Here is a 54,091-nt window from a genome sequence, read left to right as displayed (position 1 = left end):
CATCGCTCTGGTGGCGGTATCGGTCAATATCAGCCGGGGCCTGCAGCCACAGGCCCGGCAGGATGTGGCGGCGTTGCTGGCAGGGTTGCGCAGTGTGCGCAGCCAGGCCATCAGTCAGGGGCAGCCGCTGACCCTGACCGTAGACCCTGAGACCCGGCAATGGTCAGCGCCGGGGCAAGGTAGTCATCGTCTTTCTGCCGGGCTGATGATCGAACTGCACAGTGCTGCCCAGTCGCCACGGCAGCAGGGCGTCTATACCTTCTACCCTGACGGCAGTGCCAGCGGTGGCTATATCCGGCTGGTCAGAGGCGGGCAACGCTGGCGGCTGGATATTGACTGGTTGAGCGGGCAGATACGCCAGCAGCAGGAACAACAACCATGATGCGCGCATGCCGGCAGGCGCAGCACGGCTTTACCCTGCTGGAGCTGGTGGCGGCACTGGCGATTCTGGCATTGACCATGACGATCTTGCTGGGAGCGGTAGGGGATGGCAGTCGCCTGACCGGCAAAAGTGTGCGTGTCGGGCAGATGGCATTGCAGGCCCGTTCACTGCTCGAAGGGCTGGGCCTCAGTGGTCCGCTGCAGGTGGGTGACAGCCAGGGTACGCTGGACGATGGCAAGACTCACTGGCAGCTGCATATCCAGCCCTATCCCGGCAGCTCAGCGCTGGTGCAGCTGCTTCATATCGAGTTAATTTTGCAGCGTGATGGTCAGCAACAGCGCTTTGTCACCCTGCGGGCACAGATTGAGGGGCAAACATGAGCGCCGTATGTCTGCCCCGGCAGCAACGGGGCTTTACTCTGCTGGAACTGCTGTTTGCCCTGGTGCTGCTGGCACTATTGCTGTTGCTGGCGTGGCAGGCGATCAGCCGGGTGCAGCGCGTGGCGCAGCAGGTGGAGCAACTCAACCAGCGTCAGGATGACATCCGCACGGCGCAAAACTATCTGCGTCAGGCACTGATGAATGCGCTGGCACAGACGGCGCACACCGATGACAACGGCCATCGGCAGGTGTTTGTCGGTGCGCCAGACTCGGTGCTGTTTGTGGCGGCGATGCCCAACCAGTTTGCCGGCCTGGGGCCACTTGTGCAGCAACTGAGCCTGCAGGAGCAACGTTTGCAGATCAGTCTGCATACTCTGCCGGCAGAGCCGGGAGCCACACCTTCACCTTCCTGGCAGGAGCAACATACCCTGCTGGAAGGGATCAGACAGTGGCAGCTGCAGTATCTGGGGTGGAACGAAAACGGCGAAGCTTCTGCCTGGCAGTCCTCCTGGCAATGGAGCAATCGTCTGCCGCTGGCCGTGCGTATTCACATCACTCTGGCAGATGGCACGCTGTGGCCTACCCTGACTATCCCCATCCGCCGCAATGTGTCGGGTTACTGGTAGATGAACAACGCTGGTATCCGCATTCAACAACGTGGCGTGGCCCTGATTCTGGTGCTTTGGATCGCTGCGCTGCTGACCGTCGTGGTGACAGCGATGCTCAGCGTGACCCGTACTTCGCAGCGACTGCAAAGCTATCAGCTGCAACATACCCAGGCCGTGTTGCTGGCGCAGGCTGGCGTGGAACAGGTGGTGGCAACTTTGCTGCAAGCGGCTGATGGAGCAGGGCCGTGGCAGGCCAATGGTCAGCCCTATACGATAAGCATCGACCAGCAACCGCTGGAAATAAGGCTGTACAGTGACCTTGGCAAGGTGGATATCAATGTCGCGGGAACTGAGCTGCTCACCGCCCTGTTCGCAGCGGTTGGCGCCGATAGCGGTCTGGCGCAACGGCTGGCCGCCGAGCTGCTGGACTGGCGTGATGCGGACGATCAGCCGCGGCCCAATGGCGCCGAAGCGTCTGACTATCTCGCCAGTGGCCGCCTGAGTGTGCCGCGTAATCAGTCCTTTCGCAGCATTGTAGAACTGCACCAGTTACGCAGTATGACCCCTCAGTTGTTTCTGCAACTGGAGCCGCTGGTGACTATCTGGACCGGGCAGGAGGTACCGCGCCTTAAACTGGCCGCTCCGGCAGTGGCGACGGCGCTGCAGCGTACGCAGGGCACCCAGCTCAGCAATCTGGCCAGCGCGCCCGGGAACGTGCTGACCATCATCAGCCAGGCACAGATGGCCAGTGGTGCACTCGCCGGTGTGGTGGAAACGCTGATTCTGGATGCCGGTGGCGGCCGGCAGGGCCGACCCTATCGGTTACTGTATTTACGCGAGTTTTGATTCAGGAGCAGGACGCAGGAGTAGGTTAGTATTTCCTAAACTCGATTCAGTCAGTTTCTCGACGGTTAACCCGTTAATGACTCCCTCCATGTAGGCAGACGATTAACTCTTGGGTACCAGTGAGGGATGCTGGTACCGCTTCACCTCAACAAGGAACGTGCTATGAGCAATCCCAGCGTTTGCCCCACACCTAATTGTATGGGAGTGACAAGTAATCCCGCCGGTCAGCCCTACCTGGACGAACTCACCCCCATCGCCGAATACATGGCCAGAGAGATCAGCACTAACCTGCGTTCTCGTGATGTGTGGGCGATGAAGCACCTGAACCATACCGCTGACTACTTTCTAAATCATGCGCACGAGCTGAAGTCGTGGGGCCTGGGCGAGTTGCTGGATTGGGGCAAAGACAAGGCCAAAGGGCTGACGGCCCGGGAGGCGGCTATGATGATCTGGACCATGAAGGTGGCTCAGGATAATAGCTGGGATCATAAGCGGTGATTCGCCGTTGTTTCCATCCGAGGGATCCTCAGTACCATGCGTGGAGAGATCGTCGCTACTTTTATGACATATGGTCCAACATTCACTATGGTTTTCTTGGTGCCGCAGCAGGATTTACATCCTCTCAATTACTTGATGGGGCCGGCCTGGAGCAGATTGGAAGTGACTTATTTAGGCTGAACATGCCAGGTCGGAAAGGCCCTGATACAGGGAGGTTAAGAGACTTCGATGATCCCAGAGACCGCACCTCAATTCAGTTAGGTATCGATCTTTATCGAAAGAGCCCGGGCGGCCCATCGGCTGCTACGATAGTCACCAGCCTCATCAATAGCTCAGTGAAGTACCGGACATGAAACATAGGTTAGGCGTGCTAGCTACTCTGCTGATCGCACTCTGGTGGTACTACTTGCCATCAGGGCCAGTATGTTTTGTAGAGATCGAGTTTATTGCTCCAGATGGAACAGCACCGTTGTCCACGGCAGAAATTCTGTCAGGGGTTGATAAAGCAACACTTGCGAATATTCAGCCTGGAGAAAGCCAAACCGCTCGTATCTATCCTGGAGATGCTTCAGAAAACGAGATTGTGCTGTTTGTGAATCGCTATCCTACTTCCACTGAAAATAATAACTGGAGTGGCCAGCGCTACTACCCTCCAGGCACTGCTTTCCGTACCCATATCCAGATTGATCAGGAGGGTAAGGTGATTTCTGAGAAGTCCTGTCAGTTACCGTGCTCCTTTGACTGATTCTGCTGGTTTGTGTTTGTCTTAGATGAGTAAGGCCCCACTGGGGCCTTACTGCATTAGGTTGAAGTGAAACTGGCAGGTTTAGTCTGCCGGTGTATCAGTGCTCCACGTTCCAAACTTGATGATTCTGCAGATCCTGTATGTGCTCGTAGCCATCGGCGACTAGCCGTTGCTGCAGACGATCTGCATCTACTCCCTGGATCTCATCGGGAGAGAAGCGAACCACGACCCAACCGGGTTTATCCGGGTTGAGATGAGTGGCTAGTTTCTGCAATGCATCCAGGATAGATGCCTTTGCAGTGCCCGCTGGATCCGTGCCTTCGCCGTAGGCAGGATGAGGGTCATAGAAGATGTCTCCCATGTTCTGTACTGCCTGGGTAGCCAGTTGCTCAATCAATTGGCTCAGAGAGTTCTCTGCGTCAGTGTTCATGAGTGCATGTCCTTATGCTGCGACAGGTGTTGGCTTGGTAGTGACGGTATAGGTTGCCCGTGGACTTTCAATCAGAGAAAGCTGGGTCAGAGGTGCGATACGGTCTGTATAGCGTACTGCTTCCGTTTCCGTAATGACCTCATCGGCTGCATTGACCTCACCGACTGACGAGGCTGGCGATGTGGCTGGTTCAGTGATGATGTGACCCACCTTCTGATCCTGATCTGCTCCGTGTTGTAGCAGTTTCCGCATGGCCTCTGCCTGAGTTCTACGCCGTAGTTTGGTGCTCCAATCGCCGAGGTAGTGGGCGAGGGTGTACATGCGCCGACTGAATGCCATCGACAACGTGTTGCCGATGATAACCTCTGCTGGAATATGCAGGAGGGTCAGCTGGATGTAGCACATCCATGCAGCAATCGGGTCAATGTCGATGCACTGTGCCCACATCTGTTGCTGTGGTGAATGTCCACGCTCCTGAAGTGCTTCTGCAAAGGCAATGATCATACCTCCGGCACCGCAGGCGGGATCGCTGACAGAGACAAATCCATGCGGATTCTCGGCATAGGGATCGTTATTACCTAGCTGGAGTCTGGCCATCATTCTCGACATCGAAAACGGGGTGAAAAACTGCCCCAGGTGACCTGATGAGATGTCCAGGCTCATATAAAGCTCTCCCAGGACGTCACGGGGATGGCTCTCCAGTTCCATGGTGAGTACAGCGAACAGTTGGGTGAAGCGCATCACATCGTCTTTCTCATACTGCTTTACGATGTCGAGGTATTGCTGCTCCAGCGCCTGATCGAACGCCGCAGCGTTGTGTAGTGCAATACCTGACACCGTTACGAAGTCAGAAAACACTTTATAGCGGTGATGGTAGCGCGCAGTCTGGTTGAAGAGGGAGATGAACTCACGGGTACTCGCCGACTGGACTGTCGCCGTCACTTTTTCGGATGGGGTCATGATTGAGTCTCTGTGGTGAGGAAAAAGAAAAAGGCCCCGAAGGGCCTGAGTGAGAAGAGGATTCCAGTGAAGTTGAGAGAGGTCAGTCGATGGCACTTAGAATGCTGCTTGCTTCGGCATGCGCACAGGCAAAGTCTCTGAGTCTGTAGAAACTCTCACCAACGTCGTCGTTATTTGTTTTCCATGCCAACATGTTGAGCGTAAACAGCGAGGCGACGATGCCGGCGGCATCAAAGCTCATGCTTCCAGTAAAGTGATTACTAGGGACTTCAAGCGTCAGTTGACCCTCTCCTATCGGGGCCATGTAGACACCTCGATTCGACAGCGCGAAGAACTGCCATTGTCCACCGTGGTAGGCATCGGCGTAGCTATTAAGCTGACGAAAGGTGTTAATCACAAAGAGGATGGCATGGGCAGGCTTGCCTCCCAGATACTGAGAGAGCGTACTGCCAACATCGTCTGGCTGAATAAGGGTGCGGGTGATGCGGTTTTCTGAGGTCAGTGTCGACATGGTGATCTCCATAAAATAAGCACGGAGATACCGCCCGCTGGGGAGGTATCCCCATGCGGACTGGTTGAGAAGCGTGGCTACAAACGTGAGTTAAACGCCGGGCTCAGTACGAGCTGGGCGTGAGTGTGACAGGTGTATATGTTTCACCGAGCCGAAGACCTGATGCCAGGGCGTGCGGTGTTCGATATACATATCCTGGTGAGTGTCATAGCTACCCGCCCGAAAGGCGTTGATAGTCTCATGTACTTCATCCCGAGTAGGACCTCCTTCCCATCGCACAATGATCTCGGTGAAACCATTCATCCGAACAGAGAAGGTATGGCCAGGAAAACGGTGTTTCAGTGAAGCACGGATATTCCGTGACGCGAGCTTGGTGCTGTAGACATCGCCTGCGCCTGTTCGTTGCAGGTGCCGGTATTCAGCCGCCTGGCTGAGCCGTTTAACTTCGTCACTGAACCGCTTGTTAGCGGTCAGGATGTCCGTTGCGTTCATGGTTGATCTCCGAAAAGGGTTGCACGGAGATACCACCCACCGGGGACAGTATCCCCGAGTGGGTGAGGTGAAGTGGCCTGATAGTTCAGGCGGGTTATATGTCGAGCATTGATGACAGACTCTCATTGGCCACGTTGATCATGACACTGGGTTGAACCAGGTCATGACAGGTGGCCACCAGTTGGACTGAGGGCTGTTGTCGATCGAAGACAGGAAAGGTCAGCTGCCTGGCTGCGGGGTTGGACTTCATGGCCATGAACAGGCTGTGAAGCAGCCTTGGTACAGCGGCGAGCGCTTGACTGCTCTGATCATGGCAATGGCTGACATGATCAATAGCGTAGGAAGAAATGAGTACACGAAAAGGCCTCACCGCTTCTGCAGGGAAACTGCTGGCCAGCCAGGGTGATGCAGGTTGAGTACATGATGGGGCTCCAACAGCGGGAGACACATCGCCCCAGCGGGAATGTGTCCCGCTTGGGTAGAAGAGTGAATGGGCGATCTGTAGCGAGCGCTACCGCCACCGAAATGAAGAACAGCAAGGCCTCCTGATATGAGATGTCATCATCGTCAGACAGGTGACCACCCAGCGGGCTAGCCGCTTTGGGGTGAGAAGTTACTGCATCGGCGCGTAGCGCATGGCGGTCAGGATAATTCCAATACCGACGACTAACAGACTGCCAAGGCGGAAGGTCAGTTGCAGGCTCAGCTTATCGACTTTGCTATCCAGCTGATCAATGCGCCGCTCAAGTTTTTGCTCAAGCAGTGCCAGATCAGCTTTGGTGGCCAGTTGGTCGCTCATCGCTTCTCCCAATGCATCGACAACCGCCCGGGCGTTAGCCTCTGGGACGTTGATCGATACAAGAGCCGTATACAGTGCAATATCCAAGTGCATAAAAGGTCTCCAGTTGAAAACGGGAGACCACCCATGGGGATGTCTCCCGCAGGGGTGTGAAAAATATAGTGAAGTCGGTGCCAGTCTCAGTAACTGAGTGCGTGTCTTCGCCAGGAGCTGAGGCACATCGCGCATGGTTTGCCGAGCTGATCAGCGATCAGCGCCACCTGATCGGCAGTGGCTGGGGTTCAGTCAACAGACTGATACGCAGGAGTAATGATCAGGGAGGGGAGGGATGGGCGTCAAGGGAATGTTGGTGGCTCAGGATGGGCTGAGTGTACAGTTTTAGCCTAGCAGCTGTAGATGCCTATCAATGGCCACCAAAGTACACCAGTTGACACCAGTGTCATCCCGCGTATCATTATATCTAACGCATGAGAGCTTGCTTTCGTGCCTACCTTCCGAGACCCGCCTAGCGAAAGCAGCGGGTTTTCGTGTTTCTGGAGTAAGGAATCCGGTAGTTATGACGCACTACGTCGCGTACCTGGACGAGTTCGGACACGTCGGCCAATACGTATCACGCAACCATCCAAAGTACAAAACCCATCCCGCTTTTGGGTTTGCTGGCCTGATCCTTCCTGCTACTGAAATCCGAGAGTTCGCGATTTATTTTTACAAAACCAAATGCCAGCTTCTTGCGTATGACCTGGCCAACGATAATCCTAGAAACCTACCGGCATATCAGTGGGAAAAAAAGGGCTCTCAGCTCTATACACTTCGGAACGTCACCAAATATGAGCAGCTCCGTCGCTCCACGTTCCGCCTCTTGAATCACATCGAAAAAATAGGCGGTTATGTTTTCTACACGGGTGAACATAAGACGACCGATCCCAATGCCCACAACTCAACCGAGACGTTCAAACGGCAACTCTTGCAATCTGTACGCAAGATCGACCGATTTTGCGCACAGAACGGCTCGACCTTCATGCTAATGCTTGATGAACAACGTGCGGGTAACGAATGGCGGGAAACCAACGTGGAAGTCTGTACATTGGCTATGTTCGAAGACGCTTCTGAGAAATGCAGGTCACTCATCGAACCTCCAATACAGGCTGAAAGCCATCTGTTCCAAACCATCCAGTGTGCTGATTGGATCTGTGGCCTTATCGGGCGCCTGACAGCTTTGTCGCTAGCGTCTGATGAGTATTCAGAGCTGGAGCCGTTCGACAGGTATTTCGCGGATCGTATCACCAAGGTAAGCATGCCAGGTAGCGGTCTGGAACATCAGAAGAGCGCGGAGATACCTGCCGAATTGGCCGAATGATGGACCGGAGTCCTAACAGGCGATAAGTCACCACTGTAGTGGCGGAAGTTCAGTCAACAGAACTGATATGCAGAAGTCATGATCAGTGAGAGATGGGGAGCCCTGGCAGATAGTTGCTATCTTTCCTGCTGTACCGTCTGCTGCTTACGTACCAAACCGATCGTTTTCGGACCCCCCTCAAACACCCTGTCCTAAAATTAGCCTTCTCCTATTTTGGACATGCCGTATGATACGAACACTGATTTCGTACATGTAGGTGCACGTATGTCCCGCATTTTCGTCTATGCCCGTGTCAGCACTGCTGACCAACATACTGATAACCAGATACAAGAAGTTGTTGCGGCGGGCTTTGCTGTAAATCAACGGCGGATCGTAACAGAGCACATCAGCGGCAGTGTAGCAGCGCTTGAGCGTCCACAGTTTGCCAGACTGCTGGATCGCCTGGAGCCCGGAGATATATTGATCGTGACCAAGCTGGATAGGCTGGGTCGCAATGCCATGGATGTTCGGGCCACCATAGAACTTCTGGCAGAAGATGGTATCCATGTTCATTGCCTGGCATTGGGAGGTGCGGATCTGACCAGCCCTGCAGGCCGGATGACGATGATGGTGATGAATGCGGTCGCGGAGTTTGAGCGAGATTTGCTGATAGAGCGCACTCAGGCAGGTCTGGCAAGAGCGCGTGCCGAAGGGAAGAGGCTAGGGCGCCCACCGGCATTGAGTGACGAAGATCAGGTCAAAGTCATTGACCGCTTAGCGGCAGGGGTGTCTGTCGCTCAGGTAGCGCGGGATTTTGGGACTACCCGACAGTCGATCATGCGGATTAGAGCTAAACACGAAACAGCTGGCGTTCATGAGGCTGTCCAACATGATACATAGCAATAAGCTACCTGTAGCCTAAAGCTACTAAGTAACGTGCTGCTCGTTTATATTTTGTAACTGTTTAGAACTTTATCGTTCGGTTTACATTTATTTTGTCAGTCAATACCAGGGAAGGATCTATACCGGAAACCATGAAATAGGGGAATGGATATGTACGGCAGTATGCCGTATCATATTATCAGGAGGACACCACTATGCCCGCAGCTACATCTACCGCCCGACTCGAAGCCAGGATCAGTACCGATCTGCATTCTATGCTCAAGCGCGCTGCTGAACTGCAGGGACGCACCATGACTGATTTCGTGGTCGCAGCCGTGCAGGAAGCTGCACAGCGTGCCATCGAGAAAGCTGAGGTCATTCGTCTGTCGATGGCTGATCAGGAGTGCTTTTCACAAGCATTGCTTTCACCACCGGAGCCCACACCTGCCTTGGAGCGCGCTTTCGCTCGCCGTAGCAAGCTATTGCGCGCTGAATGAGCACTGCGCCGTTCCTGCTCGTTCCACTCAATGCTGCGCATGACCGCGCTGCTTTTGACTGTGGCTCAGAATCACTTGACCGTTATCTGCGAGAGCAAGCCACCCAGGATATGCGCCGGCGTGTGGCCGCCTGCTTTGTGGCATTAGATGGAGAGCAGCGCATAGCAGGCTTTTATACTCTGGCATCTGCAAGTCTGCTGCTGGCCGATCTTCCGGCTGAGGAAGGAAAGAAGCTACCACGCTACCCGACCGTACCTGCAGTACGCATGGGACGTCTGGCCGTCGATCAGGCTTTTAAGGGGCAAGGGCTAGGAGGAGCACTGTTAGCTGATGCACTTGAACGTGCTGTTCGGTCAGAGATTGCCGCCTATGCCTTAATGGTCGATGCTAAGGATGAAATGGCATCTTCTTTCTACCAACATCATGGCTTCATCGCTTTGCCGGATTCGCCGTTGACGCTTTTCCTGCCTCTGGCAACAGTGCCCACATCTCGGAAGGCATAAGCTTCACATCTAAGAACGGGTTCACGATTTTTTGAGCAGTATTGCCAGATGAGCGCATCTTAAGCTGGTATTGAGCCACCGCACGCCATTCTTCTAGAGTTGAGAATATTTGGACGATGTAGTGTGCGGCATCCAGAAATGAAAAAAGCCAAGCGTTCAGCTTGGCTTTTTTCATAACGAGGTGGAGCGGTACCGCATTGTGAGAACATACAGCCTCGCTAAACAAAGACTGCGACAACTGAATGCCTTTTCGCCCCGGCTCGGACTGATCTCGCCGGAAAAAGTGAAGTTAACCACCAGGGGCATTGGTATCAATGCTGCTGATGTTTACAAAGCAGATGGACGGTATAATGCTTGAACTGGTTATACTCTTACCTTCTGGAGGTTCGTCATGCAAAACTCAGCTCCACTTCCCTCTGTACCGGAAGGTGTAATCAAGTGTTTTGGTGCATTTGGCCCAAAATATGAGGTGGGTAAGGCGCTGCGGCAGCTGGATGATGGTGACTGGTTAGTAGAAGTAAAGCTGCTTGAAACGGGCGAAAAAGCTGAGTACCGCCTGACTAACATCACGGATGATCCAGAGGCTCACTGATGTACGCAATTGCATTTGATTTGGTCGTCGCAGATACCCAAAACAATCACCCTAAAAGTGTGGCGCAGGCTTACATTGATATTGCAGCAACACTTGGACAGTATGGCTTTAGTCGCATTCAGGGCAGCTTGTACGTCACTGAAAAGGAAGATATGGCAAATCTCTTCTTAGCCATTCAAGCCTTGCGGGGCATGACATGGTTCCCACAGTCAGTACGCGATATTAGAGCTTTCCGTATAGAACAGTGGTCTGACTTCACGTCTTTGGTAAAACAGTAAACAGAGATCTATTGCCTAAAGGTGCATTAAACGAAGGTTTTTCTCAATACTTGGGGCGGTATGACATTTCCGCTCTAATTGCGTGGTGTGAGGGACCGTCTCAAGCGGCACCGAAGCGCTGCTCTACCTGCTAGTCAAACAGCCCCCAGCAATTCCATTCCGCAGATTTTTCCAGTCTCGCTGGTCTAACTTACCCTTCGTTTTTCTGGCTGTAGATGGGCATACATGCTCTGTATTTCCCTAGCAGTCGTGACAGGTAATTCTTTTATAATAAAGTGAGCGCTCCCTTCCTCCTCAGCAATTTTTAATACATCACTCTCTGCATTTTCAGCAATGACCACCCTATAGGTCTCTGGATGCAGGTGCCAAATACGATTTAGAAAGTCTAATAGATCGGTATCAACAAGATTTTGAGCAATAAGCACCATGCCTATTTTGTAAGTCGCCATCATATCCAGCGCTGAATGTGCTGTGTCTGCGATTAAAATGTCCTGAGTAATATTAGCTAGTGATCGTTTTAAAGCCTGCTGCTGTGTTTTGCTATAGTGAATAATAAGGGTATGAGAGGTATCGTTTTTAAATAGTTCGATTTCTTCTTTATCTATATATTGCGCTTTAAGCAGCTCTGAAAACTCTTCAGATGTTACGGGCCTTGAAAAGAAATACCCCTGTACAGTATTGCATCCATGCAGTTCGAGAAGGCGTATTTGTCCAAATGTTTCTGTTCTCTCAGCAATGATCTCAATCTTAAGTTGTTTTGACATGCTCACAATGCTGTCAATGATGGCCATATTCCGAGGGTCATGGGAAATTTCTGTAACAAAGGAACCATCTATTTTTATCTTATCAATTGGGAATTTTTTTAGGTGGCTCATATTGGAGTAGCCCGTGCCAAAGTCATCAATAGCAATTTTCACTCCAATACTTTTTAACCTGCGCAGTAGTGGTGCGATTTGACTGTTTTTCTCCAGAGAGAAGCTTTCCGTTATTTCCAGTTCCAGATATTCTGCTGGCAAGGAATATCTTTCCAGACTGTCAATGATAATCTGCTCTAGATTTTCGGCCTGTCTTAAGGTGTATGGTGAAATATTGACTGCCATGGTTATTTTTTTCTGATATTTTTCATGCCATGACTTTAAGGTTCTGCAGGCTTCATCAACTACCCAGGCGGTGATGGACATAATCGTGTTTGACTGTTCAGCAATAGATATGAATCTATCGGGAGCAATCAGTCCAAGTGATGGATGACTCCAGCGGATCAGGGCTTCAGCACCAATAATTTCACCTGTCCGCGACACGACCTGTGGCTGGTAATACAGAACAAACTCTTGATTGCCAACCGCCTCCTGCAGATCTTTCTCTAGGCTATTACGTTGAGCATTTTGCTCATGGGTCTCTGTGTTGAAATGGCAGTAGGTGTTAGGTCCTTTCACTTTACTCTGGTACATCGCAGATTCAGCGAGATGAAGCAGCTCTTCGCCCATTTCGGCATCCTGTGGGTACTGACTGAACCCTAAGCAGGCAGTGCAGTTGAGCACTCTGCCATCAATACAGTAATCCTTGTTGATCTGGGCTTGGAGTCGATGAGCAATGGCATGCTCACTGTTTGGATTTTCTAAACTAACGATCAATGCAAATTGGTCAGTGCCTAGTCGGGCAATCGTGTCTGAATCTCTGACTGTTTTTTTAAGGGAAGTCGCAATTTCTCTGAGTAATAAATCACCCGTATGATGCCCATAAGCACTATTGATCCATTTGAAGCCATCCAGATCGATAACGCATACAGAAAAGGAAAGGTTCTTTCTGCCCAAGTGAATAATAGCTTGCCTTAATCGATCCATTAATAATGTACGATTTGGTAGGTTTGTTAACGTATCGTGTGTTGCCTGGTAAATGAGCTGATGTTGAAGCTGTGTTCTATCCGTCGTATCTCGGATAATGATTTGTATTGTTTTTTCACCTGCATACCAGTGCGGTTGTCGAGTGACCTCAACATCAAATACGGTATCATCAAGCCGTTTTGCCTTTTCATTCTGTCGATAGGTAGCAGATTTTCCCTGAAATATTACCTGCATGGCTTGTTGGGCTATGCTTATACTTTCGGGTGCGACCAGGAGTACGATGGGTTTGCCGATTAATTCTGATATTTTATTTGCTCTGTATAGAATACAGGCCGTATGGTTGGCGTAAACAACTTTTCCCTGCGAAACAATCAGTATGCCATCGGGTGACTCTTCCACCAGTTGTCTGTATCTGTCCTCGCTACGAGCAGAAACTTCACATTGATGAGCCAGCTCTCTCCATATATCACGTATTTCCAAATGAAGGCTTAATCGATACTTAATTTCATTTATGTCATAAGGATTTACCAGACAGTCTGAACCGCCGGCATCAATCACATTCTGTATTGCATACGCTTCATCTGGGTTCAGCATGAAGATAATAGGAATGCCGGAGAGTAGGTGATGACTCTTTATCTTCTGGCTACAGCTATAACCATCCATGTCTGCAGGCTGTGAGTGCAGGAAAATGAGATCAATGGCATTGCGTTCAGCAATAGAAATGCCGGCTTCTCCTGTACTTGTACAATATATATTGTATCCAATTTTCTGAAGTGTCTGCTCCAGGAACTGTCGACGCGATTCGATACCATCGATAACGAGTATGGAAGCTAAGTGAGCCATAGTGACCTCCTGAAAGGAGCTTTATATTTTCATAATTATGCGCCCATAAGGTGTTTATGAAAGGGGGCAAGTGATAAAGTTATAAAAAGGGCAACACTGCTGGAACTATTCTTATATCGCATGTGGGATAAAAGTAATATTGTTCTTTATATTCGTATTGTGACTTTTTATCCGCTTCTGGTGACAAAATCTGTCTCGCGCCGCCGGAACATGGCGCCATGTATGTAATGTGACGCAGAAAAGGGTGGCTGCTGACTGACAGCACTCTGTTTTTGATTGATCAAGGACGATCTGATGCATCTACTTTCCAATAAGTGGCTTGTGGCCACTGCTCTCTTTGTCACTCTGATGTGGGGCGCGTACTTTCTGGACCAGCCTCTCATTCTGCTGTTGAATCTCCTGCTGCTGGGCTATGTCTTTCTTGCGGACTCCTTTTATCCCTCTGGCCCCGCTGACAACGCCATCATTGATGAGCTGGTCAAAACCTGTGAGCGTGAAACCCAGCAACGTTGCATTATTCACACTTATCGACTGACTCAGCAGGAGTCATCGAGAGGGCAACTGGTCTACCACGCCAAGGCTACCTTCAGTGTGCCAGCAGAGGCTGGCCACCACCTCATTAAAGAACTGGATAAGGTCATTATCTACCAGCGCAGAGGCTCGGGTGTCTGGCTGTTGGAGTACATGGCTGATCTGGACGTCGACTTTTGAGCTTCGTGCTCAACATCACAGGTAGCCTGGCTGCCTTTCCCCTGACTCAGATAAGGAGATATTCATGAATATCAGGGACATTCTGCACTTCGATACCATGATCACCCCCAAGATCATCACTGTTGTCTATTGGTTGATGCTGCTGTTTGCAGTGGTATCAGGTCTGGGCATGATGTTCGGTGGCTATCGGATAACTTTTTTTGGTTTTCTGACAGGGCTGGCTGCCATGATTGGTGGCGCAGTGGCTGCCCGGATCTGGTGTGAGCTGTTCCTGGTGCTGTTTAAGATCCATGAAAACCTACAGAAAACAGCGGCAGCGACAGAGTTAAAAGAGCCTGTTTGATGATGTTGGCAGGCCGTACTCTCAGGCGGTCTGCCGTTTTTTTCGTCAGTGTCACGCGAAAAGAACCATGTGAAAGGGATGCTAGAACGATGAGGAAGGGTAAGCTCAGTCTTCATAGCACAGCCCGTTATGGGTCGCCCAAATATTGATCAAATATTCCGCAAAGGTTATATTTGAATGAGCCATGAGGTTGAATACACGGATGAGTTTGAAGTGTGGTGGAATGCTTTGACTGAGAGTGAGCAAGTCAGTGTCACGGCTTCAGTTGAGCTTCTTGAACAGCATGGCCCGAATCTGCCTCACCCACATAGTTCAGCAATAAGTGGCTCCCGCCATGGTCACATGCGAGAGCTAAGGATCCAACACTCAGGTCACCCATATCGTATTTTCTACGCCTTTAACCCCAGACGTATGGCAATACTGCTGATTGGAGGCGATAAAACAGGGAACAAGCGCTTTTATGATCAGTTTATCCCTGTTGCTGACAGGCTCTATGACGAGCATCTGATGGAGCTTGAGCAAGAGTCTGCCACTAGCGACTCAGGAGAAAATTAAGATGGCCAAATCATTCAGTGTATTGAAAGCTAAAATGTCTCCTGAAGCCCAAAGAGCTGTGCAGGAGAAAGTACATGCAATGATGCAGGAGATGCCTCTTGCTGAACTTCGCCATGCTAGACAGCTATCGCAACAGGACCTGGCGGATAAACTAAAGGTCAAGCAAGCTGCAATTTCAAAACTGGAACGTCGAACCGACATGTACATCTCCTCTTTGAGAGATGTTATTCAGGCTATGGGGGGCGAGCTGGAGATCAAAGCTAAGTTTCCAGACGGTGATGTGAAAATCACCCAGTTTGAAAGTATTGAAGGTGCAAATCCCGCGTAATTTAAGAGGCGCTCGAATAGGCTCAGGGAGAGGAATACATGTCAAACGATTGGCAGATTGCACTGATCGTCGTTATCGAGAAAGAGCTTGCACAGCTCAAATGGCTCATTGAGCGTGAGCAGCATGGTGAAGACGAAGTTGAGTCTGGTGATGTTCACTCTCAAATCAGCCGTATAATATAAGTGGCCTAACAGATCTCGTCTATGCTGAAGGCCTGCCTCTCAGTGAAACTACCCGTGCGAAACTTCGTTCTCAGAATGAGATAGCTATGCAATGGATGCGCACTAGGGCATTTGGAATCTAATAGGGTAGCGAAGAAGGGGATTACGTATGGCTTGGTTAGAACAGCCCATCGCAGTTGTGGTTGCGGCTTTCATGGGGTCGGTGGTAGGCCCGTTGGTGGTTGATCTATGGAAGAATAAGCGATCCAAAGGCAGCTTTCATCGGATGGTGACTTCGGACGTAGCTTCGCGGGTCAAAGTGATGAAATCTTCTGCAGAAGGCTTGGAATCAGCGATTACTAGGGCAGAGTCTGAATCAGACTATTTTCCCTATGTCATTGTCACGCAGGGGATTACGGATCTAATTGTCTGGGGGCAAGACAAGTGGCATCTGCCTGAAGCGCTATCTGCAGATATATTGGAGTTCTACAACCAAATTCTTGCGATCCAAGAATGCACCACTCATATGTACAGTAGTGATTTTGAGTCACGTAATTTTGATAGGGAAAGGAAGCTGAAACTACTAAGACGTGTTCTGAGCGACATGAACGATGCCGTGGCAACGGGAAATGATCTTCTCGCAAAGCTCAGAACGTCAGTGAATGGTAACACTAAACTATAATGGGGCCGGGGCCTGGTTGATACATAATTAACACTCCTACATAGCTTGCCTATTCAAAGTACTTCTGGAGAGGGATATTGTCAATATCTTTTATATTGACAAATTTGCTCAATATAGTTTGCTTTTGTTTTGTCGAAGCGACTGACCGGATGAGATCGAGCGCTTCCCAGCTAGAGCAATCTAGTGCCCACGCAAGGTGAGCCGAGGTGAAAACCGAGTGGTGTCCGGATCTGCTTTAATGCACGAAAATAGCGCCTCTTGGCGCTTTTTTCGTTTCTAGGCCTATCGTTTTGTCGCCACTGGTTTGTTTGTATAGATCTTACCGCAAAGAAGCACAAATCCCATGCTCCCCAATACCGACGGTTTATCCTCTGTCTCGTGGTACGCGCTTTCCACGACCAGGTTCAAGTCTTGTGGCTTTTCCTTTGCAGCACGTTTCAACTCAAAAAAACATGGTAGGGGCCTGAAGGATCTTCAATAGTGATGGAGTAGACCCAAGTGCGGCGAGCAGCCGTTTGCTTCACTTTAACTTTCGGATCATTTAACTGTTGATACCGAATGGCAGCACGTATCGATATTGGTGTGCGGAGGCCTGATTTCAAGTGATGTAATCCGATGAATATATGTATCTTTTTTCCGTACTATGTACGGCTATTGACTTGTCTTGAAAGAGGGTCGTATAGTTTTAAAACCGTACCATGTACGGCTTTAAAAACTTGACTCACTATCTACCGCAGGAGTTTGATCATGCCAAGACATGACATGAAATGAAATGGCCTTTTGGCTAGTGACCTACCTTACGTAGGTAAAAGCATATCACGGCAACGATGCCCTGTGGCTGCAGTCGCCCTGTGATGTTCTGGAGAGAGACGAAGAGGATTAGCTATGGCTAACCAAGCTTTGAGTGATGTCGCCTCAAAGAGTGCGCGCATTGAACTTAAAACAACGCCGGAAGTGAAATTGATGCTAGAGCAGGCTGCACGGTCTGCTGGAGTGAATCTGAGCGCTTTTATCATTGCCCAAGCCCAAGAGCAGGCCAGACGTATCATCGCAGAATCCAGCGTGATTCGTCTAAATGCGGAGGCATGGTCAATGTTGGAAGAGGCTGTTCAGAATCCAGCTCCCCCTACTGAAGCGCTGAGGGCCCTGATGAACAGAAGAAAAAGATGACCCATGACCATGAGAAAACCAGTAATGTATTGATTTCTACCTTTACCCAATCTGATATTGCCATCACTCCAGCGAAACTTAAGCAGTTTGACTGTGGTGATACTTTTCTAAATAGCTCGGCCAGAAAACTTCAGAAGACTGCTAAAGAGCATCAACTGAAAGTATATGTGGCCACCCTTGACGATAACTTGGTGGGATACTGCACAACCCGCGTTGGTCAGCTGATGCGAGATGATTTTGCAGGCGGCTCCTACACAGGCATGCCCCGACTTATCCCGGTACTGCTGCTAGAGCAGATTGCGACGGATATCCGCTATCAGAAGCAAGGTATTGGTTCTGATTTGTTGGTAGAGGCGGTATTTCACTCAGCCCTGAAGGTGTCAATGCATGCAGGTCTGCAGGGGGTAGCCCTCTGGTCCCACCCAAGAGCTGTCGCGTTCTATCGTAGTTTGGGCTTTATCACACTACCAACCACGCAAAGTATATCTGACGGTGATCAGGCGATTGAGTTGTCGCTGATGTATCTTGATATAGACACCATTATTGCTTCGTTGGGCGATGGGTAGAGATATTCAGAAAGGTGTTACCAGGAACCAGCTCTGCTATCCGGCTCAGCTGGTTTTTCTTTACAACCCGCTCATTTTCTATTCAACTTACCCCCACCACAGGCGTACAAGGAGAGTCCCATGCCCGCCCACACCTCAGCTACCAAGGCTGGTTTTCTGCAACGTCTAAAGGATCGACGTTTCCAGATACTGCTGTCCAAACAACTACTGCTACTGGCAACGAAGATAGCCGCCATCGTACTGGGTGCAGTTGGCGGGTTGTTCAAGGATCTTGCTAAACATCTACCTGACGCGATTGCAGATTGCGATGTTGGCGGAAGCGTTTGCAGCGATTCATCAAAGTCAGGTTATCGTCATGGACCAGAAGGAACCAGAAGGAGATGGCTATTATAGCGGTGGGGTTAAGATAGACTGAAATGAGATGGTGTTTGATTGCACCATCTCATCTGGCTTCAATTTAAGTTACGTCTCTATTACTGCTGATTTTCTTCATCGCTGTATCCTTAAGTAGTTTTCCACCCGTTTCTCCTGCGTCTCCAGCTTGCTTGGTCCCTGATCCCATATCATCAGAAATCAATGCCATCTTATATCCAGCCCAACCCATCGCAGCCAGAAAGAACGCAGGCCATACCAGAAACATGGTGACCGTCACAAAGTCACTGACCCAGTTGTCAAAGTCATCAGCCAGGTAACCCAACAGGGAACCGTCACTGGGGCTGCTGTAGAGGATCTCCACCAGTTTGTTGTCCACGAACCGGGCCAGCTCCCACCAGAAGGTCATAAAGACCAGCGCGCAGTAGGCGAGGGTGATCGACATCAGCGTGGCAAAGCTATAGCTACCCATGACCATGACGATGGGCATCGAGATGATCAGGGCCATCATCAGCATGCTCTGTACCATGGGCAATGACGTTTGCACCAGATACATAGCAGGCATGACGGTGGCAGTCGCAACCCCCATACCCACCGCTGCCGTGGCGGTTTTCAGGGCTGCGACGGGCGCCCCTACAACGCTTCCCCCTTCCGACTCAGAATAGCCATAGCTTCTGAAGGCACGCCCTGGCCGCTCCATCGTGGTGGAGGACATCAGGGTACGCAGCAAGTCTTCATCGGAGACACCGATCGCGAAGAGCTGTTCCAGCAGATCGTCTGTCAGCTCCGCTTTCGCACGCGCGGCCAGACCGACTTTTCCATCACTCCACCACTGTTTACAGGTGGGATAGCCACCGGCCCCGGTATTGGGCAGAGCCACGTCCCTTGCCGCATCATACGGAAAGTTGGGGTTAGGCAGACTGGCATGATGGGTGTCGTAGTAGCCCGGCGTAGTCAGAAAGTAGTTCGAACCAACCCAGTCCACGTCACGCAGCTGCTCTTCGTTGAACTTGTAATAGTCCGCACGCTTCAGGTTCGTCAGGCGTGACTTGGATACGGCAAAGCAGTCCCGCGCAAAGTCACCCAGTTCTGCGGCCAGGCCTCCAGAGATATATTCCTGATTCAGTTCGTACTTCACTTGCCGGAGGTTGATCTCACAGGGGATCGAGGCAATCGCGGGGTAGGTGATCATCTTGGCCACGACATGCCAGCTCCACCACCAGAAAGGCACTTGAGGCGTCATACCGTTGACGCTGGCAAAGCCTGTCGTCCAGGCATTTTCACCGCCTGCAGGTTTGCCCTGATCACTCATAGAGCATTGTGCCGAATGCAGGTTGTCTGCGTTAGGGGGATAGACGACCTTGAGATTGACGTTAATGAAGGGCTGCAGTGCAATCAGGATCACGATGAGCGCCTGATACAGATCGATCTCAAGGTTGTTCAGCCCCAATGCGCCCTTGTTACCCTCATCGGCCCCCTGACGACGCATTTCTGCAAAGTTGCTGTAGACCATAAACATCAACGGGATCGCAAACACCCCGGAGTCAGAGAGCACGGCCCATATCTTTTCGCTGATATACCAGCCCAGCAGCACCATGGAGTATTCCAGGTGCGAGTCCACGGCCATGATCATGCCGCACCTCCTACGATCTGAATCAGGCGGATCACTTCAACGGCGGCGATAATGCTGACGGCACGCCAACCAAAACGGCGCACCTTTGCCGCGCCATGGTGCTCTACCATGTAGTGATGGCTGGTACGCCACATCCAGTAGAAGCCCCCGTACAGCGGTATGCGCCACAGATACAGCCAGGGGCTGAGCCGGCTCCACCACTGACTAAAGTGCTCCAGTTGTTCGGTGTGGTTCATGCTAAAGCGAGCCAGTACCAGCAGGGTGGCAATGCACGCTACCAGGATGGCCACTGCGATCAGCAGCTTCCTGGTCAATGTCAGTCCACGCTGAGCCAGCTGCAACATCTGAGGGTTATGCCAGAGTTTCATATCCATCATTCCTCATCCTTCGGGTACAGACCGGGTGCGGTATTAGGTAAGGGACGTGCATTGGTACCTTCATTGCTGGTACGACGGTCAGCAGTACGGGTCAGTGAGGTGAGTGCGGTGTTCTCGGCCAGCATTTTGCGGATCTCCATTTCCTGTTTGAGGGAGCCGATTTCCCGGTCCAGCTGATCCAGGCTGCTATCTACAGCGGTTTGTAGCTCATCGGAGTTCTGCACTTCAGGAATACTGGCACCGGCGACGAGGGCACGACGCATCAGGATGGCTTTGTCCAGTACCCGCGACAGTGCCAACTCACCGGACAACCGCTGTACCAGCAGGGAGCGTTCAGGGTCATCCCGTAAGCTGTCGATGATGGAGCGTGAGACCTGCAACAGTTCGCCCCCGGACACTTTGGCCAGGTTGTCATTGGTCACCTTGAGCGAGCCACTGGCGAGGCCTGCCAGGGTGGTGGCAATGGAGTCCTGGGCCTCGGCCACCATCGGAATCAGCCCCGTACCGGCTTTACCCGCCACTTGTTCGCAGGTGGTGCAGGTGGTCAGGGTTTTCTCACCCAGCACCTTCACCATGTCGTCAGCCAGTTCGGCAGGAGAGCTCCAGACCTGGCACATCGAGCCACCGGCACAGGATTCACTCCCTGTCGCATGGGAGAAGGTGCCCGTGTCGGTGACGGTACGGTTGGTCAATACGTTGGCACCGGCCACTGCCGTATCACGGATGACTTTAATGGGATCCTGGCCCTTACCACCTTTACGGGCACCGCCTACCCACTGAATGCCCTCATCGCCGCCTTTACTCTCGGCCTGCTCCTTGGCCTGTACGGCATCGGTTGTGGAGGCTGCTGCCCGCTGGTAGGCATCGGCCTTGGCTTGCTGGGCCAATCGAGACCCCATGACCACATCGGTCATATCGGAGGCCATGCTCTCGCAGGTGAGCTTGGCAGAGTCGAAGGACAGTTTGCCTTGCAGTACGCCATTCTGCAGCAGGTCATAGAGCTGTGGATTGCTGCGCTGAATGATCATGGCCGGCAGTGAAGCCACGGCGCCAGTCGCGGCATTAATCACGTTACTCATCAACGACTTGAAGCCGTTAGTAACGCCGTTCAATTGGTTCTGTACCGTTGCTCCGAGATCAAAATTGCCGCACATGAGGTTGGCATTCCAGCCGACCCCCAAGCCAATGGAGTTGGGCGTCTTCCGGCTGACTGGGCCTGCAATCACATTGCCGCCGCCAATGGCGTAATACACCGAGTCATTGAGCACTTTGTCATGCACATCAAACCCGTAGTCGGTGTCTGCACCAGCCAAACCACTGCCCATCGCTGCACCCGTCAGGCCGACGGCCAGGGTCACGGTTTTTACTGCCTTCACTGCACCAGCCCTCTTTATCCTTACGTTCATTGCTGCTCCCTCACATGAAATCCGTGTAACCCAAGAAGGTTTGCCCTCGCCGCTGACAGCAGCTATAGGGGCGCCACAGTGACCAGACATAGCCACCGTTTTCGCTTAAACGATCGGAGTAGGTTTCAGATGCCCCACCGTTGGGGAAAATCGCGCAGGTGTACTCAAGTTTCGGACTGAGTTGCTGCCATTTGTGCGTCTTCTTATCCCCTTCGGTGATCGGGCCGGGTGGCCAGTAGCCATCGCGACTGGAGGCCGTCAGCGGGGTATAGACGTGCATCTGCCCGGAGCGGGTGACCAGATCGCCTACGCGCTGGGCCACGACAGCCCCTGCTTTGTAATCGTGGGTCTGGATCAATGCGCCGGCACGCGGATAGACGCTGCCCCACATATCGCCCGTCTGGCCGACTTCACGCTGTCCGGGGATCAGCGCTTCAGGGTAAACAGACTCAGGCACACCCCAACGCCAGGCCAGGGTATCCAGGGTGGAGACGAAGTAGGGGTAAACAGGAGTGGCACTGGTTGAACAGGCATAGCCTGACTGAGAGGCCAGATTAGAGGCGATATAGCCGCCCGGATGCCCGATGGCATCTGCACTCTTGAAGCGCACCTTGCTGTGTTCATTGGCATGCCGGCCATGGGTATCCCCACCACCTTCCGCTCCCGGGAGCTGCGCACCCACAAACGACATCTCAGACCAGGGGTTATCCCCTGGTCCGCTGTACGCCGAGACCACCAGATCCGGCACGTAGTGCCGGACCTTAACTGAGGTCCGCACTGTGCAGCCCCACAAGGTGCAGAACAGCCAGTAACAGACACCGACTACCCGGTACTCCACACAATCCGGCGCCATGGCTGACTGGGTGATGGTGGCAGTGGTAATAGCAAAAGTCGGTGTAGTCACCAGGCAGAACGACATCGCCATGCTGCGCAGTCGCTTTTTCCATGACAGAGGTACCGGGATGGCGCGGGGGGAAGAGGCCACTACGGGCAAGGTATCGGGCACTGTCATTGGCCACCCCCAGTGCGCTGCTGGATCTGAGCTACTGCGGCAGCCACATCAGTCTGGCCATAGACGACATAACGTCCCCCCACCACCACGGCAGGCACTTTCAGCACCTTCAGTTCATGGGCGCGCACGACACCGGCATACGCTGCCTGCAGCTGCTGCTGGAATTGCTGGCCGGCAGGGCCTGCTAATCGCTGCTGCACCACTGCAGCGGCCTGTTCAGGGGGCTGCGGCAGGTTCGCGGAAAACGACTGTTCCAGCCGCGCGGGTTCGTCCAGATAAGCCACGCGAGTCTGTGCCATGAGTGCCGGCGGCACCGTGACGGGCTGTGCATGGACGGTGAAAACCTCAATGGAGGGGGGAGCAGATGGTGAGGGCGCAGCGGCCCAAACCGCTGCACTGACGATGGCCAGCACACCACCGGCCCATGCTGCTGTTTTGCGAAGATGGATGGGAACCATACCTGACCCCTTGAAAACGGTGACTGAAACTCAGCCGACAGCTTCAAGAAGAAAGGGGGAAAAATCCGCAGTTAAACCTATCTCCGGGCTGGAGGGTTACCAGGTGCCGTCTGGTAGTGGCGTGCTCTGCACTTGGCCATGGACGAAGAGCAGCGCAAAGCCGGGATCATCGTCAGATGTCCCGGCTTTGTGTTTTTAAGGAGGGGAGGAGCAAGAAGGTATTATTTAAGTCGCTGAGTGGTATGACCCAGTTGCTTCAGCAGATTGACTGCTTTCTTGTCAAAGGAAACAAAAGTATTACCACCTTGAAGCCGCCCATCATAAGCAATGATGCCATCGGCAAAATCTCCCCCTGCGTCAAAAAGCTGAAGACCTGCTTCGACAGCTGATTTATTGACCACGACGTTTGCGGTATTCATCAATTGACGGATGACTGACGCAATATCGGTGCGCGCAACCTGATAGCCTCTGCCCAGAACCCAAACGAGCTCACACAATGAGTGCAGGCTAATCACCACAGAACTGGCCTGGTTAAGTGTCTGTATGGCCACCCTTGACTGATGTAGATCATCCTCTGTCAAAAGACGCACCAGAACATTGGTGTCAGCGGTAATGTTCATGCAGGCGTGGCCCCTGCTTCGGCAGAAGCCTCTCTGATGACGTCATTCATTTCTTCTACAGAGAGAACGCGTCCATTGGTTTTGCCTTTGAGAAAGCCTTGTAGAGATTCAAACGTATTTTTGGGGGGAAGGGCTTTGATATTGGCCCGCCCTTCAGAGAGCAGCTCCAGCTCAACTTTGTCACCGGGCTTGAGCCCTAAATGGCGGAGCACTTCTTTATTAAAAGTGACCTGGCCTTTGGCGGTAATTGTCAGCGTAGCCATGGGATGACCCTCCAAGTGGTATAGATACATGGTAAGGCATATCTGCCTTACCATCTACTATGACCAATACGGGCTATCGTTCAACTCAGCTCACCACACGAAACTGCTGCCGGCGCTGACTGGCCGTATTCTGCAGTTCAATACAGTGGTCCACCATGCGCCCCTCACTGTCCGTCAGCAGGCATCCGGCATCACGTAAGATATTCAGGTGAGGCTTCATCAGCGGTACAGAAGGGTAGACCTGCCATACACGCAGACCATCACTGCTGGCCATATTGATATGGAGTTGCTGAGGATGCCCATAGCCGGCATCAGAGGAGGGATACACCGAACGGGGAGCATGGCGCGCTGCCTGATAGTCCTGCCAGCGGTCTTTCAGCACGATGCCTGCCAGGATCGCTACCAGGTTAAGCAGGCCAAACAGCAGCAGATAACCACCGACCTGTACATTGAGCCCCAGGGTGACGGCCAGCACGATCCCCAGCCCCATCCAACCAATACCGCGCAGACCTGCCCAGTAGGCCTGCCTGATCATGCGTCCTGCTTTCATTCTGATCATCCGTATCATGGTGTGCACACTCCGCCGCCGATAACGGCTATTAAGTGTGCTAAAGCGTTATTCGGTTTCCGTGACAGCAACAGGTGCCGTGGCCTGATCACCCTCGTCCGGCTCCCCGTTGTCCTCACCGCCTTTGATGTGCTTCAGTGTGGCTTCCGCTGTGGCTACGCGCCCGGGCAGCTGGTCAGGCGCAATGGCGCGTCGCGTGGTGACATCGTAGCCGAAATGGATCACCAGCCTGGCTGCAGCCAGTTGCCGCGCCTCCTCGGAGACGTCGCCAGCAGCCCCCTCCAACGGCTGACCGTCCAGCCCGATACGACGTGCTCCTTTCCAGACCGCGATCAGATAGTGCCGGCGGCTGGTGTAGGCCTTGAGTGCAGCCCGCACCCGTTTCAGTGACACCCCCATCGCCTCAGTCACCACGATGGTCCGGATCTGCTCACCCACCCCGATGGCTAACGGCTGGGCCGGTTCCGGCAGGCAGGCGGGGAAATGCGCACGCACGATCTCCAGGCTGGCCTGAGCATAGGTTTTCGGTTTTTTGGGCTGACTGGCAGGAGGAGGTGTCACCGGCGCCGCTGCGGGTGGACTGGCTACAGGCGTACTGACAGGGGGCTGTTCATTTGTACTCGGTATGGCCACAGCGGGCGTGGAGGGTGCCTCCACTGTTTCTGCAGTTACAGCCACTTTGCGCTTCAGACTCAGCTTAGGGCGGGAAGGCGGGGTAGTTATCATGAGATCCATCGGTTCCGTGTCAGGCTGTTCTTCCGGGGAACAGCTTACCGCAAAAGGCCGTACCCCCTACAGACCATGCTGTATCAACGCTTTTGGCACATACCCCAGCTGCAGCTGGTGTGAGTGCGGCCACTGACCACAGAGCACGGTCACTGAGTCCCCGTCGTGTTTGAAGGGTATCATTTCGACCTGCGGATTGGGTTCACAGCGCCCCTCCAGGTCTGGTACGACCTTCACCCCCATCATATTGCCTACCGGAATCGGTGCGATCAGCAGGCTGTAGTGGCCTTCGCCGTAGAACTCGGCCACTTCCTTACCCCGACGGTAATCGACATAACTGTCTGCACTGATCCATGCCAGTAACATCATCGGTACCATGACGAACAGATTGGCGCGCTTCATATCGTGCTGCATAACGGGGGACGTCCTTGTAACGGGTGATCCAGGATCACGATTGGGAATCGATCGGTACCGGCTCGGCCCAGTACAGAATCTCTTTCATCTGTTTTTGTACCTCGGTGGCCAGCTGGTTGGCCTCCTTCAGCACGGCCAGCTGGTTGGCCTCCTTCAGCACGGCCATCTGGTATGCCATCCAGCGCTTGTCATCTTCACAGGCCCCCTCCCGTACCTGACCGGCGATGGCCACCGCCTTGCGTCGGGCCTTGGCCTCCATCTGTCGAATGACCATGCAGGCCTCCCGCGCGCTCTGCACAACCTCATCACTCAGTAGCATTTCACCGTCATAGATACGCTGGAGCGTCAGTGCACGGTCTCTCAGCACCGACAGTGCTCCCTCACACTCACGGTACAGGTCCATGACGACATCGGTGGGGTTGGGTTTAGCGGCATCCGTTGTCAGGTCATCCATATCAAGGGACATGGATAGTGGTTGAGCAATAGCCATAGCGAACTCCTTCTCGATTGTTTTTGTTATGGCCAGAAAGTGATCATTGAACACAATGCGCCTGAATCGATATAGATACCACCCCAGTGGGCGTCATTGAACTGGCACAAGGGACAGCCGCCTTACCGTTTACGTGCCTCGATCTCTTTGATCAGGGATGAAAAGTCATAGCCTGCCACCGCCGCCTGCTGCTGCAGTGCGCGGGCCGGATCCTGCTGACGCAGCCGCCGCTGTGCCTCACGCTTTTCGGCAATCTTACGAATTAAATGCACCCGGAACTGGGACAGCTCCTCAATGGTCGCGGCCTCGATCTGCGCGGCCCAGGCCTGCCGGCGGCGTTTATGAGTGGAAAGGGAATCAGTACCTGACATCATCGGGGTGGCCTCCTGCTACACCATCACTACGACAAAGCACCCAAAACAACACTGCCAGGATCAACCTGGCAGTGAGACACCCTATCACAGCCCACGCAAAGGCTCAGCGACCTCAGCCCAGCGCCTTTTGGACACGGGCTTTTAGTGCCGACTCCAGCTGACTGACATTGGCACCGGCAGGATTGCGATACGTCATGGTCAGGGCCGCTTTGCCTGAGCCCAGCTTGTCGATCACCATATCCAGCACAATATCCTGACCGCTCACGGTCGCATCACTGCGCATGTGATAGGTCACACCCGGTGTGGCCTCATAACGCCAGCCAGCGTCCTGCATTCTCATGCGGGAAGCCAGGTCGCCACGGGCAGCTCTCAGCTCTTCCGGGGACTGAAAACCAAACTCCCGTTTCATCCGAATAAACACCAGATCCACATCCTGATTCACGGCCATACTCACGACATGGCGCCCTTCGGAATAGGGAGCGTTGTTCGGGGCGCCCAGGCCGATACTGCGCGGACCACTGTTATCCGTGGTGGTCCCTGAGCTGACGGACACAATCCCAAACGGATCCTTGAAACAAGTAACGCAGCTGCCGTCCTTGGTATACAGATTGCAGCCGGCTAACAACCCTGCTGATGCCAACACCACCGCACCCACTCCTGCCTTGACCCTGGCGGTTATCCCCACACTGCACTCCTTATTGATTGTCATTGAATACACCAGTTGACCTGCCACAGCCGACTGTCGCTGTCAGTGCTTGCCACTGACATCCCCCTGTACCTTACTACTGACGCTGTACTGAGACCGCGTTACTGAGGCCGGTTGGCCATTTCCTGCTCGGTCATGTGCCCTATGGCCATATCGATAATGTTGCGGCAGCCACGTCGCTTGGCCGCCTGATAGGCCTCCTCCAGCGCCACTGTTTCCGACGTGGCCAGCACGGTGACATGCACCACACCCGCTGCCACATCCAGTACCGAACAAGGATATTCATGCCGATAATCCGGCACCGGCCTGTTGACTGAGTGGACCGAATCCACCGGAGCCACCTCACTTGCAGCGGGTGGCGACGTGCGCTCACCAAACAACGGCACCACCACACCGGGTCCACCGGGGCGCTTGTTCACAGTTCTCTCCTTATTCGGTTCATGGCCCGGATTCATTCCAGACCGTTTCAACATGCCCTCCACCGCATTGACAGGGCAGGGCAACCTTTCAACAATACCCAAGCCAGTCTGCGACCTGCTGGAAACAGGCGAAACAGCAGGTGGCAGGCTGGCAATCTACTGACTCAGGATGGAACCCATGTCCCGCGCTCCTCATACCTCCAGGGCCCGGATGGCCTTTGGCCTTATCCGCTACCTGATCACCGTCAAGCCGCGCCCGTACTTCCAGCAGACGCTGCTCAAGGCTCAGTGGCACGGCCACCTGATCCTTAACCGGAATCGCGGTGAGCGCATCGTCCTCACCCAGCCCGATGGCCAGCAGATCATCCTGCTGGTCTACGATGTCAAAGACACTGAATCGCAGCAGCAGGTATGGATAGGTGTCGAGGCACCGCGCCATATCGCCATCCGGCGCCCCGAGTGCTACGCCCACCGCAACAGGCAATACCTGAGTCGCCTGGCCCGCACCTTCTGCCTCGACTCAACCATCGACTGACTGCCTCAGCCTCCCAGGACCGCTCCCAGTCATTTCCACACAAAAACTGCCTCAGCCCTTCCACTATCACGAACTGCCACAGCCAGGCTGGCCTGCCACTGATTCAGCCAGCCTTGTACAACGGATCAGCACCAAACACTTCTTCGGGCGCCTCTGGCCACTCGGCCCGGATGACATCAAACTCTCCCTCCGACCAGCAGCGCAGAAACGCCAGTCCGTCATCCCCTGACCCCAGCTGCAACGCATACTCAATCGCGGCCACCGCAGCCACCACCGGCGCTTCCGCTGTCTCCCTCATCGAGGTCATGCACTATTCTCCTTCACCCTGTCACAGACGGTATTCCGCCATCCTGCCAAAGCCCATGCGCTGCCACAGCAAACAACCCTCACCGCCCCGAAGAGGGTTTACACGCGCCGTGGCCATCATCACCCCTGCGACCAAAGGGGAAGAGGGTGGCGGGAACTGCACTGCAACAATGTGATACTCAGCAGTTACATACGTTACGCATTCACCACCGGACGGACCCATGTCACCGAACACCGCACACCCTGCCAGCCCACTGCAACAGGACGCACAGGACTACACCACCTACCAGGACTGCCTGGAGGCACTGAAGCAGACAACACTCACACGGGGAATTTACTGGGCCAGCGGATGGTTGCTAGTGGCCCTGGTGATACTGGCCAGAGGGATACTCTTCGATACAGACGGCGTTAACCTCACTAGCTTCTGGAATGAAGGCAGTATCGCCTTAGTGCTGCACGGGGTGGCCATAGCCCAACTGATCAGAACCTACCTGCGTATTACCGAACTGGAGCTGCTGCCCAAAGAACAACTGTGCCAGCAGTGTTGAGCCTCACCACCGGGGCCACTCACCCGGTCTGACAGATCAATCCCTGTGGAATCAACAGATCAAACACCTGCTGCTCAAGGCCGCACTGTAGCCCCAGATTGACCATGGCCACGGCTGATAAACAGATATAGGTCTCCTCCATCTCACGGCCACTGCACAGCGCCCATTGATAATGCACAGCCAACTGTCCCATCAGACCGGCATTAAAGGTGTCCTGATCCTGGTTCAGTATCCCCAGCAGCGCCCAGGCCATGTTCACCAGCCCCTGATAACAGCCGGACAGGGCAGGATCCTCCGGCAGTTGCCCCATGCCAAGCTGCAGTACCTGCCGGGCTATGTCCGCATAGCCCGCCAAACAGGCAGCCATGGCCTGCAGAATACTGTCAGCCATACCATCCAGCACCAGTACCTGGCGCGTGAGGCGAAGGGGGCAGGTCGGGTACTGCTGCAGGATCTCCTCCTGCAGATCACGATCACCCGCAGCCAGCGCGCATACCACCAGACGAAGGACATCACAGGCCGTCGTCCCCTGTATGAGCACCGGGTCATCATCCGGCCTTTCCTGAGCCATGCGCAGCGGCTGTAAACCATACTGACAGGCCCGTTGCCAGTAACAGCGAGCCATCTCCCAGTCCCCCATCAACGCAAAGCCGGTCCCCAGCGTTTCTGCATCCAGCGACGTGGCCACATACAACACCTCCGGCACCCCAGGTTCCAGTGCTGCACGGTGCCGGATCAGCCGTTGCTGAGCCTGACGCAGCCATTGTGTTAGCTGACTGAGAGTAGGGGAGAGACGCAGAATCCCCGCCCCCTCCGGTGACGCTGCAGACGACATTGACCCGGCACCGTCCAGCGACAGCGCCGAACGCATCCAGGCAGACAGAGAAGGAGAGGGATCACCAGCCTGAACAGCGGCAGAAGGAAAGACGAAAGCAGAAGACAAAGACACCATGACCCTCCTTGGACATCGTGAAGAAAGCACTGACTAAACTGGACTACACCAGTCATCGAAACGATTGCTAATTAAGTAAACAAGAACGTCCACCAGTTCCGGTTCATTACAGGGTCATGTCGTTTTGATGACGTTCTGCGGTTGGCTCAACTGAGGTGAGCGCCGGTTATTCAGGCTGATCCTTAGGGGAAGAGGTCATCAGTAACTCTACAAAGCGGTGTAAGGTTTCTTTGTCGAGAAGCGGGGTAAAAATGTGGACACTGGCCATTCCCTGAGTTGAAGGAGATCGAAGTCGTGTCCGAACTGGAACAAGCCCAACAGAATCCTGCCACCCTGGCAGATCAGCCCCTGGCGCCGCCACAGCCTCCCAGCCAGTGTTGCGATGAACCCCTGCTGTTTGCCATGCGCGATAACTACCACGCCTTCTCCATGCCCCTGACTACCATCATGGGGTGTGTGGCTATCGCAGAAGCCCGTGGCATACTGCCACCGCTGCCAGAGTCCTGGTGGGTAGAGGTAGGGAATGCGTACAACTGGCCGATACAACAGTGGCAGCAAGCAGGGGCTGCTACTCTTCAGCCAGCGTCAGAGTAAAACCTAAGGAATTAAACGGTGAGCGATGTCGATCAAATGCTGACGTCGCTTGCTCTCATTGCCTTCCTTGCGCATGAGGCGTTCAAGGAAGTCATGGTCAAAGACCTGACGTTCTTTGTATACGATATGGCCTTCATCAAAGCTCATTCCCTCAGACACCACCATATCCACATACTCTCCCCCCTCGCCATCAGTTTGATGATGAATGAAGCACACGTTTAGTGTCACATATTGTCCAGGCTTATTCTCCAGACGATTGTTCGCATCAAATTGAACCGCAGTGATTTTTTTCAAAATGCTTTGCTGCATTTTTTCATTGGTGATCCGGCGCTTATACATCCCCTGTGAGTTTGAAAAATACGCCAGCATCCAGGGAATATTGATGAGCGATGACCCCACATAGGTGTGAGCACTTTGTTCCAGATAGCGGGTTAGCATGGCTTCGGCCATGTTGTCGCTGATCGAAATACCTGTTGTTTTCTCAAGCACGTACACAACCCGATCAAAATGTTCGCGGAGAATCGTAAGGATTTTGTTGCTGAGAGCTCCGCCAGAAGGCCGTCTCTGTTCTCTGTCATACGTTTTTCGGGCTGCCAGCGGACAGCAATCGTACTCGAACTGACTGTAGCGAGCTAAACCTGGGATCCCATTTCTGAAGTGTTTGCCGTACGGTGCTTTATCGTTGGTATGAGTAGGGATCAGTCCTATCAGCTGAATGGGATTGTCACACGCTGGACAGACGGCGAAATGTGACCCCCCAGAGTAGTAGGGAGTTTGTTTAAGGGTGACCTCTTCAAAAGTCTCTTTATCAATTGGATAGTGCAGAGTGTCGTTGGGTCGTAGCTTGAAAATCTTCAATCGTTACCTCTCATTTTCTATGAATGATGTGTTGGTATATAGCAGTCTGCCAGACAAGAGGCGTCTGGCAATCTAGGGGGGAGTATATGTTTCCACTGTGCGTATATCGAGTGAGCGCCAGGCAGGTCTGGCCTCACTGGCCACGCTCACGCCCTGACCACCAATAACAAAGGGTGACGTGCTCACACACCGTCACCCTTTGCTGTCCCCTCCACGTTATCCTGCCCCTCACGATGCTCTGTCAGCCTACCGACTGCCGCAGTCAGGCTGGGTGTAAACTGCTCCAGCCAGCCCTGCTACGGAGTGACTGACACTCCTGCCGATACAGCTGCGCACCTTCAGTACGGGTGGGGGTACCATGCCGGCTTCTTCGGCGAATAGATCCCGTCTGGATTCAGATGCTGGCAGAGCTCGCTGCTAATGCCGGCAGAACTGTTGACTCCCAATCCCCGCGCCTTGTCCAGCTTCTGAGCGATCATCAGGGCCGCCTCCAGCTCAGAGACACCGTGCTCATCCATCAACCCCTTACGGGCTTTCTTTTCCTCCTTCTCCGTCATCCCCAACGCCAGATACAAACTGGGCGGGACTGAGCGGAACAGCATCTGCAGATTCTTGCTGAGCACCACCCCTTCGGTGTACTTGTGCTTTTCCTTCTGGGCGGACAACACCAGGTGTTTTTGATCGGCACTCAGTGTCTTGAAGCGCGCCACCTGCTCTACTTCGGCAGGCTCCATCACCAGCAGGATCCACCACTCACAAAGCCCCAGTAGCTTCTTGGCAAAGTCCGGGAAGTCGTCCATGTTCTGGGTGGCCAGCCACAACCAGGCCCCCAGCTTTCGCCACATCTTGCCGATCTTGGCCACATAGGGAGCCAGTAGCGAGTTGACCGTCACAATGTGCGCCTCATCGATAGGCACCACGATCTGCCGCCCTGAGAACTGGTCACGCTCGGCAATGTTGTTGATGTGGTTAAACAGTGAGATCAGTGCGAGGGATAACTGCCCCTCGTAACCCTCACGCGATAACGTGGCCAGATCCACCACAGTAACGTCCACTTCTGGCCAGGGGGTACCTTCTTTGGCGAACATCTCTTCCTCAAACGAGCCCGGTGCACACATGAGATCGAGCGCATCCGCCATGCCCTCGATACGTAAGCGGCGGGTCTCAGACTGATCCGGATCACGGGCCATGGCACGCATGGCGCGCTGCAGGTCCGGTGCGGTCATCTGCCGTTTCCCGGCGTACGCCTCTTCCGCTGCCTGCTGAATGGCCCGACGCACCGCCGAGCGGTCCTGCCGCTTGTACTCTTTGATTTCAGCCTCTTCACCGCCGGTAATCATCAGCCGGGCAGCCACTTCCATTTCACCCAGCACATCCCGCTGCGCATCGCCTTCATCATCATCACTGTCGTCAGCCTCATCATCGCTGATGTCATCCGGGTCATAGCTTCGTCCTGACTCGAACAACAAATGGCTGTCGGCAAAGGGGTTCAGACGTACCCCCGAACCCGGTTTGAGCGACACCTTATTGACGCTGAGCCCCAGTGACTGACAGTAGTCCGCAAACAACCCAAAGCTGTTACCGGCCTCAATCAAAAAGACACGGGGACGATGGATGGCCAGCACTTGCGTCAGCATGGCCACCAGGGTGGCGGACTTACCGGCCCCTGTCGGCCCCAGCAACAGCATGTGCGCATTTTTTGCCCGGTCAGCGGTGGAGAGCATGTCAAAGGTAAGAGGGCCACCGCCCCGGTTGAACGCCGTAAAACCGGGATTGCCGGTACCGACGGCGCGGCCAAAGATGGGCACAATCGAGGCCAGATGATCAAAGTACGCCAGATTGACATACCAGTGCTTGCGGTCCTCATGTGGCTTGTAGTTCATAGGCAGCCAGCGCAGATAGCTATTGAGCGGTGCTACCTCATGGCGCGGATCCACCATTTCGATACCTGCTGTCTGCGTGACGGCAATAATCTGGTTGGTACGCTCATTTAACTGGGCCATATCCTGACCACGGACATAGAAGGCCAATGAAAAACGGCACATTTTGTCACCGGCCAGCAGCTTACGCTGTGCCACATCACACTCTTTACGTGCCGCTGTTGCATCATTGGAATGGCCGGACGAGCTGTCCCGGATTTTATCGATATGGGCTTCGATTGAGTCCTGTGGCGTGATCACCATCGTCATGGTCATGATGGTGGACTCCGGGAGGGAGTCGAATAGCGAATTGACCATGCGGCCACGTCGCAACTCCGCCGTCAGGATGCCGGGGCGAGGTACCTGCTTGAATCGATTCATCATGATCACGCGATGGGGCATACGATCAAACAGCCAGACACCGCGATTCACATCCGATGCCGGGTGGGAATACATCAGGCACTCGGAGAAATCGTCCAGCAGCGGACTTCGCCCCTCAGGGGGCTCCTCATCGACATAGTGTGCAAGCCGGCCGAGCGCTTCCGTATCACCCTGCGTCAGCGTGGGGCAGGGGTTAAACCAGGGCAGTAGCCACTGAAACACACTGCGGCCATCACAGCGCTGGACATCGATCCCGATGGACTCCAGGTTTGCCACCAGACGGGCACAGGTGTCATTGATGTCCTGCACCGCCGTCTCAAACTCATCCTCAGTCGAGTGGCCTTTGAGGGAAAAGTTCGCCTCAAAACGTCGGTACAACACCAGGCGAGTGCGGCGGATCTGGCCACGCCAGGGGTTGCGCGTCACTGCCGTGTCCTCAAACAGCCCGCCGGGCTTACTGATCCCCCGCAAATGGCCTTCCATCTGCTTCAGATAGGCCTGAGTAAACTCGGTATCCGCGATCATGGGATCGATATAGGCATCGAGATGTTCCAGGTACGAGCTAAAGCTGGTTTCATCCTGGCAGTAAAGCTGCACTACCCAAGGCTCCGTGTCATATTCATCGAAGGATGACTGCAGTACCTGTTGCACCTGAAAACGGACGTTTTCGATAAATGCATCGTCACGCCCTTCGGTAATCACGGGCTTAAGCTCAAACACCACGCCTACCGAGCTCCCGTCCTCCAGCTCAAACACCTGATGCTTATGGTTGTAATCCACCCAGGGCAGCAGGTCGACAAAGGAGCTGAATTCCTGCCCCTTATTCATAAACGCCTGCTCGTCTGCGATGGTCATGTTTGAGCGCGAAATACGCTCATGCGTGGACCCGTCTGCCAGGGACACAACGTGTTTACCATCGCCCTGCAGAGCAAAGGCGCTCCGCAACTTCTCCATGACTCCCATCATTGCTTCCTCGCTATCAGTAGTCGCCCAGGCGTTCGCCGGGCATCGCGTACTGGATCCGCGAATAGAACGGGATCACCGTGGAGTAACCCGGAATCGGTGCCGGCTCATTACCGGCCAGGTGCGGAAACACATACACCACCAGATCCGGGTTGGGCAGGCGCGGGAACTGGCTGACGATCTCATTGGCCGCCGTGCGGGTGTAATCCCCGTTCACCTCAGCCACCCGATTGCCCCATGCCTGCCTGGCCACCATCACCTCGGCGGTGGGCTTGCCTGCCGTGGCCAACGCCTGCTGATCATAGATACCGTCACCCAGCGGGCGACGAAGTGACGCGCGGGCATCCATCAACTGACGTTGGTTCGTACTGGTACCGCCCATCCCGCTCAGCCCTGCGGTATCAATCCCCTGACCATGGTAGATATCCAGCATGGTTGCCCCATTAGTGGGAAACATCTTGTCTTTGGAGGTCGAGCAGCCTGTCATACCTGCAACAGCAACCATCCCCAGCACCGCAATCCATTTACTTGCCATCATCCCATTCCCCCTCAATCCAACGCCCCAGAACGGCCACCCGCCCCCGACAGATAACTGACCTTGCGGCCATTCAGCTCATAATCGATCTTGAGCTCCCGGGTGATATGCAGCGCCACCGGCTGACCCGGTGGCACGTAGATAGCATCAAAGGTCTGGCCGTAACGCTGAGCGACCCACTCGCTGACTTTCTCCAGGCCGCCGGCGATGCCGCTATTCAGCGCATATTTACCCGCATCGCCTGTGACAGCAGTGACCACGGCATCCGTCCCGGTGACCGACGTGGTCTCTGACTGGGCAGAAGCGGAGGCCGCTGCGGTGGCCATCCCTAAACCGAACTGAGTCGACAGGTACTCCATGGCATTGGATTTTTTCTCACCGGAGATACAGGGAATCCCATAGGGATCGGATAACCATCCCAGGCTTTGTGTCGCTCCCTGCGCTCCGGCACCTGATGCCGATGATCCGTTGCCCTGACTTTGCCCGCCTTCTTCGCTCTGGCCGTTGATAGTGCGAATGGTGCCGTCGGTGAAAACGAAGGTGATGGAAGTGACAGAACCCCGCACACAGCTCAGTACCCAGTCGCCTGTGGCCACACCTGATACCACGGCCTGCGCCACATCCGGCAGCTCGATGCCGTTAGCCATCAGGTTGTCTGAACCGATGACAACCTTGAATGGGTAGGGGTCCTGCACAGAACCATTGATCGGGATACGTCCCAACAGCGCGGTCATAGAGACCGAACCCATCAGGGTGGCGTTCTCTGCGACGGTGTACACTGGCACAGCGTCTTCCTCTGCTGAACTTCCCAGCACCTGAGCCGCCGCACCGTTTGTGGCGCTGTTGAGTGAACTCAGTCCTTTGTCAGCCAGCGAACCCACCTCACCGAATGACGAGGGGAAACTGAACTGACTTCCCGTACTGGACACCATGCCGTTGGCATCGGTCTTACGCATGTCCTGCGGCTCCACCCACATATAGGTTTCCCCGCCGAAGGTCACGGTACCCCCCAGCCCCCCTAAACCCGCATCCGCAGGCAGGGGCACAGAGCCCGCTCCCCCCATGGATGAGCCTGAGACGGCGCCGTCGCTGCCCACTGCGTTCAGCTGGCTGGTGACGGTATTCATGCGGTTCTCGAACTGGGACAGCTGCTCACCGACCTGTCCCATCAGCTCGTTCTTGGCCGATGCCAGCTGACTGGAGACAGCGGTACTGGCTGCACCTTCCACATCCCCGGCCTTCTGCCGTAAGGTGTCGTTTTCCTCCAGCAACTGCTGCATCAGCTGGTTGGATTTCGACTGCGAATCGCGCATTTGATCAATCTTTGCGACCAGTGCGGACACCGTGTCCTGAGCACCGTCCATGCCCAACCGCTTTTTCTCCTCCGACGTCAACTCCCGCACAGAGGTACCCTGGGCTGCCTGCGCCGGCGTGTCGCTACTGCTGTCGTCGCGGCCAGAGTAGGCAATCGCGACGGCACCGATGACCGCAGCAGGAATGATGACCTTCAATAGTCCATTGCTTCTGATCGTCGCCATCATTTCGCTCCTTTAGCTGGGCGGTAGGGCAGGGGCAGCAGGGCGGACTCCAGACCTTTGCCCTGCGTCACCAGATACGCCGTCGTGGTATCCTCGGCGCTACCTGCCGGCCCCAGCGTCGGATGCTGAAAGGCGGCACTATACAGATCCCCATTCAGCAGACGGGGGTCGAGCAGGACCGCACGAGGAGCCCGATTGATCAGGCGTACTGCCGTGACGGTGTAGTCAGCCAGTTTCCAGGCCGCGACGGCACGGGCATCGACATCGAGCGAGGGCAGCAGCGATCCCAGCGGGCCTTTGGCGCGCACGGGTACCGCGCTCACACCAGGCAGTGCCTCGACGGTACGTAACGGGGCGTACATGTTCTGCGCGGCATAGCGCGTGAGAGAAATAGGGGCAGGAGTGCGAGAGGTGGCATCCGTGCGGCCAATGCGACCGGCGACGGCATCATCGGCCGTCGGGCGCGGTGCGGCGGGAGCCGCTGCGCTGTTCGCTGACGAACCTGACGCACGAGCAGACACGGCGCCCGCACCTGCACTGCCCGGCATCCCATCACTGGCATAGTTGGGCGACAGACCTGCCGTGATACCAAAGCTGCTCAGGTCATCCCCTTCCCCGTACAGCACCTTCATCGGCTCATAGGCCGAGCTGTTGGCTGTGACGGTGGCCGCATCCTGCGCGGTCACGTCCAGCAGAATAATCTCGCCTGTTTCCACTACCTGAAGCGGAATACGGGTTTCGGGAAAGGGTGCAGCGGCTTTGAGGTACAGCGCCCCACCGGCATTCTGTACCCGCAGGGTATCGGCCAGGGCCACCGGCAGGGCCAGCTTCACATTACGATCCACATAGACAATCCGTTCCTGGCCGACAGCCAGTGCGGTTTTGATCGGCACCCGATTCCAGTGCACCAGCTCCACGGCAGAAGCCAGGGGAGACAGCACCATCCCCACGACCAGGCTTACACCCATGCGTGTCATCATCTTCATTTCACCTCCTCCATCACACTGCCATCCAGTCGCTCTGGCAGGGAGTCATAGCAATCCAGGGCCAGTCCAAATGGGTTCGTTTCAGGATTCATATCCCAGCGCACCACCTTCAACGGATGCAGCATGGCCAGCTTCTTGACCGACTCACCATGAACGCTTTCGGTCAGCATTAACTCCAGATCCACCACCCAGTGGTCGCGATCCTGGATATGTACCCGGTCATCCGAAACCCCGCGCCCTGGAATCTCTGCGACAGAACGCACCCGGTCGGTCAGCTCCTGGCTCACCTTACGGCGTTCATAGTCGCTATCCAGCCAGGCCTTGCAGGACGGGGTGAGATACGCACGCAGCGTCTCAATCCGCTCGTGATAGTCACTCTCACCATCACGCGGCCAGTAGTTCAGTTGCTGGAAAATATAAAAGGCAAATGAGTAAACCGTGCTGGGTGGCACCTCCCACCAGGCGCGGGTACTGCCACTGCGCAGGTCAGGCGGGTTGTGTACAGTCAAATGACGGGGAGCGGTATACCACCCCCACGACGTGAACCCTGCAATCGCGGCTAACAGCGCAATCACCAGTCGCAGACTGGTGATGTGCGAGTCTCGTGATGACAGCGCAGTGCGATGTCGGCTCATAAAAACTCCAGAGTGAAATAGGAATACAGCGTGGGAAGAAGGTAGCTAGCAGTGGCGCGTTATCTGAGAGGTATCCAGGGCCATCAGTCGAACATGCCCTGGCGTTTCCGTCTCAATCGGCGCCGTACCCCCTCACGGCGGAGCCACCAGGTTGCATCCTGATCGATCAGTGATGCCTTACGAAAAAACAGGCGGCTGACACTGCCGTGATGCAGCCGCCACTCCAACATGCGGTAAAACCAGGCACCGGGCTTATTGCGTTTGGCGGCAGCCAGTCGGTCGCTGCCAAAACGCAGGGCCAGATAGCCACACACCGCCATACTGGTGGGGATGGCCGGCAATTGCCCTGGCAGTAGCAGAACGACGATGAACACTCCCAGCACGAGGCCCACTACCACACCACTGCCGATGACCAGTAACAGCTCGTTGTTGGTTAGCCCACGGATCACCGTGGGCTCCCGATTCAGCCGCTCAGGCAGGTAGCGTGCATCCTCGTTTTTAGTCACGACTCAGCCTCACGCGAGAATGGCGGCGGCTTTGTTGGCCAGGTAAAGCACCAGAATCACCAGTGCGACCCCCATGCCTGCGACCAGACCCAGCTCACTGAGTTCAGCCTTCTGCATACGCCAGGCCTTGTAGGTTGCTATCGTATTGGAGCTACGGCGGTAGCGCAGTACCACCGACGCCTCATTCCAGCGCACCCAGGCAAGTACACCAAAGCCGCACGCCACCCCGTAGCCTACCGACGGCGTGAGAGCCAGCGACCAGGGCGCGGTGGCAGACACAAAGGCCGCAGATACGGCCACTGCCACGGTATTAAGCTCCACCGCCGGGCGCAGCAACGACTCAATAACATGCTTGTCGGTCACGCCTCTGCTCCCTCGTCAGCCAACAATGCCTGTGCTGCCGTCAGTAACAGACACACCCGCTCGGCACTGAACCCCAGCAGCCGTATCAGCGCTGCACAGAGCCCATCATCTATCCGCAGTTGCCGTTCCCGAACCAGCTGCACGATGGCGATCATACGAGCATCCCGTCCCGCACACTCACGGGGAATGGCAGAGCGGTGCAGCTGTGCCTGCCGGTCGGACACCAGCATCCAGGTGAGGGGCTGCATCACATCCAGGTAGTGCGCGGTATATCGTTCACACAGGGCAAACAACCCTGAGCGATCACACATCACCGCCTGCAGATCCGTATTGCTCATTGATTCGCCCAGTACCCCCCGTGCCCGGCGCACCAGCGGAATCAACGCCCTGGACGCATCTTCCACCACCTGTGCGGCCACCCCGGATGCGCAGCGCGACAGATCCGGGTGCATGCTCAGCCGGGCCCAGGCCTGGCTGAACGCCAGCCCCTCTTCGGCCATGCCGGCAGGATCCGCATGCAGTGACGTGGGGCGGGGAGGGCGATCCTCATCCAGCGCCTGCCGCAGGGCCAGCTCAGCCAGACGGCTCTTGCCTACACGAGTCGTTAACATCTTGCGTCCTCTTATTGCTCGATGGCCGTGGCCGTGATCAGTACCGGATAGCCAGACAGCTGAAGACGCGAGCCCATATCATCGGCGGACTCTGGCAGCAACTGCACACCGGGTACCATGCGCTGCAGCTCCGCCAGTTGTGCCGGTGTTTGCACGTTCACGACCACGCCGGTGGCCCGCATCTGCTGCAACTGTCCACCGCGCACCTTCAACCACTGCAGACTCAGGTTGTCGTAGCCGACCAGAAACAACGGCGTCATCCCCGGCAGGCTCACGGCACGCCGTGCCACGCGCCTGGGCTGCAGCTGGCTGGTCACCGGCAGCATGTCGGCAATACTCACCTGATGGGGCAGACCTGCCGCTGCCAGAGGCGGGCGTACCGGCGCGGGTTCTCCAGCGATCTCCGGGTCCGACACGTTATTGATTGGTGAGTAATACGGCTGTGCTGGCACACCACCGTGATCCGCCACAACTTCCAGCGCCATGGCCTGACTCATCGCCACGGCCAACAAGCCCCCGACCACCCACCGCATCGCTTGCATACCTTGCATCACCCCCTCCTTATTCATCACACCTGTAATCCCAACTTGCGCAAAAACCGTCTGACGGTTGCCCGGTACTTCGCCGCAGGCTCACCGCCTGCAGGCCGGTGATACCGACCTGCAGCCCAGATCCAGTCGTCCACCGGGTTTCCCTGGCTGCCCTTGCTGGCCTCAAACTGCTCACGCAGGATCTGCGCGGCTGTACGCAGATTCAGCATTGGATCAAGTCCCGCACAGGGCGATGAAAAACGATGACCGTTGGCACCGATATTCACCTGTGCAATGCCGACATCGATGTTGCCCGGACGGTGACTCGCCAGTGCCTCCTGCAGGGCGCTGCAAGCCTCAGCACGGGAGTGATAACGAAACCCTTTACCCGCGACATTCAGTGTCCATGGCCACGGACTGAAGCTGCCATCCACCAAACCGGCATTGCTCTCGGTTTGCGTCAGGGCGTACAGCAGCACATCGGGAACGGCTGCCTCCTGGGCTACCATCTGAAACGACGGCGGAGGCACAAAACGGGCAGCTGTCGCCACGCCAGGCAACAGTGAAATGCCCCAGAGCAGGAGAGCGGCCGTCACAGTGACCGGCCTCATTCGTGCACGATTCGCCACTCACCGGCGACCTGTTGCATAAGACCGGGCAAATCACCGGCATGAGCAGCTCCGGCCATGGATGCCCAGGTGCCGTTATCATGGTTGAGGGTGATCTGCTTTGACTTGACGGCGGCGGGGCTGATCCCCCGTGCCAGTGCCCACAACTGAATGGTTCGGTCGTTACCCTCACTGCCGACCAGATAGATGTCGATCGGGCGGTTCTGGCTCAGCAGCTTTTTCAGCTCACGATCACAGAGCACGCAGTTATCACGCACAAATAATGAGACTCGTCCGGCGCTCATCACCCCCACCGATGGCACCGCAGGCTGACCAAAAGGTGACGCTGAAGAAGCAGGTGACGAACTGGCCAGCCCCATGATGGGCTGCGTGGTGGGGAGTAGCCGTGCCCAGGCCGCATCAACCGCTTTCTGGAAGGCGAGTTCTTTCTCCACCCGCACCGCCTCGGCTTTGACAAACAGCTCGGCGAAACGCCGTCTCTCTGCGTCTGTCTTAGCGGTGACCCCAAGGGTGGTAATCGGGTCCAGCCCCGGCGACCAGATCCCCCGCTGACCGGCCATGGCCTGCTGATATTGCGTCCACTCACCGGCGCTCAGCCCCCACTCCGCTGCGGTTGCAGAGGAATCGACGGCTTGTGATTGCGCCCCCTGAGACTGGGTCATCTGTGACGTTTCCGCGCGAGAGGTACCCACAGAACCTGCCAGACACTGACCCACAACCGACAGCGACACTCCCATTACCAGCCACTTTAGCGGCGTCATAACGCCACCTCCTGGCTACGCCCGCTGACGTTAAATACAGCGCGTCCATCACCCAGTGACTGCAATTTCCAGCCGGAATACACGCTCCCCACTTTCAGCAACACGACCTGCGATAACGATGAGGTCGCCGAGGGCGCGACGGATAAAAAGGACTCACCGCCCCGCACCTCAGCCCCCAGTACCACAAAGGGGGGCGTCAGGACCCGTGGCTTACTCGTGCGGGTCACCGGCTTTTTTGCAGAAGCCACCGTGACCTGCCGTGCCTGAACAGCGGCAGCGGCATTGGCCTCCACCTGAGCAGACTGCGCATCGAGACGGGCCGACATCACCGTGAGTGATGATTCCGCCACTCCCAGACGGTCACCGAGTCCGGCCAGCGCCTTGTGTAACTCCTCGGTCATGGCACTGCCGGCTCCCTGGCTGCGCTCCAGTTGATCGATTCGACTCGCCAGCCCGACCAGACCATTTGAGGTGGACGACAATGCCGTCAATTTCTGTTCCAGACCCGTGGTATAGCTGCGAAGCTCATTCAACTCCTTCTCCACTGCCGCAGCCTGAGCATTGATTACCGCTGACTGCTGCCGGTCGCTCGAACCCAGCTGCAGGTTCTGATAGATCCCAAAGCCCGACACCCCTAACGCCAGCACGCCGGAGATCAATGCCAGCACGGCCAGACCATTACCTGCACGCGGGGCTACTCGCCCGCTGCGATCCTGACGATCTGCGCCACTTCCAAGCGATGCTTGATGGGGTGCCCGCTGCATTGCGGGCTGGTCATCATCAAGCACATCCAGTGCAGAGGGTTGATAATCCTGACTCATGGCCGTGCTCCTCACTGCTCACCGGACTGACGACGCGGACGCACAGGCGTTGGCACCGCCGCGGCCTCCCTCTCATCCACCGTACCGGCTTCACTCGCCTGACCCACCTTCACTGTCGCCAGCGCCGACGCGCTGACATCCACCACCTCTGCCGGTGCGGCATAGCCCGGGCGAGGCACGTACTGCACCAGGCGGTGCAGCTCATCCACTTGCACCTGCCAGGCAGGACCTCCCAAGACTTGCAGCGCATCCCGCAGAGCCATCGGCCCAATGCGGTAAAGCGGCGCAGGCAATGGGGCGGTATAGAGCGGGTCGGTCACGGAGGAAGGGGCCGCCAGGCTGTAGCCCGACTTGGCCAGGACATAGCGCACGGCATCACCCACACTGGGCGACATGGAGGTAGGAATCTGGATATCGATGATCTGTGCCATCAGATCGCGCTGGGCCACGGTTGGACCCACTGCTACCTCGGTATAACGGCCATAGGTAACAGTCGCAGGGGATGCCCCCGCTTCGACACCCGGCAGATCGCCTGCATAGACATCAGGCGCAATCAGGTAGGGGCTGACCGACGATACAGGTTCAGGGGCCGGTTTAGGTTGCTGCTGGGCACACCCGGCCAGCACACCGCAGGCCAGCGCAACAGCCAGACCGGGTGACAGACAGGCAAACAGGGGAGTACGCCACTGGCGATAACGGATGGGATAGAACGGACTGCTCATAGGAACCTCGCGACAACGTTGTGCGAGGCACAGTGCCGCAGGTGACTGAGCGCGTCAGTAAACAACCCTAACGGAGAAAGCGAGGGTTTATTGCCCCCAAAACAAAATGGGGCTCACGCGGAGCCCCATTCGGTCATCAAAAACAACAGCATCAAAACAGGATCAACTGGACGTCGTGGCCGTGCGTTCAATACCCTGACGACGCAGAGCATCACGCTCCGCTTTAGGTATGCGATGACACAGATTGTCCTGCGTCTTCCCGACTATTTCAGCCACGTCCCGCAGCATGATGTTGTGAGACAGCATCTCACGCGCAACCTCCAGTGCATTGCGGCCCCCGGAGATCATCTGGCGGTACTCATCCAGGCGTTTTGCATCCAGCTCTTCCATCGACTTGGCCGAGTAATAGCTACCAGGCAACTCTGCCACCAACCTTTCTGGGTCAATAGCACACTCGGACGTGTCCCGCTTGGGCCAGAGAGTTTTCTTCTTGCCATACAGGGCGGCGACATCCACCCCAAAAACAGCCACAACGTCCTGAGTCACTCCATCGTGAGTCCCTAAACGTGCGTTCAAGGTATCCATCAAGCGCCCAGTTCTCATGGCGCTGTGTTTTTCAAGAATCGACTGAGCCAGGTCATCTTTACTCTGCAAGGCCTTCTGCTGGCCATACAATTTGAACAGCACGTAGATGACGACCGCACCCTCGACATTGGCCTCGTACAGCGCTGCAACAACAGCAGGGTAATCATAGTCATAGCCTGCACCACCAAACACTACCTCCTGATAGATGCCGATCATATCGACCCCCAAGGCAGTACGGAGGTCCAGCTGCATTCTGCTGTACACCTCGGGACGGCGATGACCGGGGACTTCTAACTTGTCTAGCAGTGTTGGGTAAGGCATACCGACAAAATCAGCCAGGAAGCCCAGTTTGATACCGCGCTTCCGCAACAACACATACAGGCACACGCTGGCAGGCACCTGCAGTTCATACAGCTGCTCAGTCAGCAGAGTGAGTTTAGGATCGTCATGGTAGTCACTCGGTATCATCATCGTTCTCCGTAGCCGTCTCTCCCGTCCCGAATGCATAGCGCAACGTGCGGTGGTGCTGTGTGCTGGTGGCTCATTTAAGTGGTATGTCAATATAAATGATATAGACAAATGCCGCCGAGTTACAAGGTTTCGGGGTTACAAAACACGTCATGATGCCTACCCCAGACCCAACAGAAACAAAAACGGCCCCCGAAGGAGCCGCACATCACGTCGTGTATCACACGACCAAAGAGAAAGGATTATTTTGCCGCTGACGCAGCAAACAGGGCATCCCACTGGGTTTTGAGAATGCACCCCTCACCGGGCACCAGTGTCCAGGGCGCGTCATCTAGTAGACTATGGAGTTCGGCGATACGCAGATCCGTATCGTCTGTCTCCTGGCCCATAGCGCACGCAAGTAGCCGTTGGTCCAGTTCGTCCTGCAGCTGCAGGAATTGAGACTGGGTCATGGGTTGAGTCAGTTCAGCCATGGTGGCCTCCAAAGGTTATGTTGAGTTGAGTGGTTGAGTTAAAACAGTTCGAGTTCAGCCATCGACGAGACGGCTTCTCGGCCTATGACGATATGATCGAGTAGACATATATCCACCAGTGCCAGCGCCGTTTTGAGGCTCTGGGTGATGGCGATATCGGCTTCACTGGGTGCGGGGTCTCCGCTAGGGTGATTGTGAGCAAAGATGACTGCCGCGGCATTGCGTTGCAGAGCCAGCTTGATCACTTCACGTGGGTACACCCGCGTTTTATCGAGGCTGCCGAAAAACAGCTCGTCGTAACTGATGACCCTGTGTCGGGTATCAAGAAACAACACTGCAAACACCTCACGCTCATGAGCGGCCAGCTGCAGCCACAGATAATCGCGTGCGGCGTCCGTCGCATGAATCGAAGCGCCTGGCTCTCGTAGAGACCCCATGAGAATCGCCTTTGCTTGATCGATAATGGCGCGTTCTTCCGCACTGAGAGAGAAACTCATGCTGCCACCTCCGATGACAGCCAGACATCCATCTCTGCAAAGAGCGTAGTGACACACTGCTGCCAGACTGGTGACAGAGAAAGGGCCATCACACACTGCCGATCCGTAGAAGACAGCGCCGCGACTTCCGTGGGCGACAGCCCACCGAACAAACGCCAGTCGACGGCACACTCCCCGGGCTCAGCCCAGGGACATTCGGGCCAAAACATCGCCGAGTGCGTGAATTTTGAGACAGGAAACTGCGCAGCACGCCGCTGCATTAGCATGGCGGCGAACTGAAACAGCGCTAGCACAGTGGTATCCATGATGGACCTCTGGGGTGAACACCCCGGTTGCGCCGGCAGGGAATCTGCCCATAGGGACAGATCCCCATGGGCAGTGAAAGAAAAGACAGTAACGAGAGAGAGAACGCTGATCAGCGCCCCGACTGCAGACGCAGCCCGGGCTCCTCAAAGCGCAGTAAAGCGCGTTCTATATTGAGCACATACTCAGCCACTCGGAGATTGCCAGAGCAACCCAGTCGATCAGCCAGTAACTTGATCTCATGATCCCAGGCCTGGCTTTTCTTGATCACACAGCTGTGGGCCTCACACTCAATGCGATAGGCCAACAGCTCTAGATAATGCGCTTCAAAACCGCCTGTCTGTTCGATGTTCCATGCGCGACAGCTTTCACGCCACCGACGTTTCAGTGCCACAATCTCCTGCGGAGTCTTGGGCACAGCATCGAACATGGACACAACAGCGCGAGTAGAAGAGATAGAGGAAAGAGTAACCATGGTGTTCTCCAAAACAGTAGTCGGAGAAACACCCCCTGGGGGAGTGTTTCCCCCAGGGATGGTTAATGTGAAACGTCAGCGTGTAGTCAGACGTCAGGCAGGTTCAGGTGAACCCGGCAAACGTCCCCATTGTTGAATCGCAGGCTCACCGGCCAGTACACAGGACAAGCTCAGCTGCTCACGCAGCCGATGCTCTTTCTCCTGCCAGGCCGACGCCTCGGCATACTGCTCCTGATGGATCAGCGATACCCAGGTATCGCTGATCTGATCCATCTGTGCCTGCGTAGCCAGCCACTGATGACGAGGAATCAGTACCACATTGTCCTGCCAGCTCCCCTGGGTGTAGCGCTGAAGTACCGCGCCTTCACACAGGATCTCCATGGACTGAGGAATAAGAACAGGGGCATGAGGGCCATGCTGCTCCGCTCTGACCTGAGCCAGGCGTGCCATTTCCCGGAAATGCCCCTCCGCGACCTGCATTGCTTCCGCCACCCTGACCGATGCCTGAAGCGGCAGACGGGTCGTGGTACGGGTACGCAGGGGACCGGAGTAATAAGGTGCACAGCCCAGCTCAAAAGCGATGTCACTGTGAATGACGATCAGGCCATCGGGCACGATCACATCCCACAGACACGTCACTGCTTGTGCCGCGTTCACCCTGGCGATAGTTGAGTTCATAACGTTCTCCCGAAGGTTCAAAGTGAAAAAAGCGTGAAACAGATCAGGCAGGTTCACCCGCCACAAGGCGGGAGAGCCTGAGCCGGTCAGCCAGTACGGCTTCCCGACCCTGCCAGTCTGCTGCTTCAAGCACGTCTCCGTGTCTGATCAGCTCACTGCAGGTGCGACCAAAGAAGTCGATCTTCTCCTGCGTCACACGCCATTGTTCAGGGGGAATCAGGGCATAGTCCTCTTCCCACTGGCCGTCCTGGTAGCGTTGAAAATTCACGCCCCTGAAACTGGCCTCCTGACTGCGAATGGTCATGCTGACAGGAAGAAGAACAGGGGCATGCGGTCCAGCCTGTTCCACGCTGACCTGTGCCAGATGGCGCAGGTATCGGAAATGCCCCTCCGCGTCCCTCATCGCCTCAGCCACACTGAGCGAGGCGTTGAGATCAATAGTCGCCTGCGACGAAAGACGTATCGGCGCCGTGCAGTACGGTGGGCAGACCACATCCAGCGTAATAGTGCTGTCAATGATGATCAGGCAACCAGGCACAATCACCTCAGACACCCGCGTGACGGTGTTAACCGTGTGTGCGGAAAAGGTAGTTGACGTCATAGCATGCTCCCGAAGGTTCCAATGGATAACGGGAAGCACCTGTCCCCGAAGGGAATGGGTGCCTCCGGGGTGGTAGTGAAATGGTTAATGAGAGGTGTCGGAGCTATCCGTTCTCCCCGGCGGCGTATGCCCAGCACTGGGCCTGTTGAGTATCACCTTCGTCCAGATAGGACTGCGCGGACGCTAAATGCTGCTGCATTCTGTCCAGCGCCTGAGCGATCACATGGCGCTCCTCGGCCAGCCACTGTTGCTTGGGCTGTCCGGTTAGCACGGAGGTGTCAGAGGCAAACGCTGAAATAAAGAGAATGCGCATAGTGGATCTCCAGGGTTCAAGGATGACCAGGAGAAACACCCCCAGAGGGAAGCATTTCCCCCAAGGGTGGTTGGTTAAATGGATAAGCGTAGGAGCGATCAGTTCACGTCATCATCGATGTCAGACAGATCAAACCCATGATGGGCATTGACCACCTGAGCTCGCCATGGGCGATCACTCCAGACCTCCCGCTGAATGAAGTACGGGTGTAGTCCCGTGCTCTCCAGTTCCTCCCGAATCCGTTCATATTCACGGACCCAGTAAACCGAAGAACTCCAGCTTTCGCCGTCGAACGACAGGAAACAGCCGTAGCCGCTGATGTCGTAGCCAGTCCAGGGATCGCGAACGGACTCGATACGCACCTCACGGAACGTCGATCCCATCACCGCCGCCATGGCCAGGCTCATGGCCTGTGCCGTGAACACCTGGTGAGGCAGGGGTACATAACGAAAAGGACTGTCATCCGACAGAACCACCACCCGACAGTGCCGAAGCACCCCCAGACGTTTGAACAGATACATATCGGTACCCAGTTCAAGAGACCGACGTTGCTGGGCCAGCCAGCGTTTGTCGTCATCGGTCAGGGCAGCAGTGGAGCGGATATGAACAGCGGCAGTGGATAAGGCTTTCATCGTGGATCTCCAGGGTTCAAGGATGGCCAGGAGAAACACCCCCCCTAGGGAAGCGTTTCCCCCAGTGGTGGTGTAATGAAAAAGCGAAAGAAAAATGCGTTACCGAGCGGTCTGCATCCAGCGCGTCACCGCGTGGATTTGCTTCAGCTCATGTAACTGCCAGTGTAGTCGGGACATTGAAACGGCTTCGCGAAGACGCTGGGCCTCAATCAATAATCTATTCGCAGTGTTGTAATTGCCTTCGCGGCGCTCGTTAATGCGCTGGATATCCAGCGCCTTCGCCATGGCTTCATGAAGTGGTAGATCTGCTATGGGCAGGTAACTATCAAACCATTGACCGTCATGACGCTGAATTACTTCGCCACAACGACTCATGATTAACACCTGCTCTGGGACAAATTGCCCAAAATAGACGCCCTCATCACAGAGGTTATCCAGCCAGATCGTATGTTTCAGGGCGATCCCCCAGGACTGCAATGCCTCCAGCTCCAGATACTGCGGTGCCTGGTAGGGCACGGAGTGAGGGGTGGCCTTGCATGTCCACGGTCGCTGCTTGTCGTACTGCAGTATTTTCTTACCCTGCAGAGCCACAAAAGCCCCGACCAGCGGTGTAGTGCAACGACCAAACCGACTATCGAAGATAGTGGCCATTTCACTCCTCAACCCACGCTGGAGCTGTGACAGAAACAGACGATCTTCTTGGGTCAGGTCGTGAGCACGCTCAGGTTGAGTGACCACGGTATTCCTCCATCATGGGGAATAGCCGTGCCCCCAGGGGAAACGGTTATTCCCCTAGTAGCAGTTGATCAGACAAAAAAAGACCCAGTACCGATCAGAGATCAGAACTGGGCCAATGACTGTGAAGCAAAATAGATTGAGTAGTTATGCCGCGTTAGCACCGGGTGTGCCTGCTGTATCAGCAGGAGCACCGCTCGCGTCGTCCGCTTTAGGCATCTGGTAAATCATTTCGCCATCTTTCTTGATCCAACGAATCATGAGCAGACGGCCTTTCAGACTGACACCTGTTTCACCCTTACGATCACCGGATGCATAGGTGAATACGTCAGGGTAGATGTCACCGATCTTGAAACTGATCAGCATCTTGCTGCCAGCCTCCACCGCTTGTTGACACCGAGCGATCAAACGCGCCGCTTCGGTGCCCGACACGCGGACATCGAAATAGGTGTATTCCACATTGTTCGTATCACCCCGCAAGGCGGCGATAGAACAGGCCCAGAAGGGCTCTCCTTTTTTTGGCTCAACCAGGCGAATGCGGTTGATATAGCCAATGCCAGAAGTGTGTAAATCGAAAAACTGAGAAGCGTTTTGAGTAGTCATGGTAGAGCCTCCAAAAGGTTCGGAACGAAATGAACCCTGTGAAAGCCATGACTCCCTGAAGGGAATAAAGACTCCCAGCAGGGTGATAACGACATGTCGAAATAACGAAAATGGATGGTCAGTCAGATCACTGAATGCGATCTGCCATCTTTCGGGCAAAACGAGCAGCGATCATCAGCCCCGTGTGCGCAGAGCGACGCAGGACAGATAAATCGACCATGGAGCAGGAACTTTCCCAGCGGCGTTGTTGGTGCCGGGCAACAGTTTCAGCGACGGCATCCATGTCATAAGGACAGGCTGCACTGTAGCTTTTGAGCCAGTCTGCGACGTCTGCAAGATGCAGATCGGGGCAGTCAGCAAAGGTAAACGCCTGTTCAGACGCATCAGCGTGAGAACGATGTTGAGTAGACATACAAGGTCACCTGTCGAGTCAATCCAATCAGAAGGCCGACAGGGTAGCGCCCTCAGGACGGCATGCCTGACGGACGGAAACGCGGAACAGTGTGCCCGGACACACCATTGAGGGGCCGGACCAAAGTAGTGCAGTACAACGTAATAAGAGAAAGTGGTATCAGCTGGCAGTGCCAGTGCGTGCCGTAGCCATGAGCCGAGATACTGTCCACGCAAATCACCACTAACCCGCAGGTTAGTCATCGCCTTAGGTGAAGCGACTGGGTTTCAGTCAACAGACTGATAACGTGCGGCCATTTTTTCCGCCGCACCGAGGGAAGTCAAGTCAACGCACATCGGCCAACCCTCAGCTCATCGATGAGGATTAACCCGCAGACAGGGCTTCCCCCATCAACAACACATCAAAAAAAGCAAAATAATCAAAATAGGGAAACAAGGTAGGGCGACGTCATAGCGATACACAGCGCCACAACGAAGCGTCGGGACGGGATACAGCAGGTAGGGTAAGCGGCAGCAGCGCCGCCGCTCACATCATGGGAAGGGATAGATACAACGAATCACGTACAACAGCAGTAGAAAAACACAACAGCGGATAACAGAGCGACAGGAAAAGGATGGCTACTGCAATCTGTCGATTGCTGGCCGGTATCGTAGCCCGCGGCCTGATCAATGGCGTGGATCCCCACACAAACGGCTCCTGCAGCAGCTGGCAGGCACAGCGTTGAACAACATGGGGCCAGAGGCACACCCCGAAGTGCACTGCCATCAATCACATACGGCAGAAAACTTCGGTGGTATGCCTGCCCATCAGAAGAGCAGAAAAACGAAAGTCGCGAGAGGAAACAAACAGAGGAAGGCAGTGACCGTCGTCGGTACGGGAACCTCGTTCCCCTGTTTGTTGATCTGGCCTGGAACCCACATCGGGCGACGGGGCGACGCACTCTCACTCAGGCTGCGTCTTTGGGAGCCGCTATTGGACGTCAGCGGTCAACGTTTTGTAAGGCCATTATTACCAGCAAAAGTGAGCAGTGCAACCCATGAACCATGACGTCATGCCGTGCCCTCCACCCTCTTGCGTGCCCGCTTCTTCTTGCCGCCACCATCGACTACCCCCTTACAGTCAGGCCATCGAGTACAGCCCCAAAACGGGCCATTGGCGCCACTGCGCTTGCGCATGGGCGCAGAACACAGCGGACAGGCTTGTGTTGGAGTAGCGGCAATCTGTAACGCCCCGCGACCAGCCTGCTTGGCTTCATGAACAAGATGAGTGATCCATTGCGCCTGAGTCGCCACAAACTGATCAAGTGTCAGCTCACCCCGCTCAATGGCAGACAGCGCCTGCTCCCACAGTGCCGTGGTCCCGGGATCAGTGAGCGGCTGGGGCAGAGCATCAATCAGCGACTGTGCTGCTTCGGTGGTTTTGACCGACCGCTTACTGCTCAACAGAAACCCCCGTTTGATCAGCCCCTCGATAATGGCCGCCCGGGTGGCTTCGGTACCGATGCCAGACGTCTCGCTCAACTTGGCCTTCAGGCGTGGATCCGCCACATAACGCGCAATGCCTTTCATCGCGGCAATCAGCGTTCCCTGAGTAAAAAATTTGGGCGGCGTGGTCTTCTTCTCCACGACTTGGGCATCGGTGACCGGGCAAACTTGTCCTTGCTCCAACGGCGGCAACTCCTGCCCACCGGCATCGCTATCCTCAGCCTCATCAGACTCCGCCGCAGAAGACTTTGCCATCAGCGCCCGCCATCCGGTAACGGCGATCACTTTGCCCACAGCCTTAAACTGCTGCCCCAGCGCGACCAGCATCACCTCAGTCCGGTCATACTCGTGAGCAGGCATAAACTGCATCAGGTAATGAAGACGAATCAGTTCATACACCCGGCGCTCGTCCTCGGTCATCGCTGACAGATCAATCACTCCCATCGTCGGAATAATGGCGTGGTGGTCTGAGGCATTCACCTTCTCATCATTCCAGGCAGCTGACCGCAGCCGACTGTCCAGCTGCATCACCAGTGGCCCTAGGGACGGATCAGACTGAGCCAGTGCCTGCAGGACGGGTTTTACTTCCTCAAGCATCGCCACCGGCAGATAACGGCAATCACTGCGTGGATAGGTGGTGGCTTTATGTTTCTCATACAGCGACTGAGCGATATCCAGTGTCTGCTGAACGCCGAACCCGAATTTACGATCACAGATCTGCTGCAAGGCACTCAGGCTAAAGGGCAGGGGAGGCTGCTCCCGCATTCGCTTTACCTCCACAGAAGCGACCTGTGCCGCCTGCCCCCGGAGTCGGGCAGCCAGTTGCTGCGCAATCGGGCCGTTAATACAGCGGCCCTCCTCATCTGCCACCTGGGCCACGGGTAACCACTGCGCGGCAAAGGTGCGGCCATGGCCTCCGTCTGCCGTGATCACAACCTCAAAAAACGGCTTTGATACAAAGCGGGCGATCTCCCGATCCCGCGCGACCACCAGTGCCAGCGTAGGCGTCTGCACACGCCCGACTGATAGCACCCCCTGATAACCCTGCTGCTTTGCCAGCAGCGAGTACAGGCGGGTCATGTTCATACCGACGATATAGTCGGCTCGTGATCGGGCCAATGCCGACCAGTACAGGGGCTCCTTGGAGGCACCGGGCAACAGTGATGCCAGCGCTTTGCGCAACGTAGCCTCATCTTGAGAAGAAGCCCACAACCGATGCACAGGGCCTTTGCGCCAGTTGCAGTGCTCAATGATCTCACGGGCGATCATCTCCCCCTCACGCCCCGCATCTGTCGCAATCACTACTGAGGTGGCTTGAGTTAACAGAGACTTAATCGCTTTGAATTGCTTTGCCTTGTCAGCGTCCACCCGCATGGACCACTCGCCCGGGATCATGGGTAGCTGCTCCAGGCGCCATTCTTTCCAATTTGGGTTAATCTCGTCGGGTTCCGCCATCCGCAGTAAGTGGCCTATACACCAGGTCACTATGACGCCATTCCCCAGCAAACACCCCTCACCGCGCTTGCTTGCGCCAACGAGTGCGGCGATCTCTTTTGCTTGACTGGGCTTCTCACACAAAATCAGCTGCATTCCCCACCTCATCCCCTGTGCACATCACATATCAACGAGGCACAGGATCAGAAAAGACAGCGACAAATACCGCAGAGAACCCTCACGGGAACAGGAAGGAATGCCGCCACAGACAACTCATCAGCAGCGGCAGAAAGCAACGGAAGGGCAGGAGGAAAACACGGAACGAATCGCACCACCGGCCACGCAGTGGCCAGACGTGATGCCAGCCCCGCAGGGGCCAGCGGTGCCCAGCCACCCCACGGGGCGTTCGGTAGGACACCCACAGACATGCTAGCCCCGTAGGGGCCGGGCGCCGCCTCAGCTACTGGCTGACTTGGGTGTGAGCCTCTACCAGAGGCAGCCCGAGCAATATCTTGTTCAGCACCTGATCCACTGCGACTTTCGCTATCGACATCATCGCTGCAGGCGGTACGGTATCCCGGTTCTCGTAATGGCCACAGTCCTTTGTGACGGTGACGACAGGCGTCTTTTCCTGAAGATCAATGACCAGATGCTGAGCAATGCAGCGTGCGACAAACGCGCTGCCTGTGCGACTGGTGATGCTCTCACCCGGAAATACATCAAATAGCGCGAACGCTTGAAATTCGATCACTCGTTCTGCTCCATCGCGCAATGTCACAGTGGCTGTCGTTGTACCAGGTTCAAATCCCGATGACTCTGACTCAATGCGAACCACACTTGCATCCCTGAGTTGTTTAACTAGCGGATGATGCTCCAGTTGCTCGGACACCTCATGTAGCTGAACACGCCCTGCATCTACCCGGCTGTG

The 54,091-nt window shown here is 55.3% G+C and carries 74 protein-coding genes (2 of these 74 cut by a window edge); 24 read left to right on the top strand and 50 right to left on the bottom strand.

Going from position 1 to position 54,091, the window contains the following annotated elements; translation table 11 throughout:
• The 6 genes from QCD60_RS00710 to QCD60_RS00685 all read left to right on the top strand — a co-directional run.
• Positions 1–382, top strand: partial view of a GspH/FimT family protein gene (locus QCD60_RS00710; protein ID WP_279781412.1) — the 3' portion only. 74 nt of this gene lie to the left of the window's left edge; the window shows 382 of its 456 coding nt (coding positions 75–456); its start codon lies beyond the left edge, outside the window; it ends in the stop codon at positions 380–382.
• Complete coding sequence (locus QCD60_RS00705; protein ID WP_279781410.1) at positions 379–762, top strand: prepilin-type N-terminal cleavage/methylation domain-containing protein; 384 nt, start codon at positions 379–381, stop codon at positions 760–762. The genes QCD60_RS00710 and QCD60_RS00705 overlap by 4 nt, the downstream gene beginning before the upstream one ends.
• Entirely contained in the window at positions 759–1,388 is a 630-nt protein-coding gene (locus QCD60_RS00700) for a prepilin-type N-terminal cleavage/methylation domain-containing protein (RefSeq protein WP_279781407.1), read from the top strand. The genes QCD60_RS00705 and QCD60_RS00700 overlap by 4 nt, the downstream gene beginning before the upstream one ends.
• Positions 1,389–2,216, top strand: a complete 828-nt coding sequence (locus QCD60_RS00695) for a type II secretion system protein GspK (RefSeq protein WP_279781405.1) — start codon at positions 1,389–1,391, stop codon at positions 2,214–2,216.
• Positions 2,217–2,378: 162 nt separating this feature from the next.
• Positions 2,379–2,714 (top strand): hypothetical protein, encoded by a 336-nt coding sequence (locus tag QCD60_RS00690; protein WP_279781403.1) that lies wholly within the window; start codon positions 2,379–2,381, stop codon positions 2,712–2,714.
• A 349-nt stretch (positions 2,715–3,063) separates the two neighbouring features.
• Positions 3,064–3,459: a hypothetical protein gene (locus QCD60_RS00685; RefSeq protein ID WP_279781400.1), complete on the top strand. Its 396-nt coding sequence runs from the start codon at positions 3,064–3,066 to the stop codon at positions 3,457–3,459.
• A gap of 97 nt (positions 3,460–3,556) precedes the next feature.
• Here QCD60_RS00685 and QCD60_RS00680 read toward each other — a convergent pair whose 3' ends face one another.
• The 5 genes from QCD60_RS00680 to QCD60_RS00660 all read right to left on the bottom strand — a co-directional run bounded on the left by QCD60_RS00680 (position 3,557) and on the right by QCD60_RS00660 (position 6,744).
• The gene (locus tag QCD60_RS00680; protein ID WP_279781398.1) at positions 3,557–3,889 is read right to left on the bottom strand and encodes a hypothetical protein; all 333 of its coding nucleotides are present in this window, start codon (positions 3,887–3,889) and stop codon (positions 3,557–3,559) included.
• A 12-nt stretch (positions 3,890–3,901) separates the two neighbouring features.
• Positions 3,902–4,849: an N-6 DNA methylase gene (locus QCD60_RS00675; RefSeq protein WP_279781396.1), complete on the bottom strand. Its 948-nt coding sequence runs from the start codon at positions 4,847–4,849 to the stop codon at positions 3,902–3,904.
• A gap of 82 nt (positions 4,850–4,931) precedes the next feature.
• Positions 4,932–5,360 carry an antirestriction protein gene (locus tag QCD60_RS00670; RefSeq protein WP_279781393.1) on the bottom strand — a complete coding sequence of 143 codons (429 nt, stop codon included), beginning with the start codon at positions 5,358–5,360 and terminating at the stop codon, positions 4,932–4,934.
• 90 nt (positions 5,361–5,450) lie between these two features.
• Positions 5,451–5,852, bottom strand: coding sequence for an LPD29 domain-containing protein (locus QCD60_RS00665; protein ID WP_279781391.1), 402 nt, complete (start codon positions 5,850–5,852; stop codon positions 5,451–5,453).
• A 613-nt stretch (positions 5,853–6,465) separates the two neighbouring features.
• Positions 6,466–6,744, bottom strand: a complete 279-nt coding sequence (locus QCD60_RS00660) for a hypothetical protein (RefSeq protein WP_279781389.1) — start codon at positions 6,742–6,744, stop codon at positions 6,466–6,468.
• Positions 6,745–7,207: 463 nt separating this feature from the next.
• Here QCD60_RS00660 and QCD60_RS00655 point away from each other — a divergent pair, with 463 nt between their 5' ends.
• From QCD60_RS00655 to QCD60_RS00630, 6 genes are all read left to right on the top strand, one after another.
• Complete coding sequence (locus QCD60_RS00655; protein WP_279781387.1) at positions 7,208–8,008, top strand: DUF3800 domain-containing protein; 801 nt, start codon at positions 7,208–7,210, stop codon at positions 8,006–8,008.
• A gap of 264 nt (positions 8,009–8,272) precedes the next feature.
• Positions 8,273–8,887: a recombinase family protein gene (locus QCD60_RS00650; RefSeq protein WP_279781385.1), complete on the top strand. Its 615-nt coding sequence runs from the start codon at positions 8,273–8,275 to the stop codon at positions 8,885–8,887.
• A 197-nt stretch (positions 8,888–9,084) separates the two neighbouring features.
• A complete protein-coding gene (locus QCD60_RS00645; RefSeq protein ID WP_279781383.1) occupies positions 9,085–9,366 on the top strand; it encodes a DUF1778 domain-containing protein in 282 nt (93 codons plus the stop codon).
• The gene (locus tag QCD60_RS00640) at positions 9,363–9,869 is read left to right on the top strand and encodes a GNAT family N-acetyltransferase (protein WP_279781381.1); all 507 of its coding nucleotides are present in this window, start codon (positions 9,363–9,365) and stop codon (positions 9,867–9,869) included. Before QCD60_RS00645 ends, QCD60_RS00640 begins: the two co-directional genes overlap by 4 nt.
• A gap of 391 nt (positions 9,870–10,260) precedes the next feature.
• Positions 10,261–10,461, top strand: coding sequence for a DUF5397 family protein (locus QCD60_RS00635; RefSeq protein WP_279781380.1), 201 nt, complete (start codon positions 10,261–10,263; stop codon positions 10,459–10,461).
• The gene (locus QCD60_RS00630; protein WP_279781378.1) at positions 10,461–10,739 is read left to right on the top strand and encodes a virulence factor; all 279 of its coding nucleotides are present in this window, start codon (positions 10,461–10,463) and stop codon (positions 10,737–10,739) included. The genes QCD60_RS00635 and QCD60_RS00630 overlap by 1 nt, the downstream gene beginning before the upstream one ends.
• A 185-nt stretch (positions 10,740–10,924) precedes the next feature.
• Here the strand turns inward: QCD60_RS00630 and QCD60_RS00625 are convergent, their stop codons facing one another.
• The gene (locus tag QCD60_RS00625) at positions 10,925–13,423 is read right to left on the bottom strand and encodes an EAL domain-containing protein (RefSeq protein WP_279781376.1); all 2,499 of its coding nucleotides are present in this window, start codon (positions 13,421–13,423) and stop codon (positions 10,925–10,927) included.
• A gap of 294 nt (positions 13,424–13,717) precedes the next feature.
• On the opposite strand from QCD60_RS00625, the gene QCD60_RS00620 reads away from it, so the two are divergent.
• The 9 genes from QCD60_RS00620 (at position 13,718) to QCD60_RS00580 (ending at position 18,332) form a co-directional block, all read left to right on the top strand.
• Positions 13,718–14,134: a hypothetical protein gene (locus QCD60_RS00620; RefSeq protein ID WP_279781374.1), complete on the top strand. Its 417-nt coding sequence runs from the start codon at positions 13,718–13,720 to the stop codon at positions 14,132–14,134.
• Between the two features lie 64 nt (positions 14,135–14,198).
• Positions 14,199–14,477, top strand: coding sequence for a DUF4282 domain-containing protein (locus tag QCD60_RS00615; protein ID WP_279781372.1), 279 nt, complete (start codon positions 14,199–14,201; stop codon positions 14,475–14,477).
• A gap of 177 nt (positions 14,478–14,654) precedes the next feature.
• Entirely contained in the window at positions 14,655–15,032 is a 378-nt protein-coding gene (locus tag QCD60_RS00610) for a type II toxin-antitoxin system RelE/ParE family toxin (RefSeq protein ID WP_279781370.1), read from the top strand.
• 1 nt (position 15,033) lies between these two features.
• Positions 15,034–15,360, top strand: coding sequence for an XRE family transcriptional regulator (locus QCD60_RS00605; RefSeq protein ID WP_279781368.1), 327 nt, complete (start codon positions 15,034–15,036; stop codon positions 15,358–15,360).
• Between the two features lie 38 nt (positions 15,361–15,398).
• On the top strand, positions 15,399–15,542 hold the full coding sequence (locus QCD60_RS00600) for a hypothetical protein (protein ID WP_279781365.1): 144 nt from the start codon (positions 15,399–15,401) through the stop codon (positions 15,540–15,542).
• Positions 15,543–15,690: 148 nt separating this feature from the next.
• A complete protein-coding gene (locus tag QCD60_RS00595; protein WP_279781363.1) occupies positions 15,691–16,203 on the top strand; it encodes a hypothetical protein in 513 nt (170 codons plus the stop codon).
• 885 nt (positions 16,204–17,088) lie between these two features.
• Entirely contained in the window at positions 17,089–17,373 is a 285-nt protein-coding gene (locus QCD60_RS00590; RefSeq protein ID WP_279781361.1) for a DUF1778 domain-containing protein, read from the top strand.
• Entirely contained in the window at positions 17,370–17,939 is a 570-nt protein-coding gene (locus QCD60_RS00585) for a GNAT family N-acetyltransferase (protein ID WP_279781359.1), read from the top strand. Before QCD60_RS00590 ends, QCD60_RS00585 begins: the two co-directional genes overlap by 4 nt.
• Positions 17,940–18,059: 120 nt before the next feature.
• Positions 18,060–18,332, top strand: coding sequence for a hypothetical protein (locus QCD60_RS00580; protein WP_279781356.1), 273 nt, complete (start codon positions 18,060–18,062; stop codon positions 18,330–18,332).
• A gap of 64 nt (positions 18,333–18,396) precedes the next feature.
• On the opposite strand, the gene QCD60_RS00575 is transcribed toward QCD60_RS00580, so the two are convergent.
• From QCD60_RS00575 to QCD60_RS00510, 14 genes are all read right to left on the bottom strand, one after another.
• Positions 18,397–19,944, bottom strand: a complete 1,548-nt coding sequence (locus tag QCD60_RS00575) for a conjugal transfer protein TraG N-terminal domain-containing protein (protein WP_279781354.1) — start codon at positions 19,942–19,944, stop codon at positions 18,397–18,399.
• Positions 19,941–20,312 (bottom strand): hypothetical protein, encoded by a 372-nt coding sequence (locus QCD60_RS00570; protein WP_279781352.1) that lies wholly within the window; start codon positions 20,310–20,312, stop codon positions 19,941–19,943. Before QCD60_RS00570 ends, QCD60_RS00575 begins: the two co-directional genes overlap by 4 nt.
• 5 nt (positions 20,313–20,317) lie before the next feature.
• A complete protein-coding gene (locus QCD60_RS00565; RefSeq protein ID WP_279781350.1) occupies positions 20,318–21,697 on the bottom strand; it encodes an integrating conjugative element protein in 1,380 nt (459 codons plus the stop codon).
• Between the two features lie 40 nt (positions 21,698–21,737).
• Positions 21,738–22,652: a TIGR03756 family integrating conjugative element protein gene (locus QCD60_RS00560; RefSeq protein ID WP_279787858.1), complete on the bottom strand. Its 915-nt coding sequence runs from the start codon at positions 22,650–22,652 to the stop codon at positions 21,738–21,740.
• Positions 22,653–22,735: 83 nt separating this feature from the next.
• Positions 22,736–23,197: a TIGR03757 family integrating conjugative element protein gene (locus tag QCD60_RS00555; protein WP_279781348.1), complete on the bottom strand. Its 462-nt coding sequence runs from the start codon at positions 23,195–23,197 to the stop codon at positions 22,736–22,738.
• Between the two features lie 221 nt (positions 23,198–23,418).
• Entirely contained in the window at positions 23,419–23,817 is a 399-nt protein-coding gene (locus QCD60_RS00550) for a type II toxin-antitoxin system VapC family toxin (RefSeq protein ID WP_279781158.1), read from the bottom strand.
• Positions 23,814–24,080, bottom strand: a complete 267-nt coding sequence (locus tag QCD60_RS00545; RefSeq protein WP_279781157.1) for a transcriptional regulator — start codon at positions 24,078–24,080, stop codon at positions 23,814–23,816. Before QCD60_RS00545 ends, QCD60_RS00550 begins: the two co-directional genes overlap by 4 nt.
• An 85-nt stretch (positions 24,081–24,165) precedes the next feature.
• Positions 24,166–24,630, bottom strand: coding sequence for a hypothetical protein (locus tag QCD60_RS00540; RefSeq protein WP_279781346.1), 465 nt, complete (start codon positions 24,628–24,630; stop codon positions 24,166–24,168).
• Between the two features lie 66 nt (positions 24,631–24,696).
• A complete protein-coding gene (locus tag QCD60_RS00535; RefSeq protein WP_279781344.1) occupies positions 24,697–25,383 on the bottom strand; it encodes a ProQ/FinO family protein in 687 nt (228 codons plus the stop codon).
• 57 nt (positions 25,384–25,440) lie between these two features.
• On the bottom strand, positions 25,441–25,788 hold the full coding sequence (locus tag QCD60_RS00530) for a hypothetical protein (RefSeq protein ID WP_279781342.1): 348 nt from the start codon (positions 25,786–25,788) through the stop codon (positions 25,441–25,443).
• A gap of 34 nt (positions 25,789–25,822) precedes the next feature.
• Positions 25,823–26,278: a hypothetical protein gene (locus tag QCD60_RS00525; protein WP_279781340.1), complete on the bottom strand. Its 456-nt coding sequence runs from the start codon at positions 26,276–26,278 to the stop codon at positions 25,823–25,825.
• A gap of 122 nt (positions 26,279–26,400) precedes the next feature.
• A complete protein-coding gene (locus tag QCD60_RS00520) occupies positions 26,401–26,652 on the bottom strand; it encodes a hypothetical protein (RefSeq protein ID WP_279781338.1) in 252 nt (83 codons plus the stop codon).
• Positions 26,653–26,764: 112 nt separating this feature from the next.
• Positions 26,765–27,361 (bottom strand): hypothetical protein, encoded by a 597-nt coding sequence (locus QCD60_RS00515; RefSeq protein WP_279781336.1) that lies wholly within the window; start codon positions 27,359–27,361, stop codon positions 26,765–26,767.
• Between the two features lie 98 nt (positions 27,362–27,459).
• Entirely contained in the window at positions 27,460–27,777 is a 318-nt protein-coding gene (locus tag QCD60_RS00510) for a hypothetical protein (RefSeq protein WP_279781334.1), read from the bottom strand.
• Between the two features lie 178 nt (positions 27,778–27,955).
• On the opposite strand from QCD60_RS00510, the gene QCD60_RS00505 reads away from it, so the two are divergent.
• Positions 27,956–28,312: a carbon storage regulator gene (locus tag QCD60_RS00505; RefSeq protein WP_279781331.1), complete on the top strand. Its 357-nt coding sequence runs from the start codon at positions 27,956–27,958 to the stop codon at positions 28,310–28,312.
• Between the two features lie 103 nt (positions 28,313–28,415).
• Here QCD60_RS00505 and QCD60_RS00500 read toward each other — a convergent pair whose 3' ends face one another.
• Positions 28,416–28,619, bottom strand: coding sequence for a hypothetical protein (locus QCD60_RS00500; RefSeq protein ID WP_279781329.1), 204 nt, complete (start codon positions 28,617–28,619; stop codon positions 28,416–28,418).
• A gap of 220 nt (positions 28,620–28,839) precedes the next feature.
• On the opposite strand from QCD60_RS00500, the gene QCD60_RS00495 reads away from it, so the two are divergent.
• Positions 28,840–29,166, top strand: a complete 327-nt coding sequence (locus QCD60_RS00495) for a hypothetical protein (RefSeq protein ID WP_279781327.1) — start codon at positions 28,840–28,842, stop codon at positions 29,164–29,166.
• A gap of 19 nt (positions 29,167–29,185) precedes the next feature.
• On the opposite strand, the gene QCD60_RS00490 is transcribed toward QCD60_RS00495, so the two are convergent.
• Positions 29,186–30,118, bottom strand: a complete 933-nt coding sequence (locus QCD60_RS00490) for a hypothetical protein (protein WP_279781326.1) — start codon at positions 30,116–30,118, stop codon at positions 29,186–29,188.
• A 294-nt stretch (positions 30,119–30,412) separates the two neighbouring features.
• Between QCD60_RS00490 and QCD60_RS00485 the strand changes: the two genes are divergently transcribed.
• Positions 30,413–30,712: a hypothetical protein gene (locus tag QCD60_RS00485; RefSeq protein WP_279781324.1), complete on the top strand. Its 300-nt coding sequence runs from the start codon at positions 30,413–30,415 to the stop codon at positions 30,710–30,712.
• Between the two features lie 3 nt (positions 30,713–30,715).
• Here the strand turns inward: QCD60_RS00485 and QCD60_RS00480 are convergent, their stop codons facing one another.
• The 28 genes from QCD60_RS00480 to QCD60_RS00345 all read right to left on the bottom strand — a co-directional run.
• Positions 30,716–31,570: a hypothetical protein gene (locus QCD60_RS00480; RefSeq protein ID WP_279781322.1), complete on the bottom strand. Its 855-nt coding sequence runs from the start codon at positions 31,568–31,570 to the stop codon at positions 30,716–30,718.
• A gap of 338 nt (positions 31,571–31,908) precedes the next feature.
• Positions 31,909–34,824, bottom strand: a complete 2,916-nt coding sequence (locus QCD60_RS00475; protein WP_279781320.1) for a conjugative transfer ATPase — start codon at positions 34,822–34,824, stop codon at positions 31,909–31,911.
• 25 nt (positions 34,825–34,849) lie between these two features.
• Entirely contained in the window at positions 34,850–35,371 is a 522-nt protein-coding gene (locus tag QCD60_RS00470; protein WP_279781318.1) for a TIGR03751 family conjugal transfer lipoprotein, read from the bottom strand.
• Positions 35,372–35,382: 11 nt separating this feature from the next.
• Positions 35,383–36,909: a TIGR03752 family integrating conjugative element protein gene (locus tag QCD60_RS00465; protein ID WP_279781316.1), complete on the bottom strand. Its 1,527-nt coding sequence runs from the start codon at positions 36,907–36,909 to the stop codon at positions 35,383–35,385.
• The gene (locus QCD60_RS00460) at positions 36,906–37,892 is read right to left on the bottom strand and encodes a TIGR03749 family integrating conjugative element protein (protein WP_279781314.1); all 987 of its coding nucleotides are present in this window, start codon (positions 37,890–37,892) and stop codon (positions 36,906–36,908) included. Before QCD60_RS00460 ends, QCD60_RS00465 begins: the two co-directional genes overlap by 4 nt.
• A complete protein-coding gene (locus tag QCD60_RS00455; RefSeq protein ID WP_279781312.1) occupies positions 37,889–38,527 on the bottom strand; it encodes a PFL_4703 family integrating conjugative element protein in 639 nt (212 codons plus the stop codon). Before QCD60_RS00455 ends, QCD60_RS00460 begins: the two co-directional genes overlap by 4 nt.
• Positions 38,528–38,610: 83 nt before the next feature.
• Positions 38,611–39,033, bottom strand: coding sequence for a TIGR03750 family conjugal transfer protein (locus QCD60_RS00450; RefSeq protein ID WP_279781310.1), 423 nt, complete (start codon positions 39,031–39,033; stop codon positions 38,611–38,613).
• 9 nt (positions 39,034–39,042) lie between these two features.
• Positions 39,043–39,396, bottom strand: a complete 354-nt coding sequence (locus QCD60_RS00445; protein ID WP_279781308.1) for a DUF2976 domain-containing protein — start codon at positions 39,394–39,396, stop codon at positions 39,043–39,045.
• Positions 39,393–40,007, bottom strand: coding sequence for a hypothetical protein (locus tag QCD60_RS00440; RefSeq protein ID WP_279781306.1), 615 nt, complete (start codon positions 40,005–40,007; stop codon positions 39,393–39,395). The genes QCD60_RS00445 and QCD60_RS00440 overlap by 4 nt, the downstream gene beginning before the upstream one ends.
• An 11-nt stretch (positions 40,008–40,018) precedes the next feature.
• Entirely contained in the window at positions 40,019–40,558 is a 540-nt protein-coding gene (locus QCD60_RS00435; protein WP_279781304.1) for an integrating conjugative element protein, read from the bottom strand.
• A 17-nt stretch (positions 40,559–40,575) separates the two neighbouring features.
• Entirely contained in the window at positions 40,576–41,133 is a 558-nt protein-coding gene (locus QCD60_RS00430; protein ID WP_279781302.1) for a lytic transglycosylase domain-containing protein, read from the bottom strand.
• A gap of 11 nt (positions 41,134–41,144) precedes the next feature.
• On the bottom strand, positions 41,145–41,927 hold the full coding sequence (locus QCD60_RS00425; RefSeq protein WP_279781300.1) for a TIGR03759 family integrating conjugative element protein: 783 nt from the start codon (positions 41,925–41,927) through the stop codon (positions 41,145–41,147).
• On the bottom strand, positions 41,924–42,748 hold the full coding sequence (locus tag QCD60_RS00420; protein WP_279781298.1) for a hypothetical protein: 825 nt from the start codon (positions 42,746–42,748) through the stop codon (positions 41,924–41,926). Before QCD60_RS00420 ends, QCD60_RS00425 begins: the two co-directional genes overlap by 4 nt.
• An 11-nt stretch (positions 42,749–42,759) precedes the next feature.
• A complete protein-coding gene (locus QCD60_RS00415; RefSeq protein WP_279781296.1) occupies positions 42,760–43,470 on the bottom strand; it encodes a PilL N-terminal domain-containing protein in 711 nt (236 codons plus the stop codon).
• 162 nt (positions 43,471–43,632) lie between these two features.
• Positions 43,633–44,526, bottom strand: a complete 894-nt coding sequence (locus QCD60_RS00410) for a hypothetical protein (protein ID WP_279781294.1) — start codon at positions 44,524–44,526, stop codon at positions 43,633–43,635.
• Positions 44,527–44,765: 239 nt separating this feature from the next.
• Positions 44,766–44,996: a hypothetical protein gene (locus tag QCD60_RS00405; protein ID WP_279781292.1), complete on the bottom strand. Its 231-nt coding sequence runs from the start codon at positions 44,994–44,996 to the stop codon at positions 44,766–44,768.
• 38 nt (positions 44,997–45,034) lie between these two features.
• Positions 45,035–45,493: a DNA repair protein RadC gene (gene radC, locus QCD60_RS00400; RefSeq protein ID WP_279781290.1), complete on the bottom strand. Its 459-nt coding sequence runs from the start codon at positions 45,491–45,493 to the stop codon at positions 45,035–45,037.
• Positions 45,490–45,798, bottom strand: a complete 309-nt coding sequence (locus QCD60_RS00395; RefSeq protein WP_279781288.1) for a hypothetical protein — start codon at positions 45,796–45,798, stop codon at positions 45,490–45,492. The genes radC and QCD60_RS00395 overlap by 4 nt, the downstream gene beginning before the upstream one ends.
• A gap of 110 nt (positions 45,799–45,908) precedes the next feature.
• The gene (locus QCD60_RS00390) at positions 45,909–46,271 is read right to left on the bottom strand and encodes a hypothetical protein (RefSeq protein ID WP_279781286.1); all 363 of its coding nucleotides are present in this window, start codon (positions 46,269–46,271) and stop codon (positions 45,909–45,911) included.
• Between the two features lie 93 nt (positions 46,272–46,364).
• Positions 46,365–46,949 (bottom strand): hypothetical protein, encoded by a 585-nt coding sequence (locus QCD60_RS00385; protein ID WP_279781284.1) that lies wholly within the window; start codon positions 46,947–46,949, stop codon positions 46,365–46,367.
• Positions 46,950–46,992: 43 nt separating this feature from the next.
• Positions 46,993–47,550: a hypothetical protein gene (locus QCD60_RS00380; protein ID WP_279781282.1), complete on the bottom strand. Its 558-nt coding sequence runs from the start codon at positions 47,548–47,550 to the stop codon at positions 46,993–46,995.
• A 103-nt stretch (positions 47,551–47,653) separates the two neighbouring features.
• Positions 47,654–47,863, bottom strand: a complete 210-nt coding sequence (locus tag QCD60_RS00375; protein ID WP_279781280.1) for a hypothetical protein — start codon at positions 47,861–47,863, stop codon at positions 47,654–47,656.
• Between the two features lie 98 nt (positions 47,864–47,961).
• On the bottom strand, positions 47,962–48,495 hold the full coding sequence (locus QCD60_RS00370; protein ID WP_279781278.1) for a hypothetical protein: 534 nt from the start codon (positions 48,493–48,495) through the stop codon (positions 47,962–47,964).
• 99 nt (positions 48,496–48,594) lie between these two features.
• Positions 48,595–49,233 (bottom strand): hypothetical protein, encoded by a 639-nt coding sequence (locus QCD60_RS00365; protein WP_279781275.1) that lies wholly within the window; start codon positions 49,231–49,233, stop codon positions 48,595–48,597.
• A gap of 144 nt (positions 49,234–49,377) precedes the next feature.
• Entirely contained in the window at positions 49,378–49,833 is a 456-nt protein-coding gene (locus tag QCD60_RS00360; RefSeq protein ID WP_279781273.1) for an STY4534 family ICE replication protein, read from the bottom strand.
• A 127-nt stretch (positions 49,834–49,960) separates the two neighbouring features.
• On the bottom strand, positions 49,961–50,245 hold the full coding sequence (locus tag QCD60_RS00355; RefSeq protein ID WP_279781271.1) for a hypothetical protein: 285 nt from the start codon (positions 50,243–50,245) through the stop codon (positions 49,961–49,963).
• Positions 50,246–51,294: 1,049 nt separating this feature from the next.
• Complete coding sequence (locus QCD60_RS00350; RefSeq protein ID WP_279781270.1) at positions 51,295–53,319, bottom strand: DNA topoisomerase III; 2,025 nt, start codon at positions 53,317–53,319, stop codon at positions 51,295–51,297.
• A gap of 304 nt (positions 53,320–53,623) precedes the next feature.
• Positions 53,624–54,091 carry the 3' portion of a hypothetical protein gene (locus QCD60_RS00345; RefSeq protein ID WP_279781269.1) on the bottom strand. 117 nt of this gene lie beyond the right edge of the window, so only the last 468 of its 585 coding nucleotides appear in the window; its start codon lies off the right edge, out of view; the stop codon is at positions 53,624–53,626.

It is taken from the genome of Pokkaliibacter sp. MBI-7, from assembly GCF_029846635.1.
Lineage (GTDB): Bacteria > Pseudomonadota > Gammaproteobacteria > Pseudomonadales > Balneatricaceae > Pokkaliibacter.
This window is presented reverse-complemented; position numbering and strand designations above follow the sequence as displayed.

Coding starts and splice junctions, on each gene's coding strand:
- QCD60_RS00670 (WP_279781393.1), bottom strand. CDS start 5,360: ATGTCGACACTGACCTCAGAAAACCGCATCACCCGCACCCTTATTCAG.
- QCD60_RS00690 (WP_279781403.1), top strand. CDS start 2,379: ATGAGCAATCCCAGCGTTTGCCCCACACCTAATTGTATGGGAGTGACA.
- QCD60_RS00700 (WP_279781407.1), top strand. CDS start 759: ATGAGCGCCGTATGTCTGCCCCGGCAGCAACGGGGCTTTACTCTGCTG.
- QCD60_RS00550 (WP_279781158.1), bottom strand. CDS start 23,817: ATGAACATTACCGCTGACACCAATGTTCTGGTGCGTCTTTTGACAGAG.
- QCD60_RS00595 (WP_279781363.1), top strand. CDS start 15,691: ATGGCTTGGTTAGAACAGCCCATCGCAGTTGTGGTTGCGGCTTTCATG.
- QCD60_RS00410 (WP_279781294.1), bottom strand. CDS start 44,526: ATGATGATACCGAGTGACTACCATGACGATCCTAAACTCACTCTGCTG.
- QCD60_RS00390 (WP_279781286.1), bottom strand. CDS start 46,271: ATGGTTACTCTTTCCTCTATCTCTTCTACTCGCGCTGTTGTGTCCATG.
- QCD60_RS00560 (WP_279787858.1), bottom strand. CDS start 22,652: ATGGCGATGTCGTTCTGCCTGGTGACTACACCGACTTTTGCTATTACC.
- QCD60_RS00490 (WP_279781326.1), bottom strand. CDS start 30,118: ATGGTGTCTTTGTCTTCTGCTTTCGTCTTTCCTTCTGCCGCTGTTCAG.
- QCD60_RS00440 (WP_279781306.1), bottom strand. CDS start 40,007: ATGTTAACGACTCGTGTAGGCAAGAGCCGTCTGGCTGAGCTGGCCCTG.
- QCD60_RS00585 (WP_279781359.1), top strand. CDS start 17,370: ATGACCCATGACCATGAGAAAACCAGTAATGTATTGATTTCTACCTTT.
- QCD60_RS00515 (WP_279781336.1), bottom strand. CDS start 27,361: ATGACAATCAATAAGGAGTGCAGTGTGGGGATAACCGCCAGGGTCAAG.
- QCD60_RS00455 (WP_279781312.1), bottom strand. CDS start 38,527: ATGAGCCGACATCGCACTGCGCTGTCATCACGAGACTCGCACATCACC.
- QCD60_RS00605 (WP_279781368.1), top strand. CDS start 15,034: ATGGCCAAATCATTCAGTGTATTGAAAGCTAAAATGTCTCCTGAAGCC.
- QCD60_RS00355 (WP_279781271.1), bottom strand. CDS start 50,245: ATGTCTACTCAACATCGTTCTCACGCTGATGCGTCTGAACAGGCGTTT.
- QCD60_RS00580 (WP_279781356.1), top strand. CDS start 18,060: ATGCCCGCCCACACCTCAGCTACCAAGGCTGGTTTTCTGCAACGTCTA.
- QCD60_RS00650 (WP_279781385.1), top strand. CDS start 8,273: ATGTCCCGCATTTTCGTCTATGCCCGTGTCAGCACTGCTGACCAACAT.
- QCD60_RS00520 (WP_279781338.1), bottom strand. CDS start 26,652: ATGATGTCAGGTACTGATTCCCTTTCCACTCATAAACGCCGCCGGCAG.
- QCD60_RS00475 (WP_279781320.1), bottom strand. CDS start 34,824: ATGGAGAAGTTGCGGAGCGCCTTTGCTCTGCAGGGCGATGGTAAACAC.
- QCD60_RS00685 (WP_279781400.1), top strand. CDS start 3,064: ATGAAACATAGGTTAGGCGTGCTAGCTACTCTGCTGATCGCACTCTGG.
- QCD60_RS00495 (WP_279781327.1), top strand. CDS start 28,840: ATGTCACCGAACACCGCACACCCTGCCAGCCCACTGCAACAGGACGCA.
- QCD60_RS00425 (WP_279781300.1), bottom strand. CDS start 41,927: ATGACGCCGCTAAAGTGGCTGGTAATGGGAGTGTCGCTGTCGGTTGTG.
- QCD60_RS00680 (WP_279781398.1), bottom strand. CDS start 3,889: ATGAACACTGACGCAGAGAACTCTCTGAGCCAATTGATTGAGCAACTG.
- QCD60_RS00640 (WP_279781381.1), top strand. CDS start 9,363: ATGAGCACTGCGCCGTTCCTGCTCGTTCCACTCAATGCTGCGCATGAC.
- QCD60_RS00675 (WP_279781396.1), bottom strand. CDS start 4,849: ATGACCCCATCCGAAAAAGTGACGGCGACAGTCCAGTCGGCGAGTACC.
- QCD60_RS00375 (WP_279781280.1), bottom strand. CDS start 47,863: ATGCGCATTCTCTTTATTTCAGCGTTTGCCTCTGACACCTCCGTGCTA.
- QCD60_RS00530 (WP_279781342.1), bottom strand. CDS start 25,788: ATGCAGCACGATATGAAGCGCGCCAATCTGTTCGTCATGGTACCGATG.
- QCD60_RS00615 (WP_279781372.1), top strand. CDS start 14,199: ATGAATATCAGGGACATTCTGCACTTCGATACCATGATCACCCCCAAG.
- QCD60_RS00470 (WP_279781318.1), bottom strand. CDS start 35,371: ATGATGGCAAGTAAATGGATTGCGGTGCTGGGGATGGTTGCTGTTGCA.
- QCD60_RS00625 (WP_279781376.1), bottom strand. CDS start 13,423: ATGGCTCACTTAGCTTCCATACTCGTTATCGATGGTATCGAATCGCGT.
- QCD60_RS00360 (WP_279781273.1), bottom strand. CDS start 49,833: ATGACTACTCAAAACGCTTCTCAGTTTTTCGATTTACACACTTCTGGC.
- QCD60_RS00465 (WP_279781316.1), bottom strand. CDS start 36,909: ATGATGGCGACGATCAGAAGCAATGGACTATTGAAGGTCATCATTCCT.
- QCD60_RS00575 (WP_279781354.1), bottom strand. CDS start 19,944: ATGATCATGGCCGTGGACTCGCACCTGGAATACTCCATGGTGCTGCTG.
- QCD60_RS00370 (WP_279781278.1), bottom strand. CDS start 48,495: ATGAAAGCCTTATCCACTGCCGCTGTTCATATCCGCTCCACTGCTGCC.
- QCD60_RS00655 (WP_279781387.1), top strand. CDS start 7,208: ATGACGCACTACGTCGCGTACCTGGACGAGTTCGGACACGTCGGCCAA.
- QCD60_RS00610 (WP_279781370.1), top strand. CDS start 14,655: ATGAGCCATGAGGTTGAATACACGGATGAGTTTGAAGTGTGGTGGAAT.
- QCD60_RS00555 (WP_279781348.1), bottom strand. CDS start 23,197: ATGGTTCCCATCCATCTTCGCAAAACAGCAGCATGGGCCGGTGGTGTG.
- QCD60_RS00545 (WP_279781157.1), bottom strand. CDS start 24,080: ATGGCTACGCTGACAATTACCGCCAAAGGCCAGGTCACTTTTAATAAA.
- QCD60_RS00620 (WP_279781374.1), top strand. CDS start 13,718: ATGCATCTACTTTCCAATAAGTGGCTTGTGGCCACTGCTCTCTTTGTC.
- radC (WP_279781290.1), bottom strand. CDS start 45,493: ATGAGTTTCTCTCTCAGTGCGGAAGAACGCGCCATTATCGATCAAGCA.
- QCD60_RS00645 (WP_279781383.1), top strand. CDS start 9,085: ATGCCCGCAGCTACATCTACCGCCCGACTCGAAGCCAGGATCAGTACC.
- QCD60_RS00525 (WP_279781340.1), bottom strand. CDS start 26,278: ATGGCTATTGCTCAACCACTATCCATGTCCCTTGATATGGATGACCTG.
- QCD60_RS00570 (WP_279781352.1), bottom strand. CDS start 20,312: ATGAAACTCTGGCATAACCCTCAGATGTTGCAGCTGGCTCAGCGTGGA.
- QCD60_RS00705 (WP_279781410.1), top strand. CDS start 379: ATGATGCGCGCATGCCGGCAGGCGCAGCACGGCTTTACCCTGCTGGAG.
- QCD60_RS00385 (WP_279781284.1), bottom strand. CDS start 46,949: ATGAACTCAACTATCGCCAGGGTGAACGCGGCACAAGCAGTGACGTGT.
- QCD60_RS00435 (WP_279781304.1), bottom strand. CDS start 40,558: ATGCAAGGTATGCAAGCGATGCGGTGGGTGGTCGGGGGCTTGTTGGCC.
- QCD60_RS00590 (WP_279781361.1), top strand. CDS start 17,089: ATGGCTAACCAAGCTTTGAGTGATGTCGCCTCAAAGAGTGCGCGCATT.
- QCD60_RS00405 (WP_279781292.1), bottom strand. CDS start 44,996: ATGGCTGAACTGACTCAACCCATGACCCAGTCTCAATTCCTGCAGCTG.
- QCD60_RS00415 (WP_279781296.1), bottom strand. CDS start 43,470: ATGAGCAGTCCGTTCTATCCCATCCGTTATCGCCAGTGGCGTACTCCC.
- QCD60_RS00505 (WP_279781331.1), top strand. CDS start 27,956: ATGTCCCGCGCTCCTCATACCTCCAGGGCCCGGATGGCCTTTGGCCTT.
- QCD60_RS00695 (WP_279781405.1), top strand. CDS start 1,389: ATGAACAACGCTGGTATCCGCATTCAACAACGTGGCGTGGCCCTGATT.
- QCD60_RS00500 (WP_279781329.1), bottom strand. CDS start 28,619: ATGACCTCGATGAGGGAGACAGCGGAAGCGCCGGTGGTGGCTGCGGTG.
- QCD60_RS00395 (WP_279781288.1), bottom strand. CDS start 45,798: ATGGATACCACTGTGCTAGCGCTGTTTCAGTTCGCCGCCATGCTAATG.
- QCD60_RS00350 (WP_279781270.1), bottom strand. CDS start 53,319: ATGCAGCTGATTTTGTGTGAGAAGCCCAGTCAAGCAAAAGAGATCGCC.
- QCD60_RS00630 (WP_279781378.1), top strand. CDS start 10,461: ATGTACGCAATTGCATTTGATTTGGTCGTCGCAGATACCCAAAACAAT.
- QCD60_RS00665 (WP_279781391.1), bottom strand. CDS start 5,852: ATGAACGCAACGGACATCCTGACCGCTAACAAGCGGTTCAGTGACGAA.
- QCD60_RS00540 (WP_279781346.1), bottom strand. CDS start 24,630: ATGAAAGCAGGACGCATGATCAGGCAGGCCTACTGGGCAGGTCTGCGC.
- QCD60_RS00460 (WP_279781314.1), bottom strand. CDS start 37,892: ATGAAGATGATGACACGCATGGGTGTAAGCCTGGTCGTGGGGATGGTG.
- QCD60_RS00635 (WP_279781380.1), top strand. CDS start 10,261: ATGCAAAACTCAGCTCCACTTCCCTCTGTACCGGAAGGTGTAATCAAG.
- QCD60_RS00600 (WP_279781365.1), top strand. CDS start 15,399: ATGTCAAACGATTGGCAGATTGCACTGATCGTCGTTATCGAGAAAGAG.
- QCD60_RS00660 (WP_279781389.1), bottom strand. CDS start 6,744: ATGCACTTGGATATTGCACTGTATACGGCTCTTGTATCGATCAACGTC.
- QCD60_RS00420 (WP_279781298.1), bottom strand. CDS start 42,748: ATGAGTCAGGATTATCAACCCTCTGCACTGGATGTGCTTGATGATGAC.
- QCD60_RS00535 (WP_279781344.1), bottom strand. CDS start 25,383: ATGGATCTCATGATAACTACCCCGCCTTCCCGCCCTAAGCTGAGTCTG.
- QCD60_RS00380 (WP_279781282.1), bottom strand. CDS start 47,550: ATGACGTCAACTACCTTTTCCGCACACACGGTTAACACCGTCACGCGG.